A 55,328-nucleotide genomic window follows, 5' to 3' on the forward strand; every position below is an offset into this window, starting at 1 on the left:
CAGCCCACGGCAGGTCGGCGACATCGTCCGCGCCGCTCTCCACCTCACCCATTTCGAATACCGATACCTACCGGATTCTTGTTGAGATCACGTCAATGGATGGGCCGACTGAGTTCGGTGATGATGCGGTGGATCTCGGCCTCGGCGAAGGCGGCGAACCGTCGTTGGGTGGCGTCGGCTTCAGGGTTGGTTTCTTCCAGGTCGCCTACGACGATGATGTTCTCGTCGTTGAGGGTGGTGGCGGGTCCGGTGTAGTTGAAGCTGCCGGCGATAGCGAGTCTCTGGTCGATGACCATCAGCTTGTGGTGCAGCTTCCGGACACCGGTGCCGGGCTTGTTTTCCCACAGCTGCACACCGGCATCGTGTAGCGGGGTGGTGGTGGCCCACTTCTGGGCGCCCTGTCCGCGGTCGAGTACGCCGCGGATCGGTAGGTCGGGGCCGACGAGTCGGATCATGGTGTCGTCGATGCCGGAGGACTGGGCGAAGGTGAACATCGCGAAGTCGATGCTGGCGGTGGCCTTGAGCATCTGCTTCATGATCTCCATCTCAGGCCCGTGCCTCGGCGCGAACAGCGGCTTGATGCGCACCCCGGCGAGCCGGAACTCCACCGGCTTTGGTTCCACGCGTTCGTGCAGGTCGCCGAAGGTGCCGGCGCGCATGCGGAGGAACTCGGCGCGGTACTGTGCCGCGGCGCTCTGGCCGTGCGGGACCAGGACGTGGTTGAGGTTGTTGCCGGACATCGCGCCGGTGCTGGTGTTGGTTCCGGTATCGGTGTGGGTGAAGCTGGTCGACCCGGTCAACAGGGCGGCGGAGGCTTTCCCATGGTCACGGACGATGAACTTCTGGTGGAAGATCGCCGGGTTCAGGTCGGTGATCACGTCGACGCCGGCGCGCAGGAACGCGGCGTGGATCGTGCGGTTGACCTCGTTGTCGCCGCCGGCGAGCCACGGATCGGTCGGCGCCTTCTCCTCGGTCAGGTAGCTGCCCTCCAGGATGATCTGGATCCGCACCTTACGGGCTTTCGCCGCGAGGATCGCCCGGGCGATCGGCTCCGAGTCGATCTCCTGCACAGCGATCAACAGCGACGCCGCGGCGCCGTCGATGAACGAGCGGATCACCGCGTCCAGGTCATCGGGCCCGCCCAGCCGAGAAGGCCCCGCGTACAGCTCCAGCCCACCCGCCTTGACACCCATGCGGTCCCTCCCCGGAATCGGCCGATTACCTGCTAATGAGGGTGCGGCATTCCCGCGACTGGGCGAGTCGCCAAGACGACGCAACCTAGGTTTCAGCCGGCACCCAGCCTCGGGGCCCCGCGAGGATGCTCGCCTGGCACGGGTCTCGTCACCACGAGCTGGCCGGAGCACGGAACGCGCCCGGCGAACGACCTGATGTGCGTGGTCGGGCTTGGCGGCTTCCCAGTAGGCGGGGCTGTTCGGTGACAACCTGGGCGTGGTCGCCAACTGGCTGGACGAGGCGTTTGCTGAGCGGTACAAGGACACCGCCTGGCCCGGCGCCTGGAACGCCCGATCGCTCAAACGGGCCCCGCGCTGCGCCCGGGCGGCGCGCCAACACCGTGCTCCGGTGGCGCCGCGAGAGGTCCCCCGACCGCCCATCTGCAGCACCCGCACGGTGTGTGTCGCCGCAGATAGGCCTGCTGAGGGCCGGCCGTCATGGCGACGACAGCTCACCATCGAACCGGATTCCGGGACAGGGTTCGCGATGCGCTACGCTTTCATCGTGGAGCTGGATACCGACCCCAAGAACATCGTCGGGTCAATCATCAAGGCGTCGAGACTTCTCGACGTCTTTTCGAATGATCGACGCGAAGTCTTCCTTGGGGACTTCATTAAGGAGACCGGCTACAACAAGACGACGGCGTACCGGCTCCTGCAGACGATGGTGTCAGCCGGCTGGCTGGCGCGCTGCCCCTCGGGCGGCTACCGGCTGGGAATGCGGGTGCTTTTGCTGGGCGCAATCGCACGGGCAGACCTGGACCTGCGGAACGAGGCCCTGCCATTCATGCGGCAGCTGGCAGAGGAGTTCGGCGACACTGCCTTCCTCATGGTGCCCGGACCGCAGGGTGCGGTGACGATTGAGACGGTCGTCGGACGCAATCCGGTGCGTGTGCACGGAGTCACTGTCGGCTCGGTCCTGCCGTACCACGTAGCCGCCGGGCCGGTCGTCATCGCCGCCTTCTCTCCCAGTATTGAAGAGGAAGTGCTGACGGCACACCGGGTGCGGCTGACTCCGGCAACGACGGTGGGGAAAGCAGACCTCAGGGCCAAATTCGCGGAAGTCCGGAAGCTCGGCTATTCGGTGAGCATCGAGGATTACATCGATGACGTAGCCGCGGTCGCGGCCCCCATACTCGACGCCGCAGGTGCGCCCATCGCGTCCCTCAGCATGGGCGGACCTGCCAGCCGCTTCACCGGTCCACTCCTGTCGCAGGTCGTCGACCGGGTCGCCGCGTCTGCGAAGGCGCTTTCCGCCCGCATGAACTCCTGACCGGCCTCCGCCTCACGTCTGGGACTCCCGCAGACCGTCAGAGCCGCGTGCTCATGCGTCCGGAATCATCGGCCGGGCTCGCTACTGGCGGCCTCATCACGCAAGGTCCGTCGCAGGATCTTCCCAGTCGCGGTCTTCGGCAACTCCGAGACGACCCGGAAGGCCCGCGGGCATTTGTACGCCGACAGTCGGTCGCGGCAGTGGGCTTCCAGCTCCCCCGCCGAGACCGATTCACCGGGCCGGACGGTGACGTACGCGTGGACCGTCTCGCCCCGGTACGAGTCGGGCACGCCGACGACGGCCGCTTCCTGGATCACCGGGTGCTCGTACAGGACGTCCTCAACCTCCCGTGGCCAGACCTTGTACCCGCTTACGACGATCATGTCCTTCTTGCGGTCGACGATGAAGATCCACCCCTGCTCGTCCATGAAACCGACGTCCCCGGTATGGAGCCAGCCACCGCGGATGGCCTTCGCGCTCTCGTCGGGGCGCTGCCAGTAGCCTTCGACCACCTGCGGGCCGCGCACACAGATCTCACCCAGCTCCCCCGGCGCAAGCGCTTCTCCTTGCTCGTCCAGGATCCGGACGTCCGTCCCGGGTAGCGGCACACCGATCGACACCGCCCCGGAGGCGTCGTCGACCGGGGCCTGCTGACCGAGCGGGACCCCAATGCAGGCCGAGGTAGTCTCGGTCAGCCCGTAGATGTTGTGCACGTAGACGCCGTACGCCTCTTCGTAGCGCCGCACGACCGCCGCGGAGACCGGAGCACCTCCGCTGTGGACATTTCCGAGCGAGCCCATCGCCGTCGCGTCGGCAGTCTCCTCGTCGAGCAGCGAGATGAACGCGGTGAGCGCGCCCACCGTGAACGTGGGCCGGTACCGTGCCGTGAGCGCGGCGACCACACGCGGGTCGAAGCGATGGGTGAGCACCAACGGGATTCCGTTACCGAGGGCCAGCGCCAGGTGCACTCCGAGGCCCGTGATGTGGAAAAGCGGTGCTATTGCCAGGACCACGTCGTCACTGTCGAGACCAAACCATGCGCGGCCCGCGGCCGCCTCGTAAACCAGGCCCTGGTGGCGGTTCATTGCGCCCTTCGACGGCCCCGTCGTGCCGGAGGTGTACGTGAGAAGCGCCAGGTCGCGGGTCACCTCACACGATTCCGGCGGCCGACGGCCGGAGTCTAGAATGGACAGCACAGACTCGTCCCGGCTTTGCCCTTCGGGGGCCGGGGCCCAGTTCCCTGGCATGCCCCCCGCCAGATCCGCCGGGTGCGACCAGAGAACATGCCGGAGCCGCGCCGCCCCGGCACACACGGACTCGACGACGTCTCGCATCGCCGGGTCGGCTACCAGCACGACGCAGCCGGAGTCGTCGACGACGTGCGACAGCTCGCGGGTACGCAGCATCGGATTCACGGGTACGACCGTCGCGTCCGCCTTCCATGCCGCCAGCGCGCAGATCACGAACACCGGCGTGTTCTGCAGTGCGACGGCCACTCGGTCGCCGGGAGCGACGCCGCGTTCCCGCAGGCCGCCAGCGAGCACGTCGCTGAGTTCGGCGACCTCGCCGCGAGTCATGGTGCGCCCGAAATAGTGCAGGGAAGGGGCCTCGGGATCCGCCGCGACTCGCTCGTCGAACATCGACAGGATGGTGGGCGCTGGGAGGTCGATCGCCGCCGGGACACCCTGTGGATACAGTGGATGCCAGACGCGCGACCAGGCGTCGTTCTCTTCCACGGTCAGTCAACTCCGTACATGTCGTTCGCCGCGTTGAACGCGTACGTGTAGTTGCGGGCATTCGCCAAGCCGGTGACGTATCCCTTCAACTCGCGCGTCGCCGCGGCGTTTCCGGTGGCGTACAGCCCGGGGATCACGCTGCCGTTTCGGCGCTGCACCCGCGCGTGCTCGTCGATGGCCAGACCGAGCGAGCACATCCCCACGCCGAGCACCGTTAGTTGGACGGCGTAGAACGGCGCCTCGGCGATCGGGCCGAGGTTCGGGTTGTCGTATTGCGGGTCGCCGTACGCCCGGCGGGCAAAGGGCAGTGAGCCACGGCCGAAGTCCGAGTCCTCACCTGTCGCGGCGAAACCGTTGAAGCGCTCGACCGTCGCGGCCAGGCCGTCCTTCGCGATTCCCACCTTGTCCGCAAGCTCATCGAGGCTGTCAAACTTCAGCACCTCTGCCGGGTAAGGCGAACCGGGAGCATAGGGGCCGAGAGGGTAACGCCGGTGGTAGTTCTTGTCGAACACCAGCCAGCACGGGTAGTTCGCCCAGTGCTTCTTGCGCGTGTCGAAGCTGCGCAGGCCGCGGATCAGCGCACCGTAGTAGCTCTCGTCACCGAAGCGCATCCCGTCGCGGTTCACGATCAGCGAGTGGGGGAAGCCGAGGTACTCGAGCAACTGGGTGAACATGGGTACGTCGGTGCCGGGATGGGTCTGGTTGTCGAAGCGAGCTCCGAGGACCACGAAGGGATCAGCGCCGCGGACCACGGTGGCGCCGACCGACTGGCCAAGGGTGAGGCCGTCGCCGGTGACGACGGGCGGCGCAGCTTCGACGAGTTCGGGGACGTCCTCGAGTTCGGCGGCGTCAGGAGAGTTCCCGTACCCGCCGACGGCGATGAGCACGCCCTTGACCGCGGTGATCTCGACCGGACCGTCCGGCCCCTCCGCGACGACGCCGACGACGCGACCGCCCTCGGTACGGAGGGCAGTGACACGGTGCTCCAACCAGCACTCGACGCCTCGCCGGGCGAGAGCCTCCCGGGCGAAACCGGCGACCAGTCCGACGCCGTGCGTCAGGAAGTCCGCACCCCGGCGCTCCTCGGCGAGCGCTAGTCGCGCCCCGACGTCACCTTCGAGGTCATGGTAGATCTCGTCGCGGGTGATGCCGGTTCGGTAGTACGCGCTCGGGCGCAGACGCTGCCGCCATTCGCCCAACTCAGCACCGTGAACCGCGCACTCGATGAGGCGCCCCTGCTCCGTCGAGCCCGGGGCCGGGTGGTACAGGTCCGGGGCGTTTCGAATCAGGGACAGCGGCACGCCCGCGTCAGCGAACCACTTCGTCGCGCGGATGGACGATTCGAGGTACGCCCGTCGCGCCGCACGGTCGACGGGTCGTCCGGTGCCCTGCACGTAGTCGAGGTACTCCTCGGTCAGCTCCAGCGAGTCCGGCCCGGACGTGTCGAGGTGGTTCGCGCCTACCCAGCAGAAGCCGCCGCTGTATGCGGCTACGCCGCCGATCACCGGCGAGCGCTCCAGGACAAGGACGCGCGCGCCGAGGTCGTGCGCGCGGAGCGCACCGGCCAGTCCGCCTAGCCCCCCGCCGATGCACACGACGTCGTAGACCGTGTTGTGCCCGCTCATCGGGTCACCACCGGCGTGACGAGAGTGTTCTCGATGTACCCGAGGGTGTCGATCTCGCATCGCACCACGTCGTTCTCCTGCAGGTAGCTCGGTGGTTTCATGCCTGAACCGACGCCGGGCGGCGTCCCGGTCAGAATCATGTCTCCCGGTTGCAGCGTCATCGTCTGCGACAGGTACGCGATGAGGAACGGAACGTCGAAGAGCATGTCTTCCGTTGTCGAGTCCTGCCTGATCGCACCGTTCACCCTCGTCCGAATGCCCAGGCGGTGTGGATCGGCGACCTCGTCGGCCGTCGTGATCCAGGGTCCGATCGGGCAGAAGGTGTCGAGGCTCTTGGAGCGTGAGATCTGTGGCTCACTGCGCTGCACGTCCCGAGCGGACACGTCGTTGGCCACGCAGTAGCCGAGGACGTGGTTCAGTGCTCGCTCCGGATCGATCCTTCTCGCCGGCGCGCCGATAACGACCGCGAGCTCGCATTCGTAGTCGACCTCTGCCGTGATGTCGGGATTGAGCTCGATGACGCCGTACGGCCCCGCGATGGCGCTGGAGTACTTCGCGAAGATCATTGGCGCCGTCGGTTTCGCCTTGCCAACCTCCTCGATGTGCTTCAGGTAGTTCAGTCCCACTGCGAGAATCTTGCCCGGCCGTTCCACGGGCGCCAGCAGGTTGACCCGGTCATCCCGGTCCGCTTCCGTCAGCGACATCCGTTCACGGATCACGGAAAGCCGGTCGACAACGTCATCCAAGGTGCGGACGTCGACGCCCAGGGCGCCAGCCGTGACCCAGCCGCTGTGACGACCGTCGGCGAAAGCGAACTGCGCTCGGTCCGCGTCGTCGATCCGGGCGATCCTCATCGTTGCTCCTCACCTGGTACGAGTTGATGTCCGCTAGTGCGCGGCGTTGAGCTTCTCCAGCACGGACTCGGCGCACCGCCGGGTGACCACCGCAAGCGCGGAGTCCGAGTACCCGGCAGTGTGCGACGAAAGGACGAGGCGAGGGGCGGACAGCAGGGGGCTGTCCCTCAGCAGCGGTTCCTGTTCGAACACGTCGAGCGCGGCGCCGGCAATGGTCTGCGCCGTCAATGCCGCCACCAGCGCCTGCTCGTCAAGGATTCCGCCGCGGCTGTTGTTGACCAGGAGGGCGTGCGGCGCCATCATGGCCAGCTCCGCCGCACCGATCAGATTCCTCGTCGCCTCCGTCAATGGCACGTGGATGGACACGACATCAGCACGCTTCAGCAGTTCTTCGAGTCCGACCGCCAGCGACGAGTGTGCGTTCAGCGCCGCCTGAGGGACTGCCGGATCAGCAACGATCACCGACATCCTGAACGCGGAGGCGAGCTTCGCCACCTCCTGACCGATCGCGCCGAAACCCACGATTCCCAGCGTGCGGCCGTCGAGGCCGAGGCCGATGCTGGGCCCCCACTTCCCCGCCCGCACGGAGTGGTCATTCGCGAGAATGCCGCGGGCCAACGCCACGATCTGCCCGATCGTGTACTCGGCGACGGCGCGCGCGTTGCCACCGGGGACATTCACCGCCGCTATGCCGCGTTCCTTGAGGTAGCGCATGTCGAAGTTGTCCATGCCCGCGCCGCATTTAGCAACGACCTTGATGTTGGGTGCGTTGAGCAACGTGGACTCGTCCACCGGCTCGAACCCGGCGATCCACGCGGTCGCGTCGGGCAATGCCTGCATCAGCGTCCGGCTGTCGCCACGGTCGATCAGCTGCACGGAGCACCCCGCGGCGCGCAGGAGTTCCAGTGGTTCCTCGGAGTAGCGCCCGAACGTTGGCGAGCTGGAGATGACCCTGTTGATGGCGGAATTCGATGTCATGCAGGCGCGGCCTTCCTCTTCCCCGGGCGTGGGCCGCAGCGTAGCATCCGTACCGGAAGCCGCAACAGAGTCCGGAATCCGGACCGATCTGCGAGGGACGGGCCGCAGCATGTATGAAGTGATGACCGCCGAGACCGTCAGGGCCGAAGGCGAGCGATTGGGCGTACGTCCGAACTGGGGGCGGTGGGGCGACGGGGACGAACGCGGGACACTGAACCTCGTCACGGGGGACAACGTCCTCCGGGCGACGGCCGCGGTCCGCACCGGCACCGTGATAAGCCTGGGCCAGCCACTCGACGTCAACGCCCCGCCCTACTACCCGCAGGGCCTGGACCGTGCGGTCAAGCACGAGATGGTCACGGCCTGGGGATCGAACGCCGGCGGCGACGTTCAGGCTGCCAGCGACCAGATCCACGTTCAGTGCCACGGCCTGGACAACACTCACATGGACGCGATCTGTCATATCGGATTCGGCGGAGTCGGATACAACGGGCGCAAATTCACCGAAATGGTGGACGAGTCTGGGGCGTCGGCGTGCGACATTCTCGTGGCCGGACCGGTGGTCACGCGCGGCGTGCTCGTTGACGTCCCCCGGCTGCGCGGCATTGACCACCTGCCGAACGGTAAGCCCGTGACCGAGGCGGACCTACGCGCCGCCGCGCCGGACGTACACCCCGGCGACGCCTTGATCGTTCGCACGGGTCGCGCCCGTGGGTCGGACGAGGGCCGAAGCGCCACCGAGAAGTTCGGCCGTCTCTCCGGACTGCACCACGACGCGATGCGCGTCATCTCCGAGCTGGACGTCGGTCTGCTCGGCACCGACGGCTCGGCGGACAATTTCCCCGCCGTCGACGAGAACCGCCTGCCGATCCACGTCCTCGCCTTGGTGCACCTCGGCGTCCACCTGCTGCACAACCTCGCGCTCGAGGACCTGGCCGACGAGCTGGCCGCCCGGCAGACCAACGAGTTCATGCTGGTAGCCGCGCCGCTGCGGCTGCCCAGGGGCACGGGCAGCCCGATAGCTCCCGTTGCGGTCCTCTAAGTCAGTCACGGTTGGGAGTCGCGCATGTCGGTCCGGATCTGGCACCAGAGCATCAGCGAGCTTGACCATCTCCCGGCGTACCGGACGATGCTCTCCGAACACGCCCGCACGGTCACGCGCCCCGACACCGTCGTCGAGCTCCACGGCATGCGAGCGGGCACCTACCCGAGTGGCGCGGCGCCCATCGATGTGCTTGCGAATCCGTGGTGCCATTACCTCGCCAACCTGCAGATAGTCGAAGGAGTTACCCGGGCCGAGGCCGAGGGTTACGACGCAGTCGCCATCACCTGCTTCCATGACCCTGCGCTGCACGAGGCGCGCAGCGTCGTCGACATTCCCGTGGTGTCGATGTGTGAGTCGACCGTGCTGCTGTCGTGCTCGGTGGGCGCGCGACTCGGGCTCGTCGGTATCGGTCCCGCGAACGTCGAACTGGTCGCCGACCGCGTCCGGCACTACGGACTGAGCGGTCGCGTCGCCGCGATCGTGGCGCTCGAGACGGCGGTCAACGAACACGACGTCGACGCCGAATTCAGCGAACCGAGCGCGATGACGCGGTCATTCGAGACCGCGGCGCGCAAGGTCATCGCCGCGGGCGCCGACGTTGTCGTGCCCTGTGAGTCGTTGCTGAACACCTCACTCGTGCGGCAGGGCCTGACCGCAGTCGACGGCGTTCCGGTCGTCGACTCGCTCGCGATCATGTTGGCCCACGCGGAGTCGCTCGTACAGCTGCGGCGAACGACCGGCCTGTCGGTCAGCCGGGGCGGCAAAGGCCCGCGGCCAGACCCGGCCGGCGTACGTGCGCTCCGTGCCGCCGGGGCAGCGACTCTCGCTGGCTGACCGGCAGGGCGATTGCGTAGTCGGTTGTCGGGTGAACTGAGCTGGGGATCTGTGGGGTGAGTGGACTCTGTGGAGGGGGGAAGAGCGGGTGAGGTCCTGCCGGTGATCATGGAGTTGCTGAAGCTCACGACACCAGATAGAGACCTCAACCACCGATGGCATCATCCCCCATCCCCGCACTGACCGTAGCCGCACACGCCCCCGGCGCGTCACCCACGCCGGTCACCGACGGCGAGCAGAGCGGGTTGATGCATGCACGTGCTGACCGGGGTTCCTGATCCGCGCGACCCGCGCGGGGTGCGTTACCCCCTGGCCGGTCTGCTCACCGTCGCGGTGTGTGCCGTGCTGGCCGGGGCGTCGTCGTTCGCGGCGATCACCGACTGGCTGCACGATCTGGACGAGCAGGCCAGGGCCCGGCTCGGGTTCACCCGTGGCGTGCCTGTGGGCACGGCGGTGTGGCGGCTGCTGACCCGCTTGGACGCCGGACTGCTCGCCACCGTGTTGGCCGGCTGGCTGCGTACCGGCTCCCAGCCGTTCACGCCTTGGCGAAGGCGCTGGACAGCAGCACCGGGATCTTGCTCGCCCAGGTCACCGTCTCGGCGAAGTCGAACGAGATCCCCGCCTTCGCGTCGCTGCTGAACGCGAACCAGCCCGCTCTGTTCGCTCAGCTCAAAGCCCTGCCCTGGGCGCAGACCCAGGCCGGTGACCGGCGCCGCGACCGCGGGCACGGCCACCGCGAGACCCGCCAAAGCCGTCACCGTGCACACCCCCGGCGGCATCGCCGTCCCGCACGCCCAGCAAGCCGTGCGGATCACCCGCATCCGCACCACCGGCGGCAAGACCAGCCGCGAGATCGCCTACCTCACCGTGTCCCTACCCGCCGCCGACGCGCAACCCACCGATCTGCAGGACTGGGCACGCCGCGAATGGCTCATCGAAAACACAGTCCACCACGTGCGGGACGTGACGTTCCGTGAAGACCTCCGCCAAGCTCGGACTGTCACCGGACCCGCCGTCATGGCCACACCGCGTTCAGCTACCGCCGCACCAACGGCGACACCGACATCGCCCGCGCAACCCGCCGCGCCAACCGCCGCGCGCACGATCTCATCGACGCCGTGACCAGCAGCAACCCGACTACGCAATGTCCCTGGGTTGACCAGACGGCGGTCAGCTGAGGAAGTCCTGGTATACCTTGAGCGTGACCGCCGCGGCCTCCGGGTCCGGGTCCGGCCACCAGATGGTGGTCGGGGTCGGGACGGTCCGCAGCAGTCCGTCCGGGACGAGCGCCGCGGCGTCCTCGAGCGCATTGGCGAGCATGTCGTTCGGGCCGGCGGTCAGGATCGCGGGAACACGCAGATGCGGCAATCGATCCTGGGTGCCGTACGCGAATGCGGCCCGGTACGCGCCACCGTACGTGCTACCGCTTTGCAGGATGCCGACGGCGTACAGGTGCAGCTCGTCGGCTGACGGAACACCGATCGCGCGCGCGGCGGAGTGGTCCACGAGGTACCACGGCCAGAACATGAACATGTCCCGCCGCCAGTGCCAGATATGCTGCAGGTGCAGGCCGAACTTGTCCGGCGAGAAGTCGGGGAAGTAGTTCGTGAGCAGGTCGTCCCGGAACTCGGGAGTGACCATCACCGGCGCCTCGAGGATGGCCTTGCGAATCCGCTCCGGGCGCGATATTGCCATCTCCAGCGCGGCGCAGGCTCCGGTGTGGGACCCCCAGACGTCGAAGGTGTCCCACCCGAAGGCATCCGCCACCGCGAACGCGTCGTCGGCGAGCGTCACGACCGTGGGGATTCTGTCGAGCGCGTCGGACAGGCCGTTGCCGAAGTAGTCGACGCCGACCACGGTGCGATTTTCGGCCAGGCCGGACAGCACCGGGGCGAACTGGGCCGACGATCCGCCGCCTGTCGGAAGTACCAGCACCGGACTTCCTGACGATCCGGCCCGCCGCAGATGCACCCGACCGAGGGCGGTGTCCAGGTACTGGTGCCAGACGTCGGTTCCGGGCAGGGGCGCGGTGGGCGGTGGAGCGGCGGCAGACGGGTGCGGCCCCGCCCCCAGCAGGTCGGGGATCTCGGACAGGGCGTTGGCGCGCGGCAGAGCGGCCAACGCGTCCAGCGCGGGTACGAGCTGCTCCGCGTACATCCGCCAGCACGCCTCGAAGGTCTCCGGGGCGGTGACCGCGTCGATAAAGCTCGCGCTCAGGTCATGAGTGGTCGGAAGCGGATCCCCCGAGGTCACGGGCAACGTGGGTTCGTCCGGGCGAAGCAGCCGACGGTCGCGCAGGAACGACCAGAGGGCGTTCAGGTGCGCTCCGTCGGCTCTTGGGCTAAGGCGGGGCGGCACGGTACGGGTGTCGACCCAGCCCCGTGCGGCGTCAGCGTTGACCAGCACGGTGGACGCAGGCGCCAGCCGTTCAAGGAGGCTCGGCACGAGCGCGCACGACAGTTCGAAGGACAGCAGCGCGAATTGGTTGTCGAGAAACGCCAGGCTCTCTGCTATCAGGCTGGCCGAGTGCTCGACGGATGTCGGGACGGTACGCGCGGATCCGCCGACTCCCGGGGGCTCCAGGACGACGACCCGCCAGGACGGCAAGGCGCGGCACAGGTCGGCCGCCTGCGCGGAGGCCGCCCGCGTCAGGCCCGCCACCGCGACGAGCGTCGGGCCCTCGCCGTCGACCCAAATCCTGATCTGGCCACCGCTGGTGGTGACATAGTGCGGGCTGGGCATCAGGGCTCCCTATTCCGATAGCGCGTTACGACCGTTGGTCACGGCCGGTCGGTGTGTCGCCTCGGACTCCGCCAGGGAACGTTCGAACTCAGGCGCCACCACGGCCGGGTCGAGGCCGAGGTGCCGGGCGACCATGTCCGGGTCCTTCTCCAGCTCTGCCGGCGCCCCCGCCGAGATGATGTCCCCGCGATGGATCAGATAGGCGAAGTCGGCGATGGGCAGGGCGATGGCGGCGTTCTGCTCGACGAGCAGGATGCTCACGCCGGACGCGTGGATCTGTTTGATCGCCCCGAACACGACGTCCACGAGCGCGGGCGACAGCCCCATCGACGGTTCGTCGAGGAGCAGCATCACCGGTTTGGTCATCAGAGCACGCGCGATCGCCAGCATCTGCTGCTCGCCGCCGCTCATCAGGCCGGCGACCTGGTTGCGACGCTCGTGCAGTCGAGGGAACAGATCCCACACGTCCTGCATCACGGCGGTGCGCCGCCTGCCGCGGGCGAACGAGCTGAGCTCCAGGTTCTCCTGGACGGTCAGCGGCGCGACCACCATCCGACCCTCGGGCACCAGCGCGAGACCGCGGCGGCTGGCGCGGAAGGCGGCGGTTCGCGTGATGTCCTCCCCCGCGAACGTCACCTTACCGCGTACGGGTCGCAGGAAACCGGCGACGGTGTTCAGGGTCGTGGACTTGCCCGCACCGTTCGCGCCGAGCAGCGCGGTGAGGGAGCCCTCTTCAACCGTCAACGACAGGTCGGTGACAGCCGGGATTGTGCCATAGCGGACAGACAGGTCTTCGACGGAAAGGATGGGGGGCATCGAGTCTCACCTTCCGAAGTAGGCGCGGCGTACGTCGGGCAGGCGAAGGCAGGTCACCGGCTCGTCCTCCGCGATTACGGTGCCGGCCGCGATGACCGCCACCCGGTCGCAGCACTTCTCCAACAGCCGCATGTTGTGCTCGACCACGATCACGGTCAGCCCTTCGTCGCGCAGTTTCTCGAGCAGCTGCGCGATGGGCAGCCAGTCGGCGTCGTTCATGCCGGCCGTCGGCTCGTCCAGGAGGAGCAGCTGCGGCCGGGTCGCCAGCGCCCGTGCGATCTCGAGCCTGCGCTGGTCGCCGTACGAGAGAGTCTCGGCCAACCGGTCGGCGACCGCCGAAAGACCGACGAAGGCGAGCATCTCGTCGGCGAGCTGGCGGACCTCTCGACGGTCCTTCCACTCGGCCGGCAGTCCCAGCATGCTGCCGAGCATGGAGGCACGACGATGCCGGTAGCTGCCGGCCGCGACCTGTTCCCGTACCGTCAGGCCGCGAAACAGCCGGATGTTCTGAAACGTCCGGGCAACCCCGAGCTTGCTGATCCGCAGCGCGTCGAAATTCGTCGCGTCCACGTCGCCGATCGCCATGCGACCGCCGCTGGTCTTGCCGAAGCCGGTCATGAGATTCAGCAGCGTCGTCTTGCCGGCGCCGTTCGGCCCGGCGACCCCGAAAATCGTCGAGCGCGGCACCGAGAAGGTCACCGACTTCAGCACCTGCAGTCCGCCGAAGTTCTTGGAGATGTTCTCCAGCTGCGCGGCGACGTCGCGTGTCGTCGCGCGCTCGGGATGAACGTCGGTGCTCAACGCGCTGCCCCCACATCCGTCAGCTCCGACGGGCTCCGCCCGTCGCCGACCTCCGCAGGCCGCTCGGGTCGCCGTCGTTTCGCCTGGATCCGCCGCCACCGGATCGGGTCGATCAGCCCGTCGGGCAGCCAGATGATGATTGCGAGCAGAAGAAGCCCGTTGATGATCGACTGGCCCTCGCTGATGTACTGGCTGATGTAGATGGGCAGGCCGGTGAAGACCGCGGCGCCGATGACCGAGCCGGACCAGTGGTAGGCACCGCCCAGGACGACGCTTGCGAGCACCGTCATCGACAGGTCGACGTAGAACGTATCCGGGCCGATGAACGATAGTCGAGAGGCCAACATGACGCCGCCCACCGCACCGATCGCCCCGCTGAGGCCGAAGGCGAGGACGTGCACCCGGCCGACCGGGATGCCGAGAGCGGCAGCGACGCTCGGGTCCTCCCGGGTCGCGTCCGCCGCGGCGCCGAACTTCGACCGCTTCAACAGGAACAGCGCCGCGCCCACCACGGCCAGAAGCAGCGTCATCTGCAACGGCGTCAGCGCCTCGGGGACGACTTCACCGGCCGAGCCGCCCGTGTGGTGCCCGAGGTTGACCACGAAGACCCGGGTGATCAGCACGAGGGCGACTGTCGCCAGGGCGAGCCAGTGGCTCGACAGGCGCAGGAACAGCCGCCCGGCGATGAGCCCGACCACAGCCGCGGCTACCACCCCGGCGAGGAGCGCCGTGACCATTCCGAGCTTGGTGTTGGTGAGCACCCAGGTCGACGTGAAGGCCCCGATCGCGGCGAAGCTGACGGTCGCGAAGCTCAGCAGGCCGGCCCACAGGGTGACATACGTACTCAGCGCGAGAACCGCCCCTGCCATCGCGAACAGTGTGGCGCTCTGGAGCAGAACGAGATCGGCATTCATATCGTCACGCCCTCACGACGTTCGCTATGCGGAGGAGACCCTGCGGTCTCCAGAGGAGGACGACGAGCACGAGTCCGAACGTGATCGCGTCCTGATACGACGCGGAGATGTAGGAGGCCGAGAGGGTCTGCACGACCCCGATGAACAGCCCACCGAGGGCGCTACCGCGAACGTCGCCGAAGCCACCAATCACCACGGCGGCAAAGCCCTGGAGCAGCAGGTGGTCGCCGACCGTGAAGTTGAAGGTGTGTCCGCTGGCGAGCAGGATTCCCGCCAGTCCCGTCACACTCCCGGACAACATCGCGGCCCCGATGATCATCGCGCGCGGCGAGATGCCAGCGATCTCCGCCGAACGCTTCTCGTAGCCGACGGCCCGAATCGCCGCCCCGACATTCGTGCGGTGGAGCAGGAGGTACACGGCGGTGATGACGACGGCCGAACACACCAGCGCGATCAACTGGGTGTGGAGGACGCTGATACTGCCCACTTCGACCAGGCCGCGCGGTGACTTGTCCGGCGGAAAGCCGACCGGGGTCGCGTCGGTGGCGATGCTCATGATCTCCCGGAGCGCGATCCACATCGCCACGCTCGCAATGACCGCCCCCAGCATCTGCACCCCTCGGCGCCGGAGCGGTTCAAACGCCACCTGGTCGACAAACACTGCGACCACGCCGGCGGACAGGACCCCGACGACGCACGCCAGCCAGTACGGGAGGTTCGCCGCGGTGACGGCAAAGTACGCGATGATCGCGCCGTACGTGGCATAGACGCCTTGCGCCAGGTTCAGGATCTGCATCGTCGAGAAGACAATGCCGAAGCCGACCGCGAACAGGGCGTATATCGCGCCGACGGAGATCCCGTTCACCAATTGCTCGACGAACAGCATCTCGCTCCTCTCTCATGACGGCGCTCGGGCCACCGCGGACGACGGCCCCAAGCGCCGGCGAGTTGTCAGTTCAGCCGTTCCACGACTGGATTTCGCCGTTCGGCTTTGTGTAGCTGACGATCTTGACACCCGCACTCGCGTCGAGTTGACCGCCGTCGAAGGTGACCGTCCCGTAGATCGTGTTGTCCACCGACTTCAGGTCACCCAACGCCTTGGTGAGGCTCGCCCTGGTCGGCTCGTCACCGGCGGCCTTCAAGCCGACCGCCATCGTCCAGATCGCGTTGTAGCCCTGCGCCGCGAAGTCGTCGGGGTCGGCCCCGTACTGCTTCTTGTAGTCGTCGGCGAACTTTTTGCCCTGGGTGTTCGCGGCGCTGGCGAGGTAGTACACCGGGAACGGGACCTTGTCGAGCGCATCTGGCTGCGATTTGAACACCCCGGTACCGACCACGGTCTCACCCGTGATGATCTGGCCCTTGTAGCCCTTGTCGTGCAGGGCCGCGATCATCCCGACTGCCTCGGACTGCGTGGCGGCGACAACGATCGACTCCGGGTTCTTCTGGATCAGTTGCGCGGCAGCGCTCGTGAAGTCGGTCTGCTTCGACAGGATCCCGACCTGACCCAGATCGCTGACGCCTGCCGATTCGAGGCCCTTCTTAAACGCCGCCGCCTGGGAGACGATGCCGGCGTTGTCGGTCATGACGCTGTACGCGGCCGACTTCAGACCCTTCTTTTCGGCGACGGCCTTGCCGATGGCCTCGTTGGCGGGGTGCGGCATGGTCGTCGTCCGGATGACGTACGGCAGCTGCGCCATGTTCGGCTCAGTCGCGCCCCAGATATCGAGGGGCACCTTCTGCGCGATCGCGATGGGCTTCACCGCTCCCGCTACGGGGCTGAGGATGCAACATGCCAGCCCGAGGATGCTCTTGTCAGCCGCCAGTTGCGCGGCGACACCCGCGGATTTGGCTGGATCCTCCGAGCCTTCCTTCTTGACGAGTTCGATCTTCCGACCGGAGCCGATCAGGCCCTGGTCGTTGACGTGGTTGGCCGCGATCGTCGCACCCTGCAACCAGGAGCGGCCAGCGCCAGCCAACGGACCGGTCTCGGCGACGATGATGCCGATGCGGGCCGAATTTCCACCACCTGAGCCCGTCGAACCCGAGGTCTTTGCGCAACCGGCGGACAGCGCCACGACGGTCACGACGATGGGTGCCAGAGCGAGGCGGAGCGAACTCCGGCCGCGCGTCGAGGGGCGATGAGTTGTCCTCGTGCGGCGCACTGTAACTCCTTGCTCGAGTGTCGTCTACTGCCGATCTGCTCGGCATGCGCGGTCACGGCGCTGAGCGCGCGCACCCACGGATCGGGGGCGCGACCTTCGCCGCTGTGAGCGTCAGGCGCCGCAGGGTTGCCCGGCCCTCGACCTACAGCTGATGTGAGGAGATTGTCCCGTTTCGTTACCGCCATCCGGTGCCTGCGGTCACGCAGCCACTTCCCTGTGTGATTCGGATACCGAACCGTGGTGCGGATTACGGTGAACGCTAGCCGGACCCACCCTGCCGGTCAACATCCCCGAGGTCGGATTTCGGGCGACCACCCGCACGAGTACGGGACGCGCATCGCGGGACCGCCCCTTCAGGGTCTTCCGCACCGTGTCCGCGAACTTGATCATGCCAGGCCGATGGCGCCGAACATTCCATGCCCGGCGGTGCCGTTCGGGGTGACGGACACTCTCGTGCCCGGGGACACGCAAGAGTTGCCCCTTGACGCTGGTCCGACCTCCGTCCAAGATGTCTCATGTCACGCAGTACGGAACGGCGTCCGGATTCCGGACCAAGGAGGTTCGGCTTATGACCACAACGTCGGTGGCGCAACTCCTCGAGCACGAGCGGTTGGTGTACGCGCCCGGGGCATGGGACGGCCTCTCGGCTCGCCTCATCGAGCGCGCCGGCTTCCGCGCCGTGTGCTCCTCCGGATACGCCATATCGGCGTCACTGGGAATGCCCGACGCCGAGCTCTACACGATGACCGAGAACATCGGCGCGATTCGCCGTATCCGCGAAGGCTGCTCCCTTCCCCTGATCGCCGATATCGACACGGGCTACGGCAACGCTGTGAACGTTATGCGCACGGTCAACCAGGCCCGCAACGCGGGCGCGAGCGCCGTCTTCATGGAGGACCAGGTGGCGCCCAAGAAAGAGCCGCTGTGGGTCAACCAGCCGGTACCGCTGATTCCGATCGAGGAGGCCGCCGGAAAGATCCGCGCCGCGAAGGACGCCGCTGACGGCGTACTGATCATTGCTCGAACCGATGCGCACGGGGACGACGCGCGGCGCCGCCTCGGCGCGTACCGAGCGGCGGGCGCCGACCTCCTCATGCCCGTGACGCGCTCGTTCAGCTCTGTCGAGGAGTGGTCGGACGCGAGCGAGGAGTTGGGCCGCGACCTCGTGTCGACCATCACCGCCGGGACGTGGGTCGAGAAGGAGTTCACCCGAGAGGTCCTCCTCGAACTCGGAGTGCGCATCGCACTGCTGCCGAACCAAGCCGTCCACGCTGCAGCGGGAGCGATCGCTAACGCCCTACAGCGGCTGTACGACGGCGAACCAGCCACGGACGTGACTGCCGACGGTATGGCTCCGAAGGAGATCCCGGCGCTGCTCGGGTTCCCCGAAATTCTCGAGCTACAGGCGAAGTACCACGCGTCGCAGTCCGAGCTGACTGCCATCGAAGGAGGCATGTGATGGGCAGCACGATCACGGAGAAGATTCTCGCGCGGGCCGGCGGTCTTCCCGTGGTGCGTCCCGGCCAGAACGCACCGTTCCACCCCGACTACATGATCGCCTACGACTTCCCCGGCTATACGGACGTCATGTTCCGGCAGATGGCGGACGACTTCGGTATAACAAAGGTCAGCGACCCCGAGCGCTACGTGCTGTTCATCGACCACCTGGTGACCAGAAACGACGAGCGCGAGCAACAGATGCACCAGGTCACCCGCGACTGGGGACGCGCAAACGGCGTCGAGGTGCACGAGGGAATGGGGATCGGGCACCAGGTGGCCGCCGAGCTCGGCTACGCCATCCCTGGCAACTTCCTGGTCCACTTCGACGGACACATCAGCGGGCTCGGCGCCTTCGGCGCGCTCGGCTGGGGTGTCCGCAAGGATCTGCTCGAAGCGTGGGTCTCCGGCGCCGTCTACCTCGACGTACCGCAGACCACGCAGTTTCACCTGAACGGCACATTCGCCCCCGGGGTCGACAACCGCGACCTTATTCATCACATCATCGCAAGGTACGGCGCGGACGCGTGTGCACACCAGGTGATGGAGTACGTCGGCCCAGGCGCCGAGGCGATGTCGATCGACCGTCGCCAGGGACTGTGCGCCATGGCCATGTTCACCGGAGCCGTCTCGGCGATTTTCAATCCGGACGAGACCTCGCTCGCGTACAGCCGGCGGGTCGCCCGCAAGCCGTTCGAGCCTGTCTACAGCGACCCGGACGCCGAGTACGCGGCCAAGCACACGATCGACCTGGACGACCTGTCACCGCAGGTGGTGCTGCCCGGGTCGGCGAAGTCGGCCAACACGAAGCGGATCGAGGAAGTGGCCGGGGTCGAAGTCAAGCACGCCTACATCGGGTCGTGCGCGAGCGGCCGGATCGAGGAGATCCGAGCCGCCGCGGAGATCCTGAAAGGCAAGAAGGTCGCGCCCGGGGTCAACTTCAACGTCGTTCCGACCTCCGAGCGGATCTACGCACAGGCGAAGGCGGAGGGGCTGCTCGACATCCTCGCGGAGGCCGGTGCCCGCATCGCCCACGCGTCGTGCGACTTCTGCATCGGCTACGCATCCCCGCTGCAGGCAGGCGACAAGTGCATCTCGACCGGAGTGCTGAACATTTCAGGGCGCATGGGCAGCACCGAAGCCGAGATCTTCATGGGCAGCGCTTACACGGTAGCCGCATCGGCGCTGAGCGGGCGTATCACGGACCCTCGCGAGGTGGCGACCGCATGAGCAAGCCAGACTCCCCAGCCGTCCCGGCCGTACTCAAGGGTCGGGTGGCCTGGATTTTCGATTCGGACTTCGACGTCGACCTGATCATCGGTGTGGAGAACATCAAGTACTACGACGTCGACAAGCTCGCGTCGGTGTGCATGAAGGCGTACGACCCGAACTTCGTCAACGACGTCCGCCCCGGCGACATCATCGTCGGCGGTCGGAACTTCGGCTACGGCCACCCGCACTACCCGGCGATGATCGCGATGCGCAATGCGGGGATCGTCGCCGTCGTCGCCGAGTCGTTCGCACCCGGCTTCTGGCGGGGCGAGCTGTATCAAGGGATGCCACTGGTCGCCGTACCGTGCATCTCGTCGGCGGTCCAACGGTGGGATGACGTGGAGGTCGACTGGCGGACCGCCACCGTGCGGGTCGTGTCATCAGGACAGGTGTTGCAGGGCAAGGCCCCGAGCGCGCACGCGATCGAGGTCATCGAGGCCGGCGGTGGGTTCAACCTGCTGCGCCAGAAGTACTGTGCAGACGCAGCAGCCGCTGCCCAATCCGCCGCGTCCGCATAGCAGCGGCTGGCCGTACCGCTATGCCGGAATACGACCTGATCTGCGTCGGAGGTGGCCTGGGCGGCTTGGCCGCCGCTGCCCGTGCCGCCTCCTCCGGTCTGCGGGTCCTTGTCATCGAGGCCTCCCAGTACCTGGGCGGCGGCGGCGCGTACAGCGGCGGCCTGATGTGGGCGCCCGGCGCACCCGACGGCGACCCGCCCGACAGCGTCGACGCCGCCGACGCCTACCTCCGCTACGCTCAGGGTGAACGCAACTCCGACGGCGATCTCCGCCGCGAGATCCTCTCGTCGGCGCAAGAGGCACTGGCGTTCTACCGTTCGCTCGGCATCGACTTCGAGGTGGTTCCGGGGAACCCGGACGTCTACTACCCCGATGCGCCCGGCTCGATGCCGAGCGGACGGATGTTGGAGTGCGCCATCGAGGGCGCACGACTTCAGCGACTGCGGTCGCACCTGTCCCCCTCCCCGCACTACCGGGCGGGCTTGCGGCACCGCGAACTGTTCGACAGCACGCGGACGCCCCAGCAGATCGAGGCGTTGTTCGCCGAACGTGAGCGTGATGACTTTCTGACGATGGGCATCGGCCTGGCGGCTGCCTTCGTGCGAGCGGCGCTCATTCAGCACGACGTCGACTGGGTCCTCGGACATCGCGTCCAGCGGCTGGTCGAACACTCGGGCCGGGTCAGCGGTGTGCGCGCGGTCGACCCCGGTGGGCACGAGTCGGAGTTCTTCGCCCGACGCGGCGTCCTCCTAGCGACCGGCGGCTACGGCTGGGCCGACTTCGCGGCCGACCTCGAGGGGCTGCCCGACTTCGTCGAAGCCGGACCGCCATCGATCCGCGGTGATCACTTGTGCCTCGCGGAAGCGGCCGGCGCGGCGGTGGTACGCGGTGGTGGACCCCAGTTCTCGATGGGCGCGCATCTTCAATCGGGGGACGTCCACAGCGGCACGGAGGCTCCCCTCTACAGCCAACTGTTCGACGTCATGGGACTGCCGCACACCATGGTCGTCAACCGCGCCGGACGCCGCTTCGGCGACGAAAGCTACTACGTGGGCATCAACTCAGCCCTCTCGCGGTGGGACCCGGCTGGCCGGCGATGGGAAAACTTCCCCTGCTACCTGCTGTTCGACGAGCAGTTCCGGAAGAACTACCGCCTTGGCACGTTGCCTGCGGGCGCAGCCTACCCCGACACGATCGCCCGCGCGGACACCCTTGAGGCGCTGGCCGCGACCGTCGGGATCGACGGTGAAGCCCTCGCCGACACCGTCTCCGACTTCAACGCGAACGCCGACCTCGGCATCGACCCGGTATTCGGCCGAGGATCGAAGGCCTTCGTCCGGCGCCGATACGGCGACGCGCGGCACCAACCGAACCCCAACCTCGGAGCCATCGCCGAACCGCCCATCTACGCGCTTCCGCTGCGGCTGCTCGGCATCGGGGTGTGCACGTTCGGTCTACAGGCCGACGCGGACGCCCGGGTACTACGACGCGACGGGACGCCGGTCCCCGGGCTGTTCGCCACCGGTAACGCCGTCGCGACCACGGAGTTCCGCGGCTACGTGACCGGATACGCCAACACCCGCAACATCGTCATGGCCTACCGGGCCGGCTGCGCTGTCAGCGCAAACTCCTGATCGAGCAAGAGAGGAGCGTGCTTCTCGTGACAACCCAACTTGACCGTGTCACGTACACGGCCACGGCTACCGCAACCGGTGGGCGCGCAGGACACGTGCGATCGGACGACGGCTTGCTCAATGTCGATCTACGCGCGCCCAAGGCGATGGGTGGGCCAGGTGGGGCGACAAACCCCGAACAGCTCTTCGCCGCCGGCTACGCCGCTTGCTTCCAAGCGTCCATCGGCGCCGCTGGCCGCCGGATGAAGGTCGACACTTCCGGGTCGCTCGTAACCTGCCACGTCAGCATGGGTCCAGTCGGGACCGCGTACGGCCTGGCGGTCCGCCTCGATGTCGAGATACCGAGCGTCGACGAGGCCACCTGCCAGAAGTTGACCGAGGAGGCACACCAGATCTGTCCGTACTCAGCCGCCACCCGGGGAAACATCGAGGTGGACATCCAGGCCCGCCCCGCGGGCTGACGGCTCCTCATCACCAGCCGCTCACCACGCCCGGGTGCTGGCGGTGCGGCGTTCACGTCGCGCGCCGGCACGCGGGCGAGAACCCGGAAAGGATCCGATAGGAATGACGCAGTCGGCCGTCCACTTGGCTGAGGCTGTCCTGATGGGCAACAGGTTCGAGGGCAAGGTCGCCGTCGTCACCGGAGCCAGCCGCGGCATCGGCCTCGGCATCGCCGAACGGCTCGTCGCCGACGGTGCGAAGGTGTGCATTACGGCCCGCAAGCAGGAGGCGCTCGACGCGGCGGTGCAGTCGCTCGGCGGACCGAAGAACGCGATCGCGGTCGCCGGCAAGGGCGACGATGTGGACCACCAGCGCGAAGCGGTCAACAGGACGATCGAGACGTTCGGCAGGGTCGACATGCTGGTGAACAACACCGGCATCAACCCTGTCTACGGACCCATGGTCGACCTCGACCTCGACGCCGCGCGGAAGATCTTCGAGGTGAACTGCCTGGCCGCGCTGTCGTGGGTGCAGCAGGCCCACCTGGCCTGGATGGGTGAGCACGGCGGGTCGGTCGTGAACGTCTCCTCGGTCGCCGGGATGAAACCGGCCCCGGGGATCGGGTTCTACGGAGCCAGCAAGGCAATGCTCGCGCACATCACCGCCGAGCTTGCGGTGGAGCTCGGGCCACAGATCCGGGTCAACGGTGTCGCTCCCGCAGTGGTGAAGACCAGGTTCGCGACCGCCTTGTACGAGGGGAGAGAGGACGAGGTCGCCTCCGCGTACCCCCTCAAGCGGCTCGGCGTTCCCGACGATGTCGGTGGTGCGGTCGCCTTCCTGCTTTCCGACGACGCCGCATGGGTCACCGGGCAGATCCTGGTCGTTGACGGCGGGCTCACCCTGACTGGAGGAGTGTGACCGTGGCGGGCGTCGACGTCCGCGACAGGGGTGAGGTGGTCACCAGTGCCGATCACGGCATCGGGCGCGCGATCGCCGCGAAGCTCGCGGGTGGCGCCCGGGTCGTGGTGAACGACCTGGACGCTGCGGCCGTGAGGCTGGTTGCCGAGGAGATTGGCGGCATCGCGGTGCCTGGTCATGCGGCCAGCGAGGTCGCCGTGCTGGTCGAGTCCACCCAGCAACAAGCCCGGCGCGATCGACATCTATTTCGCCAACGCATCGACACCGGCAAGGGACTCGACACCCCCGAAGACGACTTGGCGAGGGTCCTCGACGTGAATGTAATGGCGCATATTCGAGCCGCACGCCTTCTCGTGCCGGCCTGGCTGGCCTCGGCCGGCGGCCGTTTCGTGGTCACCACCTACACCGCCGGTCTGCTGAGGATGACCGGCAGCGCGCCGTACTCGGTCACCAAGCACGCGGCGGTCGCGTTCGCCGAGTGGCTCTCGATCACGTACGGCCAGCGAGGCGTCACTGTGCAGGCGATCTGCCCGCAGGACATGAAGGCCCGAATGTTCGACGATTGCCGGACCGCTGGAAGAGCTGCTCAGCGACGACACCGCGCGCACCCCGGAGCAAGTCGCGGAGGAGGTCTGGCAAGGGCCGCAGCACGACCGCTTCCTGATCCTGCCGCATCCGCAAGTTGCGGAGTACTAAACCGACCGCTGGCTCAGTGGGATGCGCAAGCTCGAGCGGCGACTGGAAGAAGGAGGTTCGGCGGATGAGGGCCTGGCAGGTGCACCAGCTCGGTGAGCCGCGCGAGGTGCTGCGGCTGCAGGAGGTGCCCGACCTCGAGCCTGCCGCCGGGAGGCTCGTGGTGCGGGTGCGTGGTGCTGCGGCCAACTTCCCCGACGTGCTGATGTGTCGAGGCGAGTACCAGGTGAAGCCGGGACTACCGTTCACACCCGGCGTCGAACTCTGCGGTGAGGTGGTCGCACTGGGTGAAGGTGTGACCGGCTTCGCGGTCGGCCATCGGGTGATCGGTGCGTCGGTGCTTCCCGCCGGCGGTTTCGCCGAGTACGCGGTGATGGATCCGGCCACCACGTTCCCGGCCCCTGCCGGCCTCGACGATGCCGAGGCGTCCTCGTTCTACATCGGCTACCAGACCGGCTGGTTCGGGCTGCACCGCAGGGCGCAGTTGCAGGCCGGGGAGACGCTTCTGGTGCACGCAGCAGCCGGCGGCGTGGGCAGCGCGGCCGTCCAGCTCGGCAAGGCAGCCGGGGCCCGGGTCGTTGGTGTGGTCGGAGGACCGGACAAGGCCGACGTGGCCCAGGCCCTCGGTGCGGATGTCGTTGTCGACCGTCGTTCCGAGGACTTCGTCGCCGTCGTCAAGGAGGTCACCGACGGCCGCGGCGCGGATGTCGTCTACGACCCGGTCGGGGGCGAGGCCTACCAGCGGTCCACCAAGTGCATCGCATTCGAGGGCCGAATCCTGGTGGTCGGCTTCGCCGGCGGAGACATCCAGTCCGCAGCCCTCAACCACGCGCTGGTCAAGAACTACTCCATCGTCGGCCTGCACTGGGGGCTGTATAACCAACACGACCCCGCAGCCGTCCGGAAGTGCCACGACGAGCTATCCAAGCTGGCAGCTGACGGCCTGGCCACGCCGCTGGTCAGCGAACGGCTCGACCTCGGCGGTGTCGCCGACGGCCTACAGCGGTTGGCGGACGGTACGACGGTCGGCCGGGTCGCCTACGTCCCCTGAATTCATACTGCCGATCGAGGAGGAAGCAGATGACGCACGGCGAGAGCGCGACTGTCGCCGCGGTGGTCTTCGACTACGGCGGTGTGCTCACCAGCCCGGTGCGTGACTCGACCGTGGCCTGGCTGAATCGGGACGGGATCGACCCGGCGTCGTTCTCCAGAACGTTGAAGGCGTGGATGTCCCGCTCGGCGCCCGAGGGCACACCGATCCACCGCCTGGAGACCGGTGAGCTTGCCGCCGCGCAATTCGATACCCTGCTCGCCGCGGAGCTGGTCGCCACCAATGGTTTACCGGTCGCCCCCAACGGGCTGCTGCAGGCACTGTTCGCAGAGATGCGACCGGACCCGTTGATGTTCGACCTCGTCGAAGAGCTCAAGTCCGCCGGGGTGCGAGTCGCCCTGCTGTCCAATAGCTGGGGCAACACCTACCCGCGGGAGCTGATCGACGCATTGTTCGACCCGGTGGTCATCTCCGGCGAGGTCGGGATGCGTAAACCGAACCCGGAGATCTTCGCGCACACCCTAAAGCTGCTCGATGTCGAACCCGGTGCGGCGGTGTTCATCGACGACGCCGTCGCGAACATTGAGGGCGCGAGACGGGCAGGCCTGCGCACAGTCCTGCACGTTGACGTCCACACCACACGAAGGCAGCTTGCTCGGCACGTTCTGAGTCTGTGAACACACCCCCAGCTGAAGGAGGCCCCGTGACCGCAACCCGTCGTACGGCCATCGTCACCGGAGCTGCACACGGCATCGATGCCGTCGTCGTCAGGCGGCTGAGTCGGGACGGCTTCGCCGTGGCCGTGCTCGATCTGGACGAGTCGGCCGACAAGCCGGTCGTCGAGGAGATCGAGGCCTCCAGCGGCAACGCCCGCGCGGTCGGTGTCGACGTCGCAGACGAGCAGGCCGTCGACCATGCCGTCGCGCGGGTGGCCGAGGAACTCGGTGCGCCGATGGTACTGGTGAACAACGCCGGCATCATCCGCGACAACCTGCTGTTCACGATGACCGCCGCCGACTGGGACGCGGTGATGAACGTGCACCTGCGCGGTTCGTTCCTGATGAGCACGGCAACCGGCCGGGCTGCAAGGTTTCACCAAGACGCTGGCGATGGAGTGACCGCGAACGCGATCGCCCCCGGCTTCATCCAGACCGAGATGACCGCAGGCACCGCGGCCCGGGTCGGTGTCCCGTTCGAGGACTTCAAGGCCGCTGCCGCCGCGCAGATCCCGGTAGGCCGCGTCGGTCAGCCCAACGACATTGCCGCCACTGTCACGTTTTCGCGCGCGAGGACGCGTCGTTCTTCTCCGGCGGGGTCATCTACGTCGCTGGCGGACCGCGACTGAGATGCCGTGAACGCACGTTGGCGGCTTCTCCGCGCTCATGGCGACACATGTACGGACATCACCCGTCCCGTCACAGGAGTATGCAATGCAGAGGTTCAAGGAGCTCGACGACTGCGAGCAGGCGGTCGGATCCCATCTCGGCTACAGCGGATGGCACACCGCCATCCAGCAGCAGATCGACCTGTTCGCCAAGGCGACGGGTGACCACCCGTGGATCCACGTTGACCAGGAGAGGGCCGCGTCCGGGCCCTTCGGGACGACAATCGCCCACGGTTACCTGACCCTGTCGCTAGTACCGAAGCTGGTCTGGGAAATCTACAAGGTCGACGGGCTGAGCATGGGTATGAACTACGGGTCGAACAAGGTCCGGTTCCCGTCGCCGGTTCCGGTGGGCTCCAGGGTCCGCGCTGGCGCCGAGCTTGTTGCGCTCACCCGGGGCGCCAACGGGGCACAGGCAACGGTCCGCGTAACCATCGAGCTGGATGGCGGCGACAAGCCCGTGTGCGTGGCCGAGACCGTCTCCGCGCTGGTGCCCTGACGATGGGTGAGCAGGTGGATCTAGCCGGCCGCGACCTTGCCGGGGACGACCTCGCAGCCGGCAACCCTCCGGGACTCGACCTGGCAAAGTTCGAGGCGTTCCTCCAGCGCGCCTGCACGGGCGCGGTTGGGGGGCCGTTGCGGGCACGGGTAATCGCGGGCGGCAAGTCCAACCTCACCTACGAGGTCACCGACGGCACCAGCTGGTGGATCGTACGTCGCCCGCCGCTCGGTCACGTCCTCGCGACCGCCCACAACATGACCCGTGAGCACCGGGTGATCAGCGCGCTGCAGGGCACCGACGTGCCGGTGCCGCATACGTTCGCGCTGTGTGAGGACCCGGACGTGGTCGGCGCTCCGTTCTACGTGATGCAACGGGTGGACGGTACGCCGTACCGCCACGCCGCACAGCTGCAACCGCTAGGCGCGGAACGCGTTAACGCCATCTCCACCCGGATGGTCGACGTCCTCGCGGCGCTGCACCGCGTCGACCCAGCCGCCATCGGCCTCATCGACTTCGGCCGCCCGGATGGCTTCCTCACCCGCCAGGTCCGGCGCTGGCGCAAACAGCTCGACGCCTCCCGCAGTCGGGACCTCGCCGGCGCCGAACAGTTGCACGCGCTTCTGGAGGCCGCCGTGCCGACCGCGGGGTCGACGCCCGCCATCGTGCACGGCGACTACCGGCTGGACAACCTGCTGGTCGACCACGACGACCAGATTGCCGCGGTGATCGACTGGGAGATGGCCACCATCGGGGATCCGCTCACCGACGTCGCGCTGCTGCTTGTCTATCAACGGATGCCCGCGCTCGACGGCGGGTACGCCGTCACTGACGCCTGCACCGCCCCGGGCTTCATTACCGACACACAACTCCTCGAGTGCTATGCGGCAGCCAGCGGACGGGACCTGCCGCGGCTGGGCTTCTACCTCGCACTCGCCTACTTCAAGATCGCCGTGATCCTCGAAGGGATCCACTACCGCCACACCCACGGGCAGACCGTCGGCCAGGGGTTCGAAACCATCGGCGCCATCGTTGAGCCCCTGATTGCCGCCGGACTCACATCGCTGAAGGAGCACAACTGATGGACTTCGCGTTCGATGCCAGAACCGAAGAGCTGCGCGAGAGGCTGCTCGCGTTCATGGATGAGAAGATCTACCCAGCCGAGCCGGTGTTCGCCGAGCAACTCTCGGCACTGCACGACCCCTGGGCCTGGTCCACGGTCCAGGTCCTGAAGGAGTTGCGGGCAGAGGCCCGCGTCCGAGGCTTGTGGAACCTCTTCCTGCCCGGCGAGCACGGCGCTGGCCTGACCAACCTGCAGTACGCTCCCCTCGCCGAGATCACCGGACGCAGCGGCCACCTCGCGCCGGCCGCCCTGAACTGCTCCGCCCCGGACACCGGCAACATGGAGGTTCTCGATACGTTCGGCGCCGACCAGCAGAAGAAGCAATGGCTGCAACCGCTGCTCGCCGGCGAGATTCGCTCGTCGTTCGCGATGACCGAGCCCGACGTCGCCTCCTCCGACGCCACCAACATCGCCACCCGCATCGAACGCGACGGCGGCGACTACGTCGTCAATGGCCGCAAGTGGTGGATCACCGGGGCGATGAACCCCGAAGCGAAGATCTTCATCGTCATGGGCAAGACCGATCCGTCGGCCGAGCGGCACCGCCAGCAGAGCCAGATCCTCGTCCCGCGCGACACCCCCGGCCTGGCGATCAAACGCGGCATGCACGTGTTCGGATACGACGACCGCGACCACGGCGGCCACGCGGAGCTCGAGTTCACCGACGTACGCGTCCCCGTCTCGAACCTCATCGGTGGCGAGGGTGACGGGTTCGCCATCGCCCAGGCAAGGCTCGGCCCCGGCCGCATCCACCACTGCATGCGCTGCATCGGCATCGCCGAACGCGCCATCGAGCTGATGTGCACCCGCGCCTCCGAGCGGGTCGCGTTCGGAAAGCCGCTCGCCGAACAGGGTGTCGTCCGGGACTGGATCGCAGAGTCACGGGTGCGGGTGGAGCAGCTGCGGCTACTCGTGCTCAAGGCCGCCTGGTTGATGGACACCATCGGGAACAAGGGCGCGCACACCGAGATCCAGGCAATCAAGATAGCGGCGCCAAAGACCGTCGAGTGGATCCTGGACAAGGCGATCCAGGTACACGGCGCGGGCGGCCTGAGCCAGGACTTCCCGCTGGCCGCATCGTTCGCCGGGATCCGCACCCTGCGGTTCGCCGACGGCCCAGACGAAGTACACACGAACGCGCTAGCTCGCAACGAGCTCAGGCGCCAGACGAAGGCGAGAACCGCATGAGTGCCGACGCGACCATCGATCCGATCGTCGGCTCGACCGTCCGAGGCGACCCGGGTCGAGGAACTGCTCGCGACGAACGATCCGGCGAGCACCGACCGGCCGGACTTCCTGCGCGCCCGTTCGACGCCGGCTTGGCCTGGGTGCACTTCCCCGACGGGCTCGGCGGGCTGGGCCTGCCGCGCCACCGCCAGCCGTTCGTGGAGATCAACGAGTACCAGCGGTCAGCCTGACCCGAGCAACGAAGCCCGAGGCCATGGTGCCCGCATCGAGTTGCTGCACGTCCAGGCACAGCTTGTCGCGGACCTTCATGAGGAAGTGGATCGTGTCCGAGGGGCGATCGCGACCAAGAATCCATGATCGTCGTCAGGGAAGAACTACAACTGGCACCCAGATAACCGCCGCTGACGGTGACGTCGAAGGTTCAGGCAATCCGCCGATTCGCGCAGTTCACCAACGAATATCCGTGGGTGGTGAGTTCCCCTGAGTTCCCCCCGCTTTGATGGAGCGGTGGTTACCTGCTGCCGGCTGGCGCAGGGGTGGCGATAGGTGGTTGGGCTGGTTGCCTCTGGCGGGTGTGCCAGGCGGTTTCGTACTCGTTCGGGCGGAGGTAGCCCAGTTCCTTCTGTATGCGGCGGGTGTTGTACCAGCCGTAATGGCAACAGAGGACGCCCGTACCAGCCGTTGGCCGTCGAGCCTGGGAATCGAGATCGGCGCCTTGTTGAGGATCGTGGCCTGTGGGGCTCGTAAAGCCGGTTCGGCTATGCTGCCTGCGAATACTCGTTGATCAACCCGCCGAGGATCGGGCGTCGTCGGACCCTGGCGGCGGTCAAGTCAGTGACTCCCGACGGCGGGTTGGGCGGCTGCTGGCCGAGCGATCGATGTGGGCGGTGGCTGTTGTAGTGGGCCGTGTACTCGGCGAGGACGGCCGCGAGGTGGCGCTCGCCGACGATGAGCATCCGGTCGGTGCACTCCCGGCGTACGGTGCCCACCCATCGTTCGGCGAACGCGTTCGCCTGGGGCGCCTGCGGCGGGGTCTTGATCACGTCGATGCCTTCGGCGGTGAACACCGCGTCGAAGATGTTCGTGAACTTCGTGTCTCGGTCGCGCAGCAGGTACCGCAGTCGCGCCGCGCGTTGATCTAGGTCCATCAGTAGATTCCGTGCTTGCTGGGCCACCCAGGCGCCGGTCGGATGGGCGGTCACCCCAACCACGTGGACTTGGCGGGTGGCGATCTCGACGAAGAACAGCACGTAGATCCGCTTGAGTAACACGGTGTCGACGGTGAAGAAATCACAGGCCAGGATCGTGTGGGCCTGGGCGGTCAGGAACTGTTTCCAGGTGGGTCCGGACCGCCGGGGTGCCGGGTCGACCCCGGCCTGGTTGAGGATCTTCCACACTGTGCTGGCGGCGACCGGGTAGCCCAGGCCGATCATTTCGCCCTGGATGCGACGGTGCCCCCACGACGGGTTCTCCGCCGCGAGTCGTAGCACCAGGTCGCGGACCTGCTTGTCGACTGGGGGCCGGCCCGGCCGGGCCTGCGGGTACGTCCATCGTCGGGCGACCAGTTCGCGATGCCACCGCAGTAGCGTGGCCGGGGTGACGAAGAACGCCGACCAGCGTGGGCGGGGCAGCAGCCGCGACAACACCGCCAGGACCACCCGGTCGGCCGGTTGCAGGTCGGGGCGGGTCACCTGTCGGCGCAGCACCGCCACCTGATGGCGGAGCACCAGGATCTCCACATCCTTGGCCCCGTCGTCGCGGGCGAGCTGGGACAACATCTGCAGGATCTGGCGAAGCAGCAGGTACACCAACGACGCGCTCATGGCCACGAGCATGACGGCTGCGCCGGGCTCGAGCTCGCACAGAACCGCACTTCAGACGGCCGAACCGGGTATTCGAGCCCCACACGCTGGGCTCGACCATCCTTCTGCCACCAGTAAGCCGCCGCTGCTGCCAGCAGCATTGTTGTTGCCTGCAGGCCACGTGGAGCTCGCGCGAGCGTCCGGCCCATCTCCCAGATCGCCAAGGAAGTCACCGCCGTCGGCAGGCCGACGGCGGTGACGGCCATCTCGAACTCGGCGTGATTGGCGCCGGCGTGTGTGAGGGGCAGCCAGTTGTAGGAGCCGAACCCGTAGTCGGTCAGGTCCCCATCTTCGGTGAGGACGCAGCACTGGGCCAAGGCAGCGGCCAGCCGCGCCGTCGGCGCGTCGGTGGGGTGCCGCTGTTCAACCTCGGCAACCTGCGGGTGGGTGGTGCCCCACTCGTCCGGAACGTCTACGACTCGGGCGTACTGCAGGTAGTACCGGCGCCATCGGCGCACGGCCTCTACAGCGTCAACTCCTCGGTCCGCTGCGTAGCCTGGCAAGTCACGTTCGACCTCGGTGAGCACATGCATAGAGATGACTAGCCGGTAGGTGTCGTGATCAAGTGCCACAATGAGGCTTGTCAGCCGGCCGTTACGAGTGCCCTGAACGACATCGTTCATGAGCGCGCAGGTGTCACCCACCAGCAACGTAGGCGGAGCGACCCGCCACAGCGACCGAGGCATGCCGCGAAGGTATCCGGTTGGTCCGACAGTTTCGACCTGATCTGGCTACGGCGGGCGGGGCCGAGGACACGGCGCTCATCCCGCTTACCGTAGATGGAGCATCGTGACGGGCCTGCCTCAGTCACTGGTCTTACTCGACCGGCTCATCGCCTTGGGTCGGAGCGAGTCCAGGGCCACCGACAGCTTAGGCCTTGTAGTCAGCCGCTGGCTCATACTGTCCAGCATTGCCGCCGTTGGCCGTTGCGGCTCGTTAACACCCGCCGTCACTATAGCGATACGTAACGCTAAAGCTTGTCACGATACTCAAGGGTCCCTGCAAATCCGTGAAAGTCGACCCACATCGCTGCTTCAAGCGAAGTTCTTTACGTTCGAAGCTTGGGTGAGCGAGCTAGCTTGAAGGAAGGCCAACGACGTCAAAGAACGCCCTATTGCGCTGGTTTGCAATGCTGAGAAGCCTGTCAAATGAGATCACTTCGATGTAAGCATTGAAGTGCTCATGGTACCCAAAAAAGCCCATGCCGTCGTCGGTTGGATTTAACCGGTGCATTCGACAGCGCGAGATGAGCGATGTCGTCAAGTCGGCAATTATATAGCAGAAACCGGGCACTCGGTCAACCCCAGGAATCGGCCTACCCTTCGCAGTCCTTACGCCGCCATCTCGGACTCGCTGCAAGTAGTTCAAGCACTGCTCGATGGGGTCCTTGGATTCGCCAGCTGAGGCGTCATTTCGCATGGGACGCTTTATTTCGATAATTGATAGCGAGGCCCAGCGAGGCGAATCGCCTTCAGCGACGAGAACGGGAGCATCGCAGGTCTGCAAAGCTAGGAGATCAGGCTCTCTAGTCGAGGTGGAACCGGTGATCGGCATCGACCTCAAGGATTTGTCAGACGCAAGATAGTTGTGAAACGCGAGGCGCTCATCGATTATCCACAGATTGCTTGCCCGGTGCGCATCATCTTCGGACGTCGTCCGCATAGGCATAATCAGATTGTGGATTAAGTCCTCTCGGCAGTACCTGCCGTCAGGTTGTTGCTCGATTACGCGGGCCAGCAAGTCAAGGATGAGTTTGCGACGGGATACATACGCTGCCAGGTCGGATTTCTTTACGTCCTCAACCTTCGCCAAGTATTCATCCAGCCTCTTATTATATTCTTCATCAGTTAGGTTCAGAATCGTTGCCTCTCCGAGGACTTCCTGACCTTCTCGCAATACTTCAGCTTCGAAATCTGCCAGCCGCTTATGAAGTTCCAGTTCCAGGTCCTTGTCACTCAGAGTCGGATCCAGCCCAAGTCCCTTCTCGTCTATCCGTCGAAGTACCGGCCTGTATCGGGGAGCTTTCCTGCTTACGAATGTTTCGACCCGGTCCCGCCCCTTTTCCCGAGCGGCAGTGAGGCTGTCGCTCAGATACTCTTCTACATGCCGGAGGAGCGCCTGACGAATTTCAGATCGCGAAGGCTCCTCAGCCAGGTTGTCCTGTGTGAATTCCGACTCCTCACCGACGCCTGTCGCCGTCTCCTCCAGGTCGAAGTCGGTCCTTTCTGGACGTACGCGCTCATCCAGAAAGGCAGAAGTCAGATAGCCGGAGTAGATAAAATCCCCTTCATCGTCGGCGAGCGGGCCATGCAGGCCCATAATCTTTCCGGCTATTGATTCCTCAACAACGACGCGATTTGCTGCACACCAGTTCAGGCTCGGCACCGACTTGGCGCTCGTCTTCAGCTTGAGGTGAATAAGATCGAACTTCTTGCCTTTGACTACAACTCGATCGATTTTCGAACTGGATTTCATGTAATCTTCGAAGACCACGTGCAAGTCGATAGCTTCGCCGTTGTCAAACACGACAATGTCTGGCGCGCCGCCCTCACGCACGAAGTACCACAAACAGTGCTCAAGGAGGTTTCTAGCTATTGTGGAACCCATCTTGCGTGAACTCTGTTGATAGCTCTTACTAAATCCCAGCAAGCTGACCTCGGCGAAGGTGTCCCCGGCCGCAACTTCCTTCACCTCGTGGTCAGTGACGCCATCCTGGGCCGTAAAGCGAAAACTCCTAGATTTGAACTGGCCGGCCTCTTTGAAGACGCTCAAGACCTCCACGTGCCGAAATGCCTTCAGCCACAAGAGCCTGCCCACGCCGCGGCAACCTTGTTTTAATTTGTATTCGCTGTCAAGCGTCTCGAATGATTCGATGTTTGCACTATGAAAACCAGCGCCATTGTCTCGGACTCGAAATCCTGTAATCGGCTCTTGGGGCGCTCGGCCGGGTAGTCGCAGGTCCAGCGTTCCCTGCGCAGACCGGATGATGTGGATTTCGATGCGACCTTGACTTACGTCATCGTGCGTGGCATCGATAGATTGGATCGAGTTAACGACTGCCTCGAAGAGCGGGAACAGGCCGTGGGACTTTGGGAGGAGGGTGTTCCGAAGCCGCCCTGACAAGGATGTGTTGATCACAAGCCGCCCCCTCAGCGATTCAGTAACAGTCAGTGTATTGGCCCTCAACTCTCTGGTACAGAGAGGATAGTCTGACCTGCCGAGGCCCGCTCGCCCCCGCATGGCACCCGTTCGGACGGTCTGGGCACACAGCCCGTTCCGTCTCCCGCTGCAAACTACAAACAAGGTCGCGCGCTTGTGGAGTGCCACGGTAGGGAGTTCAAGGCGGCGCGGTCCTCCGAGTCCTGGTGCTGCTGCTGGTTACAGCCGGCTGTGGATCGTGGAAGCCTCGCGTCGCGTCGGCGTCACATCGACGTCCGCCTCCAGCCGGATGACCGTCACCCAGGCGGTGACGCAGGTATCGGGGACCCGGTCATTGCTACCGCAAGGAAGCACCAACGGCGGCTGTTGAGGTGTTGGCGTCGGTGAGACCCGCCGCGGCCAGGCTGCTCACACGTCGGTCCGCTGATCGATCGCGGTTTCGTAGAAGGCGTCCGCAAGTGCCGTGATGACGGCGCTGATGCCAGGGCCGTCGCTGAAGAAGTAGTCGGCCATGGTGTTGTGGGCCTCCTGGTTGTCGACGACCGCCTCAGTGACCGCCGCTTGGAAGTCCTGCGATTCCATGAACTGCTTCTTCGAGTTCACCTTGGTCTGGTTGACCAGGTCCGGGTAGGTGAGCAGCTGCTGCACCAGTCCCTGCACGAACTCACGGACCTGAGACGCGGAGAACGACTCGGCGCCGAAGAGGTCGTTCATCTTGTCGATGACGACCTGCAGTGCGACGTACTTCGGCTCCTTCTGTGTGCCGGTGCCCGCGGCGCCGATGCCCTTGAGTTCGCCGTCACCGGTCAGCGAGATGTCGACCGCGGTCCCCTTGTTGTGCTTGACCCCGACCAGGACGACGTCGGAGAGGTCGACCTCCGCGGCCCAGGAGGAGTCTGCGATGACTTTCTCCAGGAGCCGCAGGAAGATCGACAGCATCTCCATGTACGGGTCGCCGTAGTCGACGATCTGGCTCATGAAGTCGTAGAGCCGGACGTAGGTGGACACGTCCTTGCGGAACAGGTCGAGGGTGTTGAGGGTGACCTTGTCGTCGGCCTCGATCGCTGCCGCATAGCGGCGGGCGAAGTCGTTCTTGGCCGGGCTGATCGCGGCCGAGAGCGCGTTGTTGCCCTTGCGGGTGACCCACAGTTCGGCGACCTCGCGCACCTGCTCTGGCGTATAGATCCCGGCCTGGGCGAGCTTGGTGGCGAGGTGGACGACAATGTACGGGTCGGTCTCGGTCTCCAAGGTGGCGTTGGTGAAGTACGGCTCAAACGCAGCCCGAATGTCCTCAGGCTTGTTCACGAAGTCGATGACGAACGTCTTGCGCTTCTGCTCCCCACCCGCAGTGCGGTGGGTGCGGTTAAGCCGGGACAGCGTCTGCACGGCGGTGACCCCGGAGAGCTTCTTGTCGACGTACATCGCCGAGAGCAACGGCTGGTCGAACCCTGTCTGGAACTTGTTGGCGACCAGCATGATCTTGTACGTCGCGCCCTTGAAGGCGGCGGCCAGGTCCCCGCCGGCGCCGGGGTTGAGGTTGGCCTCGGTGAACTCGTCGTCCTTGCTCGGCTGCGGGCCCCAGTCCGAAGCCCACTCCTCGTTCTCGGCCATCTTCACAGCATTGGAGAACGCGACTAGGGTGCGGTAGTTGTACGAGGCATCCTTGGCGGCCCGCTTGGCGATGTAGGCGTCGATCGCCTTCTTGTACTTCACCGCGGCCTTGCGCGAGTCGGTCACGACCATCGCCTTCGCCTTGCCCTCCAGCAGGTGGGCGACGTTGGCGTGGAAATGCTCGACGATGATCTGCACTTTCTGGCTGATGTTGGTCGGGTGCAGCTTCACCCACCGCATCAGCCCTTTACGCGCTGCGGCCTCGTCTACCGTGTCGCTGCCATCGCCGTTCTTGAGCCGACTGGAGATCTTCAGCGCGGTGTCGTAGGACTGATAGCCCCTGAGCACGTCGAGGATGTAGCCCTCCTCGATCGCCTGCCGCATGGAGTAGAGGTGGAACTCGACCGGCTTCCCGTCATGACCCCTGCGGCCGAAGAGCTCCAGGGTCTTGTTCTTCGGCGTCGCCGTGAACGCGAAGTAGGAGATGTTCTCCGACTCGGCCCGCTCGGTCATCTCCGAGGCCAGGATTGCCTCGACGTCGACCTCACCGCCTTCCTCGATCTCCTTGACCTCCTCCGCGGTCAGCACCGCCTTGAGCTTGGAGGAGATCTGCCCGGACTGCGACGAGTGCGCCTCGTCGGCGATCACCGCAAACCGCCGGCCCTTCAGCGACGAGTCGGCTCGGATCTCGTCGAGGGCGAACGGGAAGGTCTGCACCGTCACCGCGATGATCAGCTCCCCGTTCTTCAACGCGGTCGCCAGCAGCCCGGATTTCGACTTCGCCCCCGCCTTGCGGACGTCCTCCGGGCTGATCGTGGCCACAATCTTCCCCGACCCATCGATCTGCCGGATCGCGTCCTGGAGCTGCCCGTCGAGGACGGTGCGGTCCACCACTACGATCACCGAGTCGAAGACCTTCTCGTCGTTTACGTGCAGCCGCGCCAGCCGGTGCGCGGTCCAGGCAATGGTGTTCGTCTTCCCCGACCCTGCAGAATGCTCGATCAGGTAGCGATGCCCCACCCCCTCCTCGCGCACCGCTGCCACAAGGTTCGTCATGGCCTCCCACTGGTGGAACCGAGGGAAGATCATGCTCGTACGCCGCACCGACATTCCGGTCGCGACATCCCACTCTTCCTTGATCTCCACGATCATCAGCCGGCCGATGATGGTGAGCCAGGCGTCCTTCTCCCAGACCCGCTCCCACAGGTACGCCGTCGCCGACCGCCCGCCCTCAGCCGGCGGATTTCCCGCGCCACTCTCATGACCCATGTTGAACGGTAGGAAGTGCGTCTTCTCGCCCTCCAACTTGGTGGTCATCGCGGCCAGGTCGTTGGAGACCGCAAAATGGACCAGCGCCCGATGCCCGAACGACATCAGCGGCTCCGGTCGCCCGTTGGTCAGCGGCCGCCGGCCTTTGCGGTACTGGTTGATCGCGTCATCGAGAGACTGGGTGAAGTCGGTCTTCAATTCGACGGTGGACACTGGAAGCCCGTTGATGAAGAAGACCAGGTCGATGCTGCGTTGGTCTGCGGTGGAGAAGTGCACCTGCCGCATCACCCGCACCCGCATCGCCGCGTACTGCTCGTTGGTGGTCGCGTTCAAGCTGGTCTCGGGCCGGAACTGGGCCATCTTCAGCCGGCCACCACCGATGTACTGCACCCCGTTGCGCAGGATGTTCAGCGTCCCGCCACCATGTTCGAGAGGCTTCTCGAGCGCCGTGGTCAGCACGTCGAGGAACTTCGCCTCCGACCCCGCAGCCTTCAAAGCCTTCGCGTACGCCGCTGCTTGCGTCTCCTCCAACCAGACGAACAGGTCCGCAGGAAATAGCGCCCGCTCCCGGTCGTAGCCGTTGTCGTCCGCCGAGTACAGCCACCCGTGAGCCTCTAGGTACGCGCAGATCTCGGACTCGAAGACGACCTCGTTGTGATCGCCCGTCACGCCATCTCCCGTACGTCGACCTGCCCCGTCACTGCCGCCGTGATCAACGCGGACCGCCGCTCCTTCGAGAGCTCGATGAACTGCTCGGTCTCCGTGATGAGATTGTCGATCTTCGCGGTCTGCTCGTCGAGATAGGTAGCGATGCGGCGCTGCTCTGTGAGATCCGGAAGCCAGATCGGCGTTGTACGCAAGACCGGCAGCCGAACGTTTGCCACCGTCGAGCCGTTTGCCGAGAGCCGGAAGTGGCCCTGCACGCGATCTGAGTAGATCTGCCAGAGCAGAAACGCCCCGACGCATACCGTGTGGTCGATCCGCAGTAAAACCATGCGCTGGCCCAGGCAAATCCGATCGTTGGGAACCATGCATGCCTCGCCAGCGGGCGCCTCACGCGTGAAGAGAACGTCTCCGACGGTTGGTGCTCCGGCTGCGTTCCGCGCCTTCCAAGTGTCTGCGTCGACTGGCAACCCATTTCCCGGGCGATATTTTCCGTTGCGAACGGAGGCAGTTCGGACTGCCTCGTACTCGCCGTCGTCTGAGACTTCCGGCGTCGTGTGCGGGCAATCGACAACGTCGATGCAGGCGTTCTGTAGCCGGACGTTGGGCGCAGGGCCACCGAAGACTCCGTCAACAAGCGAGTGGCGTCGCTCCCGGAGCATCTCGATCAGGCGCTGCTGCTCCTCGATGAGCGTGTCGATGCGGGCGGTCTCGCGGTCGAGGTAGTCGGCTATGGCGCGCTGCTGCTCAGCCGCGGGCAGGGAGATCTCGATCGCCTTCATCTCGTTCCAGTACAGGCGCCACTGGGACGGGCGGATGCCCGTGGAGCGGAGGGCGTACTGGTCAATCAGGGCGCGCGAGCGGAGCAGACTGTGGAGGAAGCGGCGGTCGTACTCGGGGACAGTCGGCCGGAGTACCTCGTAGTCGGGGCTGACGATGCCCTGGTGCTCGGAGATTCCGAGCGAGCCCTGCCATGCCTTCATCCGGTTCACGACGAGGTCGCCGGGCTGCACGAGCTGGTAGTTGCTCAGATTCTCCGGCGTGCGATTGAAGTTGTCGGTGCGGCTGTCCTTCGGGATCACGCCGTGGTCGCGGTAGACGCTGAGGACCATCTCGTCCTCGTGGCCGCGATCGGAGACCGGCTGGAACAGCCAGCCGAGACGGGCCGTCGTCCACGGCTCAGGCAAGGCGGTCGTACTCACTTCTCAACCTCCCGCAGTAGGTCAAGAATCTTGGCGACCTGCTTCTCCAGGTCGGCGTCGATCTCGGCGAGGGGCCGGGGTGGGACGTACTTGTAGAAGTGGCGGGTGAAGGGGGTCTCGTAGCCCGTCTTGGTCTTGGCCCAATCGATCCATGAGTCCGGTACATGCGGCTTCAACTCGGCGCCGAAGTACGCCTGAATGACCTCGACCTTGCCGGCTGCACCGACCGTCGAGCCGCCATAGGTGAAAGGGACGTTCTCGGTGTCGCGCTTCTTCGTGTCCGGCTTGGGCTTGCCGTTGCGGTCGACGACGGGGTTGCCGGACTCGTCGAGGAGGGGGCGTTCGACGGTGATGGTCCAGTAGCCGAACTCGTCGTTGCGCAGCACCTTGGAGTAGTCCGGGTCGGCGTCGGTGAAGTCGGCGTACAAGCGGACGACCTTGGCGCGGTCGGCGTCGCTGATCTCGCGGCCCTTGGAGCCGAGGTTCTTGCGCATCTTGGTCCAGAACGAGGTGCCGTCGATGAGCTGGACCAGGCCCTTGCGGTCGGGGTGCTTGTTGTTGTCGAGGATCCAGATATAGGTGGCGATGCCGGTGTTGAAAAACATGTTGATCGGCAGCGCGACGATGGCATCGACCAGGTCGTTCTCCAGCAGCCACTTGCGAATGTTGGAGGGACCGGACTCGGCGACGCCGTTGAAGAGCGGCGAGCCGTTCATCACGATCCCGGCCCGGCCGCCGCCGTCCTCCGGTGCCCGAATCTTGTGGACCAGGTGGAGCAGGAAGAGCATCTGCCCGTCCGAGGTCGACGGCAGGCCGGGAGCGAACCTGCCGTAGGGGCCCGCCTCGTCGCGCTCCTTCGTGACCGCCTTGGCGTACTGCTTCCAGTCGACGCCGTAGGGCGGGTTGGACATGCAGAAGTCGAACTGGCGGCCCTTGAACGCGTCATCGGTCAGGGTGTTGCCGAAGGCGATGTTGGTTGCATCGTGGCCCTTGGCCAGCAGGTCGGACTTGCAAATCGCGTACGACTGCGGGTTGTACTCCTGGCCGTACAGGCTCAGCTTCGCCTCGGGGTTCTGGGCGAGCAGGTGCTCCTCAGCCAAGGCGAGCATGCCGCCAGTGCCCGCAGTGGGGTCGTACAGCGTGCGAACGATGCCGGCCTCGGTCAGGTCGGCGTCCTTCTCGGCGAAGAGAAGGTCGACCAGCAGCCGGATCGCGTCCCGCGGGGTGTAGTGGTCACCGGAGGTTTCGTTCGCAGCCTCGTTGAACTTACGGATGATGTACTCGAACGCATCGCCCATGTCGGCGTTGGAGACGACCTTTGGATGCAGGTTGACGGCCTTGAAGGACGTGATGACCTCGCGCAGCAGCCCCGCCTTCTCCATGGCGAGGATCTCCTTCTTGAAGTCGAAGTACTGGAACACGTCGACATCGGGCGAGAACCGGTCGATGTAGTCGGCCAGGTTGTCCGCCAGCCCATCGGCGTCAGCCAGCAGGTTGGCGAAGGAGTAGCTTGAGGTGTTGTAGAACGGCCGGCTGGTCGCCTTCTTGACCTCGACCCTGAGCCGGTTCGGGTTGTCGTACTTCGCCGCCAACTCCCGCACCGTCTCCCGGTCCGGCTCGAGAATGCAGTCAAGGCGGCGCAAGATCGTAAGCGGGAGGATCACGTTGCCGTACTGGTTGGGGCGGTATGGGCCCCGAAGCTGGTCAGCGATCGACCAGATAAAACTACCGAGGGTGCTCACAAGGCTCCTTACGAGGCTCGCTCGACGAAATCGTGGACGCCCAGCGCGAGCCCGCGCGCGCCGTCCGAACAGGCGTCGCACAGTCTACGACCGATGCCCTCGCGCGACGGGTACGTCCTGCTGCCCTTATGCCTGAACGCTCCTTCGCCCCCATAGCTGGACACGACCTCGTCAACTGGAGCGCCGATGGAGGGCCCATCGGACCGGCGGCGATCAGCAGGCCCGCCAGCCGCTACCGGTGCCCCACGATGGGCGCCGGTAGGGGTCTTCCAACTCCTTAAGAGACCGACCGGCGCCGACGGGTAACGCCGCACCTCTGCCGGATGGCTCCGACGCAGCCGGATACCAGCGCCGGACGCCCTGCTCCCAATCTGCTCCCAATTTAAGGGGTAGAACGGCAGAAGCCCGTTACCGGCAGTTCCAGTAACGGGCTTCTGACCTGCATACATCTACGGTGGGCGATACTGGGATCGAACCAGTGACCTCTTCGGTGTGAAACAGGACGCCGCACTGCCTCTGAGCAGGGGAAACACGAAGCCGCAGGTCGGGCCGGGGTGCCGTTGACTGCAGTTGAGTGCTGTTCGATGCAGTTCAGCACCGTTCGGTGCACCCCGCTGCTCCCAACCTGCTCCCCCACGTCCGGCGGGCAATCGTCCCGCGGGGTGCTCGACCTGCCGGCGGGCAGCGGCACAACCATAGGGGCGTCATCACGCTCCATCGCCAGCTCGGCGTTCTCCCGCCGCAACCTGGCCAGCTCCGCGCGTACGTCCTCCGACAGCGCACCCGCGCCGCCGGCCTCGCCACGCTCCTCGCGATCCTTCTTTACCCAGTTCGCCAGGGTGCCATCGTTGATGCCCAGGTCACGCAACCTGAGCGATCGACTTCCCGGTCTCCCGCACGATGCGCACCGCGCCCGCCCGGAACTCCGGATCGAACCGGCGTCTCGTCTCAGCCATGAACCTCTATTTCTCAAGCTCTGGCCTCCACGCTACGAGGGGAACCGCACACTGCCCGGCCGCGATCAGACGCTCGACGATGTCTCTTAGCTGCCCAGCGGTAATCGTGGCTGAGTCATCACCAGGCGCCAGCCGGACCTATGTCCAACGCGAGGCCAGGCCGTGCACTGTCAGCACCGTGCAGGGGTGCACGTAGAATCGTGGCCCAGTCCCATCATGGGGGCATCGGGCTCTCACAACAGGTGGACTACTTCACGGGGACCCAGTCAGCTCGGTCACTTCTTCATCACGACAAGCTTGTACTCGGTGAGCTCGCGTACTGCATAGGGAACTCCCTCTTTGCCCTGGCCGGAGTCCTTCACTCCGCCGTAGGGCATGTTGTCTGCACGGAAGTTTGGGGCGACGTTCACGAGGACGGCGCCGGCTTCCGCCTCGGCGGCGATCCGCAGCGCGGTCGACAGGTCTTGGGTGAACACCGCAGTGTTCAGGCCGAATCTAGATGCGTTCACATCCTTGATCGCCTCGGTGAGATCGCTGACCCGGTTAACGGTGACGATGGGCCCGAACGCCTCCTCGCACAGCACTGCCGACGTCGGCGAGGCATCCAACAGCACGGTTGGGGCGACGACGCCGTTTTTGAGATCGCCACCGGTGCACAGAGTCGCGCCCTCCGCGACGGCAGCCTTGACCCAGGACAGCACCCGGTCTGTGGCGGCCGTAGTAATGAGCGGGCCGACGACCGTTGCCTCGTCGTCTGGATCACCCACGGGCAATGCCTCAGCCTTCTCGACAAGCTTGTCCACGAAGGTGTCAGCAACGGTGTCGGCAACGTAGACCCTCTGCAGCGAAATGCACGCCTGCCCAGAGAAGGTGAACGATGCGCTCGCGGCGGCCGCCGCGGCGGCGTCCAAATCGGCGTCCGCGGCGACGACCATTGCGGTGTTGGAGCCGAGTTCGAGAACATGACGCTTGCGGGCCGACTCGGACTTCAGCCTCCAACCGAGTTCGGCGGAGCCGGTGAAGGTCACGACGGCGGTGCGTTCGTCGGCGAGCCAGGTGGACACGATCACATTCGGGTCCCCGGTGACCAGATTCAGCATTCCGGCGGGCAGGCCGGCGTCGGCGAACGCGGCGACGAGCAGGCCAGCGGTGAGCGGTGTCTTCTCGGATGGCTTGAGGACCACCGGGCAGCCTGCCGCGATGGCTGGCCCCAGCTTGTGCGCGACCAGGTTCAGCGGGAAGTTGAACGGGGTGATCGCGGCGACGATCCCGACTGGCGCCGGAATCTCGAATGCGAGCAGACCCTCGCCCGCCGCCACCGCATCCAACGGGACAGTGGCGCCAGCCAAATGACGAGCTTCATCCGATGCCAGGCGGATGGTGTCGATGCCGCGCGACACCTCGCCGCGGGCGGCGGTGATGGGCTTGCCGGCTTCGGCGCGGATCGTGGCCGCGAAGAGTTCGGAGCGCTGCTCGATGAGGTCGGCGACCTTCCGCAGGACAGTGGCACGGGCGTGCGGCGGCGGGACGATGGCCGAGGCTGCCGCGTCGACTGCCGCAGTCGCGTCTGCCGCTGCGCCGGACGCGATGGTGGCGACGAGCGCTCCGTCCCAGGGGTCTATGACTTCGAAGGTGGACGCGGCCGGGACCCATTGGCCGGCAATGAACATGTCCTGGTGCCTCATTGCAGAGGTGGCCCGGTCGGTCGTGATCATCGTGGGCTCCCGCTGGGGGTCGAGTTGGTGAGGTGGTCGAGGACGGCCGTGGTTACGTCCTTGGTCGTGGCGGTGCCGCCTAGGTCGCGGGTGCGAGGCCCGTGACGCAGGACGCCGTCTACGGCTGCGGTGAGTTCGGCCGCCGCATCGGGGTGGCCAAGGTGATCGAGCATCAGACTGGCGGTCGCCATCTGTGCGAGCGGGTTGGCCCAGCCGCGGCCGGCGATGTCGGGCGCGGAGCCGTGCACTGGTTCGAACATCGACGGGTGTTTGCGTTCGGGATTGATGTTCGCCGACGCCGCAAGACCGATGGACCCGATGCACCCGGCGGCAAGGTCGGAAAGGATGTCCCCGAACAGGTTCGAGGCGACGATGACGTCGAACTGCTGCGGTCGCAGGACCAGCGCGGCGGCGAGCGCGTCGATGAGGACGCTGCGCAGCTTGACGCCCGGCGTTCGCGCCACGACGTCTGCCACGACCTCATCCCAGAACGGCATTGTGTGGATGATCCCGTTCGACTTTGTCGCTGATGTGAGCTCGCCACGCCGCCCGCGTGCCAGGTCCGCGGCGTAGGCCGCGATCCGGGTCACTCCGCTGCGAGTGAAAACGGCCTCCTGCACGGCGGTTTCGGCCTCGCCGACCCCGTACCTGCCGCCGACCTGCGAGTACTCGCCCTCAACGTTCTCCCGAACGATGATCAGGTCAATGCCTTCGGGATCCTTCAAAGGGCTCGGAACCCCGGGCACGTGCCGGACCGGCCGTAGGTTGACGTACTGCTCAAAGGTTCTCCGCATCGGGATGAGCAGGCCCCACAAGGTCAGGTCGTCCGGGATGCCGGGGGCACCGACGGCGCCGAAAAAGATGGCGTCGTGCTGGGCGAGCTGGTCGAGGCCATCTTCGGCCATCATGCGGCCATTGGTCCGGTAGTACTCCGAGCCCCATGCGTACTCGACCCATTCGACCTGTATGCCGTGCCGGGACATCAACGGGTCGAGCACTTCCAGGGCGGCGGGAACGACCTCGGTACCGATGCCGTCGCCGGGGATGAGAGCGATGGAGTGCCGGGCCGAGCATCGCGTGGACTCGGCTTCGTTGACGGCACTCATGCGTTGAGCCCAGGCACAATTTGGATCTTGTCGCTGGCCCCAGTGCGGGCGGCGGCGATGGCGTCGACGGCCTTGCCGAGCGGGTAGGCGGCCACGCGCAGCTCGTGCAGCGGCAGCCGGGTCAGTAGGCCGACGGCGCGCAGGTGCGAGAAGGGGTTGATGGCAGTCCCGAGCAGGGTCAGTTCTTTGGTGTAGATCTCGTTCGGACTGACGGACGCCCGGGCCTGCGGGTCCGCGACACCGAAGACGAGCAGGCGGGCGCCGCGCGCGGCGAGGCGGATGGCGCTCTCCAGGACGGCAGGCAGACCGACGGCGTCGACGACGTACGGGAAGCCGTCGCCGCCGGTGAGTGCGAGGGCTTGCCGCTCGAAGTCGGGGTCGGACGGGTCGAGGGCGATGTCGGCGCCCATGCGCATGCCAAGGTCTCGGCGGTCGGGTCGCATGTCCGATACGACGACCGGGTGCGAGCCGAGGCTGCGGGCAAGGGCGACGAGCAAGGCACCGGCCGGGCCGCAGCCTTGGATGAGGATGGGCAGGCCGGACATGAGACCCAAGCGGTCCATCGCATGTACGCAACACGACAATGGCTCGGTGAGGGCGCCGATGGTGGCGTCGACTCCGTCGGGGAGCCGATAGGCGATGCGGTCGGGCACGACCATGAGCTCGGCCATGCCACCATCGAGGTGGACGCCGTACGCCTCCTTTGCGACGCACATGTGCTCCATCCCGCGCCGGCAGTATTGGCAGACCCCGCAGTAGCGGTGCGGTTCGACGGTGACGAGATCACCCACCTGCAAGCCCCGCGCGCCGTCGCCGAGGGCGACGACACGGCCGGCCACCTCGTGCCCGAGCGTGACCGGGGGGCGGGCCGGGTAGTGGCCATCAAGGATATGGGTGTCGGTGCCGCAAACGCCGACCGCTGCCGGTGCGAGCAGAACCTCGCGGGGGCCGGGCGTGGGGTCCGGCAAGCCGACGACGGCCAGCTCGCCGTCACCGAGGAACCGTGCTGCCTTCATCTGTTGTTCTCCTAACGCGGATCGTCGATCGGTGTGTGGTCGGACAGGCTCGCGCATCGAAGGTCGATGCCGTTGTCGACGAGCAGGGCAGCATCGGCGGCGCTGATGGCGTCGTCGATAACGGCGTGGTCTACCGCGTCCAGCCCGCAGACTCGGACCATGGCGGACGAGCCGAACTTGCCGGAGTCGGCAAGCAAGACGACGCGTTCGGACACCTCGATGAGGGCGCGCTTCACCAGCGCTTCATGGTCGCTCTCGCAGTAGACGCCGCGGGGGCTGAGGCCCCCGGCGGCCAGGAACAGCGTGCCTATGCGCAGGTCACGGATCGCTTCGAGCGTGGCGGGTCCGGCGAAGTCCTGCGTCTCGGGGTGCAGCTCGCCGCCGAGGCCGAACACGTGCACCTGTTTCAGCGGTGACATGGCAACCATGGCGGGCAGCGAGTGGGTTGCTACAGTCAGTCGCCGGCCCTCGGGCAGCATCTTCGCCAGCTCAAGCACCGTGGTTCCGGAGTCGATCCCGATCGTCGCCCGTGTTCGGATGAACCGCAGCGCCTCGCGGGCGATGGCTCGCTTTGCCTCCCTCGCTGCCGCAGAGCGGACCGCGAAGTCGCTCGGGTTGAGGGCCTCGGTGGACAGGGCGGTGACGCCGCCGTGCACGCGCCGCACCTTGCCTTCTCGGGCGAGTCGGCCGACGTCGCGGCGCACCGTCATCTCCGACACGTCAAGCGCAGACGAGAGCTCCGTGACGGTGCAGAAGCCTTGCTCGCTGACCAGCTCCAAGATCTGCCCCCGTCGCTCGGGCGCTGACCCGTACCGCAGTGGCGTCTCCGTCATGTCTCCGTCTAGTGCCGTGGCAGCTATGCCGATCGGGTCGCTCATATCGATGTCTCTCCTTCGCCGGGTGAGACGGGTCTACCACTCGCGAGAAAACCATGTCGCAGTGTTTACAACCCCGCAACGTTTGTGAGAGCGTACCCGATAGTTGTTGGAAAACGAACAACTTGAGGGGTGATTATGGTCCGGCCCACAGCCTTGTGTGTCGGCGCGGCGACGCTCGACGTAGTCGTCGAGGTCGACCGGATGCCGAACGAGGACGGCCGCGAGGTCGCTCGGGAGAGTGTCACCTCCTTCGGCGGCCCCGCCGCGGTGGCTGCGCTCACGCTGGCCCGGCTAGGTGTCGACGTTGCCTTCGCTGGCGTCGTCGGCACCGATACCGCCGGAGATGCCGTCGTCGCGAATCTGGAGCGCAACGGCGTCGACATCAGCCGCGTGATCCGTGATGGGTCCTTCGCGACCGCGACCAGCGCCATCATCATCGAGACGACTTCAACGGGCCGGCGCATCATTACCAGCAAGCCACCGCGGCCGGCTCCCGTGCACGTGTCTGCCGGTATCGGCTGGGTGCACGTCGATCACGTCGGCTACCAGGCCGCCCCCAATCTGGCCGGCGCCCGCCTGTCGGTGGATGACGGGAACCCGGTTCCCGGGCTCGACCTCGCGCGCGTCGACCTGTACGCGCCCACCCTGTCGATCCTGCAGGCCCGGCTCGGACCCCTTGAGGTGCAGGCGCTCCTCCGCGCCGCACAGGCTGCAGGGGCTGGAAGCGTGGTCGCGACCGATGGTGCCAACGGCTGCTACGTCGCCCACCGCGAGCGCGTCACGCACGTGCCGGCCTTCCGCCAGCCCGTACGCAGCACCCTCGGCGCCGGCGACGTCTTCCACGGCGCGCTGCTCGCTGCCGCCATCCGAGGCCTCGACCCGTTCGAGGCCGCCCGGTTCGCCGCCGCGACGGCTGCGCTGTCGTGCCGCTCGCTCGACGCCGTTAGCGGTATCCCCGCCCTAGACGAGGTGAATGCGCTCCTTGCCGCCGCTACGGCAGCTAGTTGGTGACCCAACGCGTCCCCACCGCCCGAAGCTATGTCCTGAACCCACAAAGGAGAGACATGCCCATCGCCTCCAGCCTGGACCGTTTGCAACTACCCGGCGGCGGGTTTGCCATGCTGGCAATCGACCAGCGCGAGTCGCTTCGGACCATGATGTCCGTCGACCGCGCCAATCCGGTCACCGACGACGAGCTCGTCGCCTTCAAGGCGGCCGTCGCGGACGAGTTGACGCCGCTGGCCTCGGCCATCCTCATCGACCGCGAGTTCGGGTTGCGCGACGGCATCCCGCCCATCGCCCCCGAATGCGGAATCATCTTGTCCGTCGACCGGTTCGTACAGCAGCCCGGCCAGATCGTCGAGCACTCTGACGTCGATCCAGTCATCACCCCCGCGGTCATCGCCGAGGCAGGCGCGTCTGCCGTGAAGCTGCTCATCATTTGGCGGGCAAAGGACTCGAAGAACCAACGTGACGACATCATCGGCCAGTTCAATCAGCTCGCCGCAGATGCCGGTGTCGTGACCGTCCTCGAGGGCGTCGTACGTCCCGACGACGGGACCTGGGCCACCCCCGCTCACCGTGACGACGCCATCCTCGCCGCTGCCACCGAGTTCGCCGCCAGCCGTCCTGACATCTACAAGGCCGAAGTCCCCGGTCTTGGCCAGCTTCCGGAGGAGGAGTTGACCGACCGCGCCCGGGCAATCACTGAAGTTCTCGGTTGTCCCTGGGTCGTGCTGTCCTCGGGCGTAGCCCCCGACACGTTTCCGTCAGCAGTCGCCGCAGCTCTAGCGGGCGGCGCCTCGGGCTTCCTGGCTGGCCGCGCGGTGTGGTCGGAGTCCCTGACGCAGCCGGACATCCGGGCACACCTGCGCTTCCACGCTACCGAGCGGCTACGTCGCCTCATCGATGTCGTTCAGAGCGCCCCCTCAGCGTCCCTCCCCGAGCTCGCCGGCTCGGCTGCCGCACCACAACCGTCAAAGGAGATGTGACCCGGTGAAGACACACCCCACTCGAGCTGTCCTGGTCGCCTTGGCGACCGTCGGCATTTTCTCGGCCAGCGCCTGCTCGGTCGGCACCTCGAGCACCGGCTCGTCCGGCGGCGACAAGACCATCACGGTGGCTGTCGTCAACAACCCGGACATGATCCGGATGCAGAAGCTGACCGCATCCTTTAGCAAGACCACCGGCATCAAGGTCAACTACGTGACGCTGCCCGACCAGGACCTGCGGCAAAAGGTGACCGCCGCCGCCGCCACGAAGTCGGGCCTGTACGACGTCGCCATGATCTCACCCGGCGAGGTCCAGTCTGGTTACGCGTCCAACAACTGGATCCTGCCCCTCGACGACATGTTCGCCAAGCTCCCGCAGTCTGAGCAGACCTCTTACGACGTCAACGACCTGCTCCCGGCGGTCCGGGACGCCCTGTCGGTTGGCGGCAAGCTCTACTCGCTGCCGTTCTACGGCGAGTCGAACATCACCTACTACCGCAAAGACCTGTTCGACAAGGCCGGCATCAAAATGCCCGACAAGCCGACATGGTCGCAGATCCAGGAGTATGCGGCCAAGCTGCACAAGCCCGACGCCGGCCAGTACGGCATCGTCCTGAAGGGCATCCCGCAGTACGGACAGCTTGCTCCGCTGATGACGGAGATCAATAGCTACGGTGCCAGCTGGTTCGACACGAGCTGGAAGCCGCAGTTCACCTCGCCAAAGTTCAGGCAAGCCGTCACGGACTACGTAAACCTCGTGCGCAAGTACGGCGAGCCGGGCGCGAGCAGCGTCGGGTTCGAAGAGGGCCTAAACCTGATGTCGCAGGGCAAGACCGCTCTGTGGATCGACTCCACCGTCGCTGCCGGCGGTCTCGAGGACCCCAAGACCTCGAAGGTCAATGGCAAGATCGGCTGGGTGCAGGCCCCGACACAGGGCTGCGACAACGGCAGCCACTGGCTGTACGCCTGGGCCTTCAGCATCGTCAACGGCAGCAAGAACGCCGACACCGCATTCCAGTTCATCCGCTGGGCTACCAGCAAGGACTACATCAAGCTCGTAGCCGACACCGATGGGTGGTTCAACGTTCCTCCCGGGACGCGCACGTCGACTTACCAAGCAGGTGAATACCAGGAGGTCGCGCCGTTCGCGCAGGTCACCCTTGACGCGATGAACAGCGCGACGAACAACAAGCCCTCCTGCGAGCCGGTGCCCTACAAGGGCACGACCTCCATCTTTATCCCGGAGTGGGCCAACATCGGGACGCAGTTCGCGCAGGGGTTGTCCGCCGCGGTCAGTGGAAAGCAGTCGGTTGACGCATGGCTGCAATCCTCGCAGGCCTACGCGGAGAACGTCATGAAGCAGGCCGGCTACTACAAGTGAGCCGGCGTCGGCCCTCGGCCGGCCCCAAGCAGGCCGGCCGAGGGCCCTCCGCCCATGGACACCCCTTCACTGGAGAACGCCATGACGACGATCGCCACAGCACCTGGTCCCGTTGAACCCGTCGTTGACGATGCGGCAGACCTGGCATCGAGCACCAGTAAAATCAAGCGCCCCAAAGGCCTGCTTTTTCCGGCGGTCGCATTCCTCGTTGTCGTAACGCAGGTTCCGTTCGTCGTGACGGTGTTCTTCGCGTTCCGATCGTGGAACCTGCTGAGGCCGCAGGATGGGCAGCATTGGGTCGGCGTGCAGAACTTCCTCGACCTCGCACACGCCGAGCCTTCGCTGCTGCGCACAGTGGGACAGACCATCGTGCTGACAGTCGTCACTGTCGCGGTATCGACATTGATCGGTTTGGGCCTCGTACTGCTGATCCGCGCGCCCTTCCCCGGGCGCGGAGTGGTGCGAACCGTGCTCATCACTCCGATGCTTGTCATGCCTGTAGTGACCGGCATTCTCTGGAAGAAGCTGGTGCTAGACACGGGCAGCGGCATTCTGCCGTGGATCGCTCGCCAGCTGGGTGACACCGGTTTTGCACCCCTGTCGGAACACCCCATGCCGGCGGTCATCATCATGTCCGTCTGGATGTGGGCGCCGTTCGCCATGGTCATCCTCATGAGCGGGTTGTCTTCTCTCGACCCCGCCACGGAGGAGGCGGCCCAGATGGACGGGGTAGGCGCCTGGTCGAACTTCCGCTACATCGTCCTGCCGCACTTGAGCAGTTATCTGGCCATCACCGTACTGCTCGGCCTGATCCTGGTGCTGCCGACGTTCGGCGTCATCTACGTGACCACGGCAGGTGGTCCCGGCTACGCGACGACGAACCTCGCCTACGCCGTCTACCAGCAGGCGTTCGCGAACTACAGCATCGGAGCGGCGTCCGCTCTGGCGTTGACCGACACGGTCTTCGTCATCTTCGCCCTGACCGGGCTCATGAAAATTATCGGCAAGACCATCGTTCGCGGAGAGGTGATCGAATGAGCACCGCGACGGCTACTCCCGCCACTACACGGATCGGGCAGGTCAAGGCGCGCCGCAAGGGCCTGAGCGCCGGAAAGGCCCTACGCATCGCCTGCTGCTACATGATCGCCTTGCTGCTGGCCAGCCCGCTCATTCTCATGATGCTCAACGCCTTCAAGACAGAGGCCGACGCGTTCACCGTCCCCCCGAAGCTCATCTTCACCCCGACACTGGACACCCGCTCGGTCGTGCACACCGGGTACGTGCCGGCCCTCATCAACTCCGTCATCGACGTCGGAATGTCGACGTTGCTCGCCATCGCGCTCGGCATCCCTGCCGCGTTCGGGCTGGCCTTTTACAAGTACCGCGGCAACCAAAACATCATCTTCTGGATGCTATCGACCACGTTTATGCCCAGCGTGGGCGTCATCCTGCCGATCTATGTCACGTTCAACCGGCTGCAGCTGTTGGACACCCAGACTGCGCTGATCATCATGTACACCGCGATGAACCTGCCGCTAGTCGTGCTCATCCTGCGCTCGTACTACCTAGACGTGCCCAGGGAGATCATCGAGGCGGCGCTGGTCGACGGTGCCGGAACCTGGCGGCTCTTCCGCTCTGTCGTTGGCCCGATCGCGAGACCCGGCATCGCCACGTCCGCGCTGCTGGCGATCATCTTCGCCTGGAACGAGTTTTTCTTCGCGATCATGCTCACCGGCTCCCGGGCAGGAACCATCCCGGTGTTCATCGCGAGTTCGCAGACAAGCCAAGGTCTGGGGCTCGCCTCGGTTTCGGCGGCGTCCCTGCTGGCCGTCGCCCCCCTCGTGATCCTGGGCTGGCTGGCGCAGCGTCACCTGGCCGAGGGATTCACCCTCGGCGCCGTGAAGTGAGGAAATCCATTGCCACGTATGAGTGCTGAGCAGATCAGAAGTTTCCTTTCCCAGCCCGGCCAGCTGATGCGGCTTGGGACGGTAGACGCCGACGGCATGCCGCGAGTCGTGCCGACCTGGTTCCTACACGAGCACGGCAATCTGTGGTTTACCCCCCGCGCACGGTCCGCCTTCCTGGCGAACCTGCGCCGCGACCGGCGGGTAGGTATCTCCATCGACGAGGAGCCCCACCCATACCGCAAACTCACCATTCAAGGCACAGCTGAGCTGGTGAATGACGTCGGTGGCGACGACGACTAGCGCGACACCTACCGGCGCATCGTCGCCCGCTACATCACACCGCCGGAGGCCGGCGAGGCCTACGTGCAGGACACCATCGACCAGCCCCGCGCCCTGTTCAGTCTCGATCTCTCCGCAGCCAAGGTGACGTCGTGGCGCAATCCGCTTGACTACGAGGACCTGTCCAGCATGTGGGCGCGCCGCTACTACAACGACGGCAGCAAGCTTGCCCACGCCGTTGCGACTCGAAGCGACGGCGGCGCTCGCAGGAGCGGCGAGGGTGGGTCCGGGGCCGGCTGGTATCAGCCAGCGCCCGCCACGCCTGTGAACAACCAGTAGAACCGGGAGCCTGCCCCATGACCACCGCCACGTCCGCCTTGGCTGAGTTGCTCCGATCGGCGAACTACGTGGACCTTTCCCCGACCATCGAGAATGGGATGCCACGGTGGGTGACTCACCCCCCGCTGATCGTCAACCCAACTGTCAACCATGACCACGACGACTATTACTGCCAGACCATCAGCCTGGCGGAGCACACCGGGTCGCACATCGATGCGCCAGCGCACATTCACAAGACGATGATGGACGCCACCATCGACACCGTCCCCGTTCAAACGTTCCTGGCACCGGCGAAGGTGTTCGACGTCAGGCCGCTCGGGCTCGGCCCGGGGGATCTACTCACCGCCGACATGCTGCGGCAGATCGACGACGCCTCCGGCGCGCCACTGCAGGTCGGCGACGTGGCCCTCGTCAACTTCGGCTGGTGGGAGCGGTACTGGTTTGTTGACCACCGCTGGCGCTGGTACAGCGAGAACACCCCCGGCCTCAGCGAAGACGCATGCGCCTGGCTGACCGAACGGCGCCCGGTAGCCGTCGGCGCTGACAACGTCGCCTTCGACATCGCGCTGCACGATGGCGTCCAGGTGCAAAAGTCCTACGGGCACGACGACTACTTCCTGCCCAACAGCATCTACATCATCGAATGCCTGGCCAACCTTGACCAACTGCCCCGCGAGGCGTTCTTCATGGCCTTCCCGCTGAAGATCGACCGCGGTTCCGGCTCCCCCGTCCGCGCGGTCGGCCTCACTTTCCCCAGGGGCACCTGATGGTAAGCCGAGTGGCTTGTTCTGGCGTCCTCATCCTGGACGTCCTCGGCCGACCGTTCGACGCCATCCCGACCGCTCAGAACTCCACGTTCATCGACGAAATCACCGCCTCCGTTGGCGGCACCGGAGGCATCACCGCTGCCGCGTTGGCTCGCCTCGGCGTGCCTACCTCGGTCGGGGGTGCAGTCGGCGACGACACCCTCGGCGAGATACTGCTCGCCAGGCTGGCCAGCTTCGGCGTCGACGTATCCGCCGTGGCCAAGCTCGACGGCGTGGCCACCTCGGCCAGCATCCTGCCGATCCGTACCAATGGAGAAAGGCCTGCGCTACACGTGCCTGGAGCAAGTCTCGCCGTAACGCGCGAGACACTTGAGGCTCCCGTCGGGAACGACGTGAGGTGGTTTCACTTCGCCGGAGCATTGAGGATGCCAAAGGTTGATGGCGGGCCAGCCGCAGAAATGCTCAAGGCATTGCGGGCAAGAGGCACCGTGACGTCTAGCGATGTGCTGGGCACCAGGACACCGAACAGTGGACAGCTCCTCGAGCAGGTGTTGCCGCACCTGGACTACTTCATGCCGAACCTTGCGGAAGGTCAGGTCATTACCGGGGAGCAGACGCCTGAGCGGGTTGCTGACGTTTTGGTCACCCGGGGGGTCGGGTGCATTGTGCTCAAGCTAGGGGAGGACGGGTGTCTCGTGCGCACAGCAGACGTCGAGTTCCGGGTGCCCGCAGCACCCGCCAAGGTGATTGATACCACCGGTTGCGGCGATTCCTTTAGCGCTGGCTTCATCGCTGCACGCATGGAGGGACTGGACCTGGAGACCGCGGCCCGTTGGGGCTCGGCGACGGCGGGCCTAGTCATCGAGCGGCTCGGCGGCGACAGCGCCCCAATCACAAGAGAATTGGTGCAGGAGCGTCTGGTTGCACTAACGCTTTGACCGATCCTGGCCCGGTGGTCTGGGGCACCGACTCACCCTTCGTCGACTACGAGATGGAGTTCACCAAGATGCGGCGGGTGGCCGGCTCGGACGCAGCCCACGAAATGGTGTTCGGTGGCAACCTCGCCCGGATCCTCGGCCTCACCAGCTAAGCCGGCAGCGGTCACAATCGTCAGGAAGGAAATTCCCAGCAATGCGAGCTGTCATTCTGGACCAGCCGGGGTCCCAGCGGATCGGTGACCGCCCCGATCCCACACCGAAGGCCGGTGAAGTGGTCGTCCGCGTCCACGCCTGTGGGATCTGCGGTACAGATCTGCACATCCTCGACGGCGAGTTCCCGCCGACCCCATACCCCATCACACCGGGCCACGAGTTCGCCGGTGAGATCGTCGAGCTCGGTGCCGATGTGACCGGGCTCGCGGTCAGTGACCGGGTCGCCGTCGACCCGTCGCTGTTCTGCGGCCGCTGCTGGCAGTGCCAGCGGCAACGCGGCAACCTCTGCGAGAACTGGGGCGCAATCGGCGACACGGTCGACGGCGCCTTCGCCGAGTACGTGGCGGTACCGGCCGGCAACTGCTACCGGCTGCCGGACTCTGTGGACTACAACGCCGGGGCCCTGGTCGAGCCGGTTGCCTGCGCGGTACACGCGATCCACCGGCTTAACATGGCGGTGGGCAGCTCATTGCTGGTCGTCGGCGCGGGCACCATGGGTCTGCTGCTGATGCAGCTGGCACAGAGCGCCGGGGCGTACGAGGTGGCCATGGTGGACCGGGATCCCGCCCGGCTCACGTTGGCCGCCCAGCTCGGCGCGGCGGTCACCGCCACCTCGGTCGAGAAGGTGGTGGACGAGCACCGTGGCCGGTTCCAGTACGTCGTCGAGGCCACCGGTGTGGCCGCCGCAGGCCAGGCCGCGCTCGGCGCGGTGGAGAGCGGCGGGACCTTCATGGTCTTCGGTGTCGCGCCGGAGGATGCCCGCCTGCAAGTCTCCCCGTTCGACGTGTACAACCGGGAGATCAGCGTCGTTGGTTCGATGGCGGTGCTTTCGACCTTCGCCCCGGCCGTCAAGGCGGTCGCGTCCGGCGTGATCGACACCGCACGGATGGTGACCCATGTCGAGACCCTGGACCGGTTCGCCGACGCGATCCAGCTGACCCGGCAGCGGGCGGGACTCAAGGTGCAGGTCAAGCCGTCCTGAGCGGCTAGGCCGCTCGGGTACGGCTGTCCGGACGGCGTCTGCGTCTGCGGGATTAGAACCGATTAATAATCCCTCGCTGTTGGGGTCATAGGTTAGAGTCTGTGGTGACCGGAACAACAACC

General features: G+C 66.1%; 52 protein-coding genes. 30 read left to right on the forward strand and 22 right to left on the reverse strand.

Annotation, left to right across the window (positions count from 1 at the left end):
* Positions 1–92: 92 nt before the first annotated feature.
* Positions 93–1,460, reverse strand: a complete 1,368-nt coding sequence (locus ABZU69_RS21600; protein ID WP_354966133.1) for a phospholipase D-like domain-containing protein — start codon at positions 1,458–1,460, stop codon at positions 93–95.
* A 277-nt stretch (positions 1,461–1,737) separates the two neighbouring features.
* Between ABZU69_RS21600 and ABZU69_RS21605 the strand changes: the two genes are divergently transcribed.
* On the forward strand, positions 1,738–2,505 hold the full coding sequence (locus ABZU69_RS21605; protein WP_354966134.1) for an IclR family transcriptional regulator: 768 nt from the start codon (positions 1,738–1,740) through the stop codon (positions 2,503–2,505).
* A 65-nt stretch (positions 2,506–2,570) separates the two neighbouring features.
* On the opposite strand, the gene ABZU69_RS21610 is transcribed toward ABZU69_RS21605, so the two are convergent.
* From ABZU69_RS21610 to ABZU69_RS21625, 4 genes are read right to left on the reverse strand one after another with little or no spacing between them, the layout of a single operon-like run.
* On the reverse strand, positions 2,571–4,241 hold the full coding sequence (locus tag ABZU69_RS21610) for an AMP-binding protein (protein ID WP_354966135.1): 1,671 nt from the start codon (positions 4,239–4,241) through the stop codon (positions 2,571–2,573).
* Positions 4,242–4,243: 2 nt separating this feature from the next.
* Positions 4,244–5,866: an FAD-dependent oxidoreductase gene (locus tag ABZU69_RS21615; RefSeq protein ID WP_354966136.1), complete on the reverse strand. Its 1,623-nt coding sequence runs from the start codon at positions 5,864–5,866 to the stop codon at positions 4,244–4,246.
* Positions 5,863–6,720 (reverse strand): fumarylacetoacetate hydrolase family protein, encoded by an 858-nt coding sequence (locus ABZU69_RS21620; RefSeq protein ID WP_354966137.1) that lies wholly within the window; start codon positions 6,718–6,720, stop codon positions 5,863–5,865. The genes ABZU69_RS21615 and ABZU69_RS21620 overlap by 4 nt, the downstream gene beginning before the upstream one ends.
* Before the next feature lie 33 nt (positions 6,721–6,753).
* On the reverse strand, positions 6,754–7,698 hold the full coding sequence (locus ABZU69_RS21625; protein ID WP_354966138.1) for a phosphoglycerate dehydrogenase: 945 nt from the start codon (positions 7,696–7,698) through the stop codon (positions 6,754–6,756).
* On the opposite strand from ABZU69_RS21625, the gene ABZU69_RS21630 reads away from it, so the two are divergent.
* From ABZU69_RS21630 to ABZU69_RS21645, 4 genes are all read left to right on the forward strand, one after another.
* Positions 7,667–8,740, forward strand: a complete 1,074-nt coding sequence (locus ABZU69_RS21630) for a cyclase family protein (protein ID WP_354966139.1) — start codon at positions 7,667–7,669, stop codon at positions 8,738–8,740. The genes ABZU69_RS21625 and ABZU69_RS21630 overlap by 32 nt on opposite strands.
* 24 nt (positions 8,741–8,764) lie before the next feature.
* Positions 8,765–9,577, forward strand: coding sequence for an aspartate/glutamate racemase family protein (locus tag ABZU69_RS21635; protein ID WP_354966140.1), 813 nt, complete (start codon positions 8,765–8,767; stop codon positions 9,575–9,577).
* A 252-nt stretch (positions 9,578–9,829) separates the two neighbouring features.
* On the forward strand, positions 9,830–10,216 hold the full coding sequence (locus ABZU69_RS21640; protein WP_354966141.1) for a transposase family protein: 387 nt from the start codon (positions 9,830–9,832) through the stop codon (positions 10,214–10,216).
* Between the two features lie 63 nt (positions 10,217–10,279).
* On the forward strand, positions 10,280–10,699 hold the full coding sequence (locus ABZU69_RS21645; protein WP_354966142.1) for a hypothetical protein: 420 nt from the start codon (positions 10,280–10,282) through the stop codon (positions 10,697–10,699).
* 48 nt (positions 10,700–10,747) lie between these two features.
* On the opposite strand, the gene ABZU69_RS21650 is transcribed toward ABZU69_RS21645, so the two are convergent.
* From ABZU69_RS21650 to ABZU69_RS21675, 6 genes are all read right to left on the reverse strand, one after another.
* On the reverse strand, positions 10,748–12,319 hold the full coding sequence (locus ABZU69_RS21650; protein WP_354966143.1) for an alpha/beta hydrolase: 1,572 nt from the start codon (positions 12,317–12,319) through the stop codon (positions 10,748–10,750).
* A 9-nt stretch (positions 12,320–12,328) separates the two neighbouring features.
* Complete coding sequence (locus ABZU69_RS21655) at positions 12,329–13,126, reverse strand: ABC transporter ATP-binding protein (RefSeq protein WP_354966357.1); 798 nt, start codon at positions 13,124–13,126, stop codon at positions 12,329–12,331.
* A 15-nt stretch (positions 13,127–13,141) separates the two neighbouring features.
* Positions 13,142–13,936 (reverse strand): ABC transporter ATP-binding protein, encoded by a 795-nt coding sequence (locus ABZU69_RS21660; protein ID WP_354966144.1) that lies wholly within the window; start codon positions 13,934–13,936, stop codon positions 13,142–13,144.
* Positions 13,933–14,805, reverse strand: a complete 873-nt coding sequence (locus tag ABZU69_RS21665) for a branched-chain amino acid ABC transporter permease (RefSeq protein ID WP_354966145.1) — start codon at positions 14,803–14,805, stop codon at positions 13,933–13,935. The genes ABZU69_RS21660 and ABZU69_RS21665 overlap by 4 nt, the downstream gene beginning before the upstream one ends.
* A gap of 49 nt (positions 14,806–14,854) precedes the next feature.
* Complete coding sequence (locus tag ABZU69_RS21670) at positions 14,855–15,736, reverse strand: branched-chain amino acid ABC transporter permease (RefSeq protein ID WP_354966146.1); 882 nt, start codon at positions 15,734–15,736, stop codon at positions 14,855–14,857.
* Positions 15,737–15,806: 70 nt separating this feature from the next.
* Positions 15,807–16,934 (reverse strand): ABC transporter substrate-binding protein, encoded by a 1,128-nt coding sequence (locus ABZU69_RS21675; RefSeq protein ID WP_354966147.1) that lies wholly within the window; start codon positions 16,932–16,934, stop codon positions 15,807–15,809.
* A gap of 646 nt (positions 16,935–17,580) precedes the next feature.
* Here ABZU69_RS21675 and ABZU69_RS21680 point away from each other — a divergent pair.
* The 14 genes from ABZU69_RS21680 (at position 17,581) to ABZU69_RS21745 (ending at position 29,460) form a co-directional block, all read left to right on the forward strand.
* Entirely contained in the window at positions 17,581–18,471 is an 891-nt protein-coding gene (locus tag ABZU69_RS21680; protein WP_354966148.1) for an isocitrate lyase/PEP mutase family protein, read from the forward strand.
* Positions 18,471–19,739, forward strand: a complete 1,269-nt coding sequence (locus ABZU69_RS21685; protein WP_354966149.1) for an aconitase family protein — start codon at positions 18,471–18,473, stop codon at positions 19,737–19,739. The genes ABZU69_RS21680 and ABZU69_RS21685 overlap by 1 nt, the downstream gene beginning before the upstream one ends.
* Positions 19,736–20,299 carry a hypothetical protein gene (locus ABZU69_RS21690; protein ID WP_354966150.1) on the forward strand — a complete coding sequence of 188 codons (564 nt, stop codon included), beginning with the start codon at positions 19,736–19,738 and terminating at the stop codon, positions 20,297–20,299. The genes ABZU69_RS21685 and ABZU69_RS21690 overlap by 4 nt, the downstream gene beginning before the upstream one ends.
* Positions 20,300–20,319: 20 nt before the next feature.
* Entirely contained in the window at positions 20,320–21,933 is a 1,614-nt protein-coding gene (locus tag ABZU69_RS21695; protein WP_354966151.1) for an FAD-dependent oxidoreductase, read from the forward strand.
* A gap of 26 nt (positions 21,934–21,959) precedes the next feature.
* Positions 21,960–22,394, forward strand: coding sequence for an organic hydroperoxide resistance protein (locus ABZU69_RS21700; RefSeq protein ID WP_354966152.1), 435 nt, complete (start codon positions 21,960–21,962; stop codon positions 22,392–22,394).
* 34 nt (positions 22,395–22,428) lie between these two features.
* Positions 22,429–23,292 (forward strand): SDR family oxidoreductase, encoded by an 864-nt coding sequence (locus tag ABZU69_RS21705; protein ID WP_354966153.1) that lies wholly within the window; start codon positions 22,429–22,431, stop codon positions 23,290–23,292.
* 2 nt (positions 23,293–23,294) lie between these two features.
* Positions 23,295–24,056, forward strand: a complete 762-nt coding sequence (locus ABZU69_RS21710) for an SDR family oxidoreductase (protein WP_354966154.1) — start codon at positions 23,295–23,297, stop codon at positions 24,054–24,056.
* Positions 24,053–25,036: an NADPH:quinone oxidoreductase family protein gene (locus ABZU69_RS21715; RefSeq protein ID WP_354966155.1), complete on the forward strand. Its 984-nt coding sequence runs from the start codon at positions 24,053–24,055 to the stop codon at positions 25,034–25,036. Before ABZU69_RS21710 ends, ABZU69_RS21715 begins: the two co-directional genes overlap by 4 nt.
* A 29-nt stretch (positions 25,037–25,065) precedes the next feature.
* The gene (locus ABZU69_RS21720) at positions 25,066–25,713 is read left to right on the forward strand and encodes an HAD family phosphatase (RefSeq protein ID WP_354966156.1); all 648 of its coding nucleotides are present in this window, start codon (positions 25,066–25,068) and stop codon (positions 25,711–25,713) included.
* Between the two features lie 26 nt (positions 25,714–25,739).
* Positions 25,740–26,381 (forward strand): SDR family oxidoreductase, encoded by a 642-nt coding sequence (locus tag ABZU69_RS21725; RefSeq protein WP_354966157.1) that lies wholly within the window; start codon positions 25,740–25,742, stop codon positions 26,379–26,381.
* 85 nt (positions 26,382–26,466) lie between these two features.
* Complete coding sequence (locus tag ABZU69_RS21730) at positions 26,467–26,919, forward strand: MaoC family dehydratase (RefSeq protein ID WP_354966158.1); 453 nt, start codon at positions 26,467–26,469, stop codon at positions 26,917–26,919.
* Between the two features lie 2 nt (positions 26,920–26,921).
* Positions 26,922–28,001, forward strand: coding sequence for a phosphotransferase family protein (locus tag ABZU69_RS21735; RefSeq protein ID WP_354966159.1), 1,080 nt, complete (start codon positions 26,922–26,924; stop codon positions 27,999–28,001).
* A complete protein-coding gene (locus tag ABZU69_RS21740) occupies positions 28,001–29,230 on the forward strand; it encodes an acyl-CoA dehydrogenase family protein (protein WP_354966160.1) in 1,230 nt (409 codons plus the stop codon). Before ABZU69_RS21735 ends, ABZU69_RS21740 begins: the two co-directional genes overlap by 1 nt.
* On the forward strand, positions 29,227–29,460 hold the full coding sequence (locus ABZU69_RS21745) for a hypothetical protein (protein WP_354966161.1): 234 nt from the start codon (positions 29,227–29,229) through the stop codon (positions 29,458–29,460). The genes ABZU69_RS21740 and ABZU69_RS21745 overlap by 4 nt, the downstream gene beginning before the upstream one ends.
* Positions 29,461–29,988: 528 nt before the next feature.
* Here ABZU69_RS21745 and ABZU69_RS21750 read toward each other — a convergent pair.
* From ABZU69_RS21750 to ABZU69_RS21800, 11 genes are all read right to left on the reverse strand, one after another.
* Complete coding sequence (locus ABZU69_RS21750) at positions 29,989–31,053, reverse strand: integrase core domain-containing protein (RefSeq protein ID WP_354966162.1); 1,065 nt, start codon at positions 31,051–31,053, stop codon at positions 29,989–29,991.
* On the reverse strand, positions 31,050–31,778 hold the full coding sequence (locus tag ABZU69_RS21755; protein WP_354966163.1) for a hypothetical protein: 729 nt from the start codon (positions 31,776–31,778) through the stop codon (positions 31,050–31,052). The genes ABZU69_RS21750 and ABZU69_RS21755 overlap by 4 nt, the downstream gene beginning before the upstream one ends.
* A 388-nt stretch (positions 31,779–32,166) precedes the next feature.
* Positions 32,167–33,909, reverse strand: coding sequence for an ATP-binding protein (locus ABZU69_RS21760; protein ID WP_354966164.1), 1,743 nt, complete (start codon positions 33,907–33,909; stop codon positions 32,167–32,169).
* A 750-nt stretch (positions 33,910–34,659) separates the two neighbouring features.
* Positions 34,660–37,800 (reverse strand): DEAD/DEAH box helicase family protein, encoded by a 3,141-nt coding sequence (locus ABZU69_RS21765; protein WP_354966165.1) that lies wholly within the window; start codon positions 37,798–37,800, stop codon positions 34,660–34,662.
* Positions 37,797–38,996 carry a restriction endonuclease subunit S gene (locus ABZU69_RS21770; RefSeq protein ID WP_354966166.1) on the reverse strand — a complete coding sequence of 400 codons (1,200 nt, stop codon included), beginning with the start codon at positions 38,994–38,996 and terminating at the stop codon, positions 37,797–37,799. The genes ABZU69_RS21765 and ABZU69_RS21770 overlap by 4 nt, the downstream gene beginning before the upstream one ends.
* Entirely contained in the window at positions 38,993–40,738 is a 1,746-nt protein-coding gene (locus tag ABZU69_RS21775; protein ID WP_354966167.1) for a class I SAM-dependent DNA methyltransferase, read from the reverse strand. Before ABZU69_RS21775 ends, ABZU69_RS21770 begins: the two co-directional genes overlap by 4 nt.
* A gap of 860 nt (positions 40,739–41,598) precedes the next feature.
* The gene (locus ABZU69_RS21780; RefSeq protein WP_354966168.1) at positions 41,599–41,694 is read right to left on the reverse strand and encodes a transposase; all 96 of its coding nucleotides are present in this window, start codon (positions 41,692–41,694) and stop codon (positions 41,599–41,601) included.
* A 275-nt stretch (positions 41,695–41,969) separates the two neighbouring features.
* Positions 41,970–43,409 (reverse strand): aldehyde dehydrogenase family protein, encoded by a 1,440-nt coding sequence (locus tag ABZU69_RS21785; RefSeq protein ID WP_354966169.1) that lies wholly within the window; start codon positions 43,407–43,409, stop codon positions 41,970–41,972.
* Complete coding sequence (locus ABZU69_RS21790; RefSeq protein ID WP_354966170.1) at positions 43,406–44,515, reverse strand: tartrate dehydrogenase; 1,110 nt, start codon at positions 44,513–44,515, stop codon at positions 43,406–43,408. Before ABZU69_RS21790 ends, ABZU69_RS21785 begins: the two co-directional genes overlap by 4 nt.
* A complete protein-coding gene (locus ABZU69_RS21795; RefSeq protein ID WP_354966171.1) occupies positions 44,512–45,588 on the reverse strand; it encodes an alcohol dehydrogenase catalytic domain-containing protein in 1,077 nt (358 codons plus the stop codon). The genes ABZU69_RS21790 and ABZU69_RS21795 overlap by 4 nt, the downstream gene beginning before the upstream one ends.
* Positions 45,543–46,409: a DeoR/GlpR family DNA-binding transcription regulator gene (locus tag ABZU69_RS21800; protein ID WP_354966172.1), complete on the reverse strand. Its 867-nt coding sequence runs from the start codon at positions 46,407–46,409 to the stop codon at positions 45,543–45,545. Before ABZU69_RS21800 ends, ABZU69_RS21795 begins: the two co-directional genes overlap by 46 nt.
* 135 nt (positions 46,410–46,544) lie before the next feature.
* Here ABZU69_RS21800 and ABZU69_RS21805 point away from each other — a divergent pair, with 135 nt between their 5' ends.
* The 11 genes from ABZU69_RS21805 to ABZU69_RS21855 all read left to right on the forward strand — a co-directional run bounded on the left by ABZU69_RS21805 (position 46,545) and on the right by ABZU69_RS21855 (position 55,206).
* Positions 46,545–47,420 (forward strand): PfkB family carbohydrate kinase, encoded by an 876-nt coding sequence (locus ABZU69_RS21805; protein ID WP_354966173.1) that lies wholly within the window; start codon positions 46,545–46,547, stop codon positions 47,418–47,420.
* A gap of 53 nt (positions 47,421–47,473) precedes the next feature.
* Positions 47,474–48,400, forward strand: a complete 927-nt coding sequence (locus ABZU69_RS21810; protein WP_354966174.1) for a hypothetical protein — start codon at positions 47,474–47,476, stop codon at positions 48,398–48,400.
* A gap of 4 nt (positions 48,401–48,404) precedes the next feature.
* The gene (locus tag ABZU69_RS21815) at positions 48,405–49,781 is read left to right on the forward strand and encodes a sugar ABC transporter substrate-binding protein (protein WP_354966175.1); all 1,377 of its coding nucleotides are present in this window, start codon (positions 48,405–48,407) and stop codon (positions 49,779–49,781) included.
* An 81-nt stretch (positions 49,782–49,862) separates the two neighbouring features.
* On the forward strand, positions 49,863–50,819 hold the full coding sequence (locus ABZU69_RS21820; protein WP_354966176.1) for a sugar ABC transporter permease: 957 nt from the start codon (positions 49,863–49,865) through the stop codon (positions 50,817–50,819).
* Entirely contained in the window at positions 50,816–51,688 is an 873-nt protein-coding gene (locus ABZU69_RS21825; RefSeq protein ID WP_354966177.1) for a carbohydrate ABC transporter permease, read from the forward strand. The genes ABZU69_RS21820 and ABZU69_RS21825 overlap by 4 nt, the downstream gene beginning before the upstream one ends.
* 18 nt (positions 51,689–51,706) lie before the next feature.
* Entirely contained in the window at positions 51,707–51,988 is a 282-nt protein-coding gene (locus ABZU69_RS21830) for a pyridoxamine 5'-phosphate oxidase family protein (protein WP_354966178.1), read from the forward strand.
* A 63-nt stretch (positions 51,989–52,051) separates the two neighbouring features.
* On the forward strand, positions 52,052–52,306 hold the full coding sequence (locus ABZU69_RS21835; protein WP_354966179.1) for a hypothetical protein: 255 nt from the start codon (positions 52,052–52,054) through the stop codon (positions 52,304–52,306).
* Between the two features lie 17 nt (positions 52,307–52,323).
* Entirely contained in the window at positions 52,324–53,073 is a 750-nt protein-coding gene (locus tag ABZU69_RS21840) for a cyclase family protein (RefSeq protein ID WP_354966180.1), read from the forward strand.
* On the forward strand, positions 53,073–54,011 hold the full coding sequence (locus ABZU69_RS21845; protein ID WP_354966181.1) for a sugar kinase: 939 nt from the start codon (positions 53,073–53,075) through the stop codon (positions 54,009–54,011). Before ABZU69_RS21840 ends, ABZU69_RS21845 begins: the two co-directional genes overlap by 1 nt.
* Positions 54,008–54,163 (forward strand): hypothetical protein, encoded by a 156-nt coding sequence (locus ABZU69_RS21850; protein ID WP_354966182.1) that lies wholly within the window; start codon positions 54,008–54,010, stop codon positions 54,161–54,163. The genes ABZU69_RS21845 and ABZU69_RS21850 overlap by 4 nt, the downstream gene beginning before the upstream one ends.
* Before the next feature lie 41 nt (positions 54,164–54,204).
* Positions 54,205–55,206, forward strand: coding sequence for a zinc-dependent alcohol dehydrogenase family protein (locus ABZU69_RS21855; RefSeq protein ID WP_354966183.1), 1,002 nt, complete (start codon positions 54,205–54,207; stop codon positions 55,204–55,206).
* Positions 55,207–55,328: the final 122 nt, after the last annotated feature.

It is taken from the genome of Micromonospora sp. NPDC005206 (assembly GCF_040608175.1).
In the GTDB taxonomy this organism is placed as follows: Bacteria; Actinomycetota; Actinomycetes; order Mycobacteriales; family Micromonosporaceae; genus Micromonospora.

Bases quoted from the DNA above. Each gene is read 5' to 3' on its own strand.
- ABZU69_RS21615 (WP_354966136.1), bottom strand. From the start codon at position 5,866: ATGAGCGGGCACAACACGGTCTACGACGTCGTGTGCATCGGCGGGGGG.
- ABZU69_RS21620 (WP_354966137.1), bottom strand. From the start codon at position 6,720: ATGAGGATCGCCCGGATCGACGACGCGGACCGAGCGCAGTTCGCTTTC.
- ABZU69_RS21630 (WP_354966139.1), top strand. From the start codon at position 7,667: ATGACCCTGTTGATGGCGGAATTCGATGTCATGCAGGCGCGGCCTTCC.
- ABZU69_RS21625 (WP_354966138.1), bottom strand. From the start codon at position 7,698: ATGACATCGAATTCCGCCATCAACAGGGTCATCTCCAGCTCGCCAACG.
- ABZU69_RS21635 (WP_354966140.1), top strand. From the start codon at position 8,765: ATGTCGGTCCGGATCTGGCACCAGAGCATCAGCGAGCTTGACCATCTC.
- ABZU69_RS21640 (WP_354966141.1), top strand. From the start codon at position 9,830: ATGCACGTGCTGACCGGGGTTCCTGATCCGCGCGACCCGCGCGGGGTG.
- ABZU69_RS21650 (WP_354966143.1), bottom strand. From the start codon at position 12,319: ATGCCCAGCCCGCACTATGTCACCACCAGCGGTGGCCAGATCAGGATT.
- ABZU69_RS21665 (WP_354966145.1), bottom strand. From the start codon at position 14,805: ATGGCAGGGGCGGTTCTCGCGCTGAGTACGTATGTCACCCTGTGGGCC.
- ABZU69_RS21670 (WP_354966146.1), bottom strand. From the start codon at position 15,736: ATGCTGTTCGTCGAGCAATTGGTGAACGGGATCTCCGTCGGCGCGATA.
- ABZU69_RS21680 (WP_354966148.1), top strand. From the start codon at position 17,581: ATGACCACAACGTCGGTGGCGCAACTCCTCGAGCACGAGCGGTTGGTG.
- ABZU69_RS21685 (WP_354966149.1), top strand. From the start codon at position 18,471: ATGGGCAGCACGATCACGGAGAAGATTCTCGCGCGGGCCGGCGGTCTT.
- ABZU69_RS21690 (WP_354966150.1), top strand. From the start codon at position 19,736: ATGAGCAAGCCAGACTCCCCAGCCGTCCCGGCCGTACTCAAGGGTCGG.
- ABZU69_RS21695 (WP_354966151.1), top strand. From the start codon at position 20,320: ATGCCGGAATACGACCTGATCTGCGTCGGAGGTGGCCTGGGCGGCTTG.
- ABZU69_RS21715 (WP_354966155.1), top strand. From the start codon at position 24,053: ATGAGGGCCTGGCAGGTGCACCAGCTCGGTGAGCCGCGCGAGGTGCTG.
- ABZU69_RS21720 (WP_354966156.1), top strand. From the start codon at position 25,066: ATGACGCACGGCGAGAGCGCGACTGTCGCCGCGGTGGTCTTCGACTAC.
- ABZU69_RS21730 (WP_354966158.1), top strand. From the start codon at position 26,467: ATGCAGAGGTTCAAGGAGCTCGACGACTGCGAGCAGGCGGTCGGATCC.
- ABZU69_RS21735 (WP_354966159.1), top strand. From the start codon at position 26,922: ATGGGTGAGCAGGTGGATCTAGCCGGCCGCGACCTTGCCGGGGACGAC.
- ABZU69_RS21740 (WP_354966160.1), top strand. From the start codon at position 28,001: ATGGACTTCGCGTTCGATGCCAGAACCGAAGAGCTGCGCGAGAGGCTG.
- ABZU69_RS21745 (WP_354966161.1), top strand. From the start codon at position 29,227: ATGAGTGCCGACGCGACCATCGATCCGATCGTCGGCTCGACCGTCCGA.
- ABZU69_RS21750 (WP_354966162.1), bottom strand. From the start codon at position 31,053: ATGAGCGCGTCGTTGGTGTACCTGCTGCTTCGCCAGATCCTGCAGATG.
- ABZU69_RS21755 (WP_354966163.1), bottom strand. From the start codon at position 31,778: ATGCCTCGGTCGCTGTGGCGGGTCGCTCCGCCTACGTTGCTGGTGGGT.
- ABZU69_RS21780 (WP_354966168.1), bottom strand. From the start codon at position 41,694: ATGGCTGAGACGAGACGCCGGTTCGATCCGGAGTTCCGGGCGGGCGCG.
- ABZU69_RS21785 (WP_354966169.1), bottom strand. From the start codon at position 43,409: ATGATCACGACCGACCGGGCCACCTCTGCAATGAGGCACCAGGACATG.
- ABZU69_RS21790 (WP_354966170.1), bottom strand. From the start codon at position 44,515: ATGAGTGCCGTCAACGAAGCCGAGTCCACGCGATGCTCGGCCCGGCAC.
- ABZU69_RS21795 (WP_354966171.1), bottom strand. From the start codon at position 45,588: ATGCGCGAGCCTGTCCGACCACACACCGATCGACGATCCGCGTTAGGA.
- ABZU69_RS21800 (WP_354966172.1), bottom strand. From the start codon at position 46,409: ATGAGCGACCCGATCGGCATAGCTGCCACGGCACTAGACGGAGACATG.
- ABZU69_RS21805 (WP_354966173.1), top strand. From the start codon at position 46,545: ATGGTCCGGCCCACAGCCTTGTGTGTCGGCGCGGCGACGCTCGACGTA.
- ABZU69_RS21810 (WP_354966174.1), top strand. From the start codon at position 47,474: ATGCCCATCGCCTCCAGCCTGGACCGTTTGCAACTACCCGGCGGCGGG.
- ABZU69_RS21820 (WP_354966176.1), top strand. From the start codon at position 49,863: ATGACGACGATCGCCACAGCACCTGGTCCCGTTGAACCCGTCGTTGAC.
- ABZU69_RS21825 (WP_354966177.1), top strand. From the start codon at position 50,816: ATGAGCACCGCGACGGCTACTCCCGCCACTACACGGATCGGGCAGGTC.
- ABZU69_RS21830 (WP_354966178.1), top strand. From the start codon at position 51,707: ATGAGTGCTGAGCAGATCAGAAGTTTCCTTTCCCAGCCCGGCCAGCTG.
- ABZU69_RS21840 (WP_354966180.1), top strand. From the start codon at position 52,324: ATGACCACCGCCACGTCCGCCTTGGCTGAGTTGCTCCGATCGGCGAAC.
- ABZU69_RS21845 (WP_354966181.1), top strand. From the start codon at position 53,073: ATGGTAAGCCGAGTGGCTTGTTCTGGCGTCCTCATCCTGGACGTCCTC.
- ABZU69_RS21855 (WP_354966183.1), top strand. From the start codon at position 54,205: ATGCGAGCTGTCATTCTGGACCAGCCGGGGTCCCAGCGGATCGGTGAC.